This window comes from Paenibacillus sp. J22P169 (assembly GCF_059691995.1).
The window spans coordinates 173,014-230,684 of record NZ_JCAUAO010000005.1 but is presented as its reverse complement, the minus strand read 5'-3'; the positions used below and the strand labels follow the sequence as shown (position 1 = coordinate 230,684).

The following is a 57,671-nucleotide window of genomic DNA, read 5'->3' as shown; positions in this document are numbered from 1 at the left end:
GCTCGCTTCTCGCCCCAAACCACAACTAGCGTCCGCTTACCAACGCTTTGGTCCGCTTGCCAATGAAGGAAATGATGATTGAATAGTATCAATGTCGTCAATAACCAATGGGCAAAGATAGTAGGATCGGTCGATAATCAACCTGCATCGTTTGCACATAATAACTGCCTAACGTAGGTAAAACACCGAAAGATAGCAAAATAGCAATCTCACTATAGCCTTTCCCACGGTATCCGAATTTAATAGGCGGCGCCACATAAAAATAGGCAATCAAGGCGCCCAAACCGCCAAACACGAGTACGAGCCAACCACTGCTAATACTTAGTATAAGTCCACAAATAAGAGCAACCGCAAACAGTGACCACGTTAGAAAACTAAACGTTCGTTCTGCAATAATGCCATTTGCCAGAAATCCTGAATTTGTTGAAATCGTAGAGGCCGTTTCCTTAGCTGCCGTATCGATTCCATTTCGAAAATCCCATAAGTCATTAATCATATTTGAGAATAGATGTGCTGCAATTGACCCTATGAAGGTCAGCACAAATAGCATTGGATGAAATGTATCGTTCCACACAATGGCTCCCAGTCCACCTAATAGGACGGGAATGATCATGACTGGAATAACCCGAAATCGCGATGCTTTCATTAATAGAGTAAGGTTTAGGTTATTCATCTCTCACGTTCCTTTCAAAAAATACTCTGCACCTCATACTATCCCAATCTTTCTAGTACTTCAAGTGAGTTTCTATTCCCTCGGAACCACGGTCTACCAGCTCTGGTAAATTGTCGGAGAAATAAAAAAAGGATACTAGAATGAACTCTAGTGATCCTTTAACTCTATTTCTATTTTAGATAAAATACTTCGCGCATCGGAGTAATTGGCACCGCTTCACGGAAGTCGAATGAACCTACGACCATTTTGGACGTAATGGCATTCCACCGATTACATGCGTCGCTCTCAGCAAGATAATTGAAAGCAGCTTCTAAATCATCACACAAGAATACATAGAAGAATTGGGCGCCATTTTGAAAAATGGAGTAATCCCGTATGCCTGCTTTACTATGCTCTTCCATAATTTCTGGCCATGGAGCTAAATGCATCTCAACATACTCTTCCAGTACTTCCTCACGAATCGTCCAAGTCCAAGCAAATTTCCCACTATTTTGCATCAGGTTCTACCCTTTCTTTTACCAAATGTTAGATTGCTAACTTCACTTTACTTTGTCACCTAATGGCAGTCAATGCTAATCTTCACATGTTATCTTCGTCAACCAACGCACACTATTCAATATTAATCTTCTATAGGCTTCAGATTGAAAAGACGGGGCATGATGGCCTGGCTGCAGATAAACTACCCTCCCCAGACCATAACGATGTTCCCATGCTGCTGGGTACTGCACCCCTTCATACTCGTACGACAGGAACACATTTCTTGGTGTAACTGGATCAAAATCAAACATATAAGGCTCCTCATCCAGCTGAAAGTTTCCAACGCCTTCCAGAAGTGGATGTTCCTCTATCGTCCGAACATAGTGAAGCGATTGATAGGGTGGATGACTTGTAAACTTAGCCCCCATCATCTGTCTAAGCTCATAACTACGCTGAATAGAAATACCATTGTGGATGACCAACAGGCTTCCGCCACCTGAAACGAATCTTAACAAACCCGCGGTTTGCGCTGCCGTTAGATCTCGATTCCAGCAGTCCGTATAGGACAAGCAGAGTGAGAATTCATCCTGCTCCAACGTTTCAAATGCGTGGTAATCCTCGGTTGCTTCGAGTTGATATTCCGTCTTAAGAATCGACTCTAGTTCCTGTCTCGCAGGCTCTAATGGATGCCAAGGCGCATCCGTTATATCACCAATCAATCGTACCCTCGTTAGCTCATTCATCTAATTCACGTCCTCCTCGTCATTTCTTACCAAGGCAACCGTTTGCCGGTGTCTGCCTCCAAATAAATGGGCATCTCTTCGAGTTCATCCTTATACATGTCAATCTTACTCAGGATGTGAGATGCCGATTCCTCCGCTGTATACGTACCCGCGTCATTCCAGGTGCCGCTCATATACGTTTTAACCCATCCCGGATGAAGAATCAGTACTCGCCCGCCTTTGAGACGAATTTTGTTATGAATGATCGTGGAGCCCATGTTAAGCGCGGCTTTGGCCATGCAGTATCCGAACCACGCATCGCGGTGGCTATTCCCAATGCTTCCAGCCTCTGATGAGATCATGACTATCAGCTTCCCGCCGCGCATGATCGGCTCAATGAGCTGATTCGACATACGAATGGCGCCAAGTGCAGATACATTGTAAACACGCTGGATCTCGTCAAAATCAAGCTCGTCTTCAACCGTTTTCGTCGTGTCGCCAAGGATTGCCGCATTGTTGATTAACAGATCCAGCTTATCAGTCTTGCTTCGGATGAACGCAGCAGCTTCCTGAACACTTTCATCCGAGCCGACGTCCAAGTGGAAAGCATATAACTGACCAGGATACGCCTCACCAAGCCTAGTCAGATCAATATTGTTCGCCTGAATGCCTCCTGCAAAAACAGTAAACCCCTCCCGCAATAAGAATTGCGTCAGAGCTAGACCAATTCCCCGATCCGTACCTGTAACACAAGCGATTTTGTGCGGCTGTTTGGATGCCATTTGTGACATTTCGTTCACCTCTCCCAAATAACAATTCTAAAAAAACTACAAAAAAAACTAAAAACTATGGCGTACCTGCCAAACAAATGGGTCGCTATACTTAAGATATCGCAAATGGAAGCACTTACAAATAGAGAAAGGAGGTCCGTTTCACTATGCGATTATTACGAAAATTGGCACTTGGTATCGATACATTCATCGAGTCGGCGTCTCTTATTGGATTACTGAGTATGATCATCATCGTCACCGCTCAGGTTATGACACGCAAGTTATTCAATTTCGTTTTCTTCTGGTCCGAAGAAGTCACCATGCTCTTGCTCGTTTGGTTCTCATTCATGGGAATCGCGATTGGTTTTCGAGAAAAGCTTCATCTTGGGATTGATTCCTTCACGCATAAGCTTCCGGCCCCAATCAACAAAGCGCTCGATAAGCTCATTGAAATCACTATTCTCGCATTTGGTGTCTATCTCCTGCTATATGGTTGGGATTTCACTGTCATGATGCATGAATCCGAACTGCCAGCAACAGGTCTGCCCAACAGCACGCTATATGTCATTATGCCAATCACTGGCGTCATGACTTGCGCTTATTCACTTTTGCAGCTCTTTGGCATTGATACGAAACGGCATGTCAACATGCAGGAAGGAGGCACCCACTAATGGACTCGACCATTGCCATTCTCATCTTATGTGTCACCTTCGTTGGTCTGATCGTCCTACGATTTCCGATCTCCTTAGCGTTGGCGGGCTCATCACTACTTACGCTTGTTTACTTAAAAGTTCCACTTGCAACTGTTGGCCAAACCATGATTCAGGGTATGAACTCCTACTCGCTGTTAACGATTCCCTTCTTCATTCTTGCTGGCCAAATTATGAGCGAAGGACAAATGGCGCTTCGTCTTATCAATCTCGCACAGGTTCTTGTCGGGGGCATACGTGGAGGCCTTGCCATGGTTAACTGTGTAGCTTGCATGTTTTTTGGCAACATCTCAGGCTCCGCAATAGCCGATGTCTCGTCTATAGGCTCTGTTATGATCCCCATGATGAAAAAGAAAGGGTATGACACAGACTATGCCGTAGGTGTCACGGTTTCTGCTGCTATCCAAGGCGTCGTTGTTCCACCGAGTCATAACCTTGTCCTCTATTCCCTTGCAGCAGGCGGCGGTATTTCCATTGCGTCTCTATTCCTCGCAGGCATAGTCCCAGGTTTGATTCTTTGTGTGTCACTTATGGTTACTAGCTATATCATCGCGATCAAACGCGGTTATACCAAGAGTGAAACGGTTCCTTTACGTGATATTCCAAAAATCGTCCGAGACGGTCTCCTGTCGCTTCTGACTGCCGTCATCATCCTCGGCGGCATATTCACTGGATGGTTTACAGCAACGGAAAGCGGCGCATTAGCCTGTTTATATGCTTTCATCTTAACGTTTCTCGTCTATCGGGATATACCAATTAGCCGTATGTGGGTCATCCTGAAAAGAACATTTCGAACGGTATCCATGGTCCTATTCTTAATTGCAGCCTCGGCTACTTTTAGCTATGTGCTTGCCTTTCTCAAAGTTCCTGGCATGTTAACCGATTGGATGCTTGGCGTGACAGATAATCCCATCATCATCTTGTTAATTATCAATGTACTTCTATTAGTACTAGGCGCTCCGATGGATATGGCACCGCTCATCCTCATTATGACACCTATTCTGCTCCCCGTCGTGACTGCCCTTGGCATGGATCCTGTTCACTTCGGCATCATTATGATGTTAAACTTAGGCATTGGACTTCTGACTCCGCCTGTCGGCACCGTCCTGTTTGTTGGATCGGCGATAGGCAACATTTCGATATCGGAAGGCACGAAGGCGATGATGCCATTCTTCTACGTCATGTGTGTCGTGCTGATGATTCTAACCTATATACCAGGCCTCGTCATGTGGCTGCCTAATCTACTGAAATAGCTGAAATAGATTTATCAAACTTTCCGAAAAAGGGTGAATACCAAAATGAATATAAAAAGAAAATATCTGTCCATGCTTAGCACTGTGATTGGTGCAAGTCTATTACTCACTGCTTGCGGCAGCACAACGACAACCAGCTCAAATTCAACAACGAAAAAAAGCGATGGACCTAAATTGAATTTCCGTTTAGCTGAAACACATCCAGCGGATTATCCAACCACGATTGGCGATAAGAAATTCGCAGAGCTCGTCAATCAAGCATCGGACGGTCGCATCAAAATCGATGTATTTCCCGCTTCACAACTAGGTGAAGAGAAAGCGGTAATCGAGCAAGTTCAGCTCGGAGCCATCGAATTTACACGTGTCAGCACAGGAGCGCTTGGCGGCTTTAACAAGCAATACGAGGTGTTCAGCTTGCCGTATATTTTCGACAATGACGCTCATCAATGGAAATTCCTAGAGAGTGAGCAAGGTACGAAGCTCCTGGACAGCTTGGAGAGCTCCCGCATGAAGGGACTTGCTTATTACAGCTCCGGAGCGCGTCACTTCTACTCCAAGAAACCGATCAAAACATTGGCCGATCTCAAGGGTCTCAAAATCCGTGTCATTCAAAATAAAGTAAATATTGATCTTATGGCTGCACTAGGCGCAAATGCAACACCAATGCCATATGGCGATGTATTCAATGCTCTGCAGACGGGTATTATCGACGCCGCAGAGAACAATTATCCAAGCTATTTCTCTTCAAATCATTTCCAACAAGCGAAAAATCTCATTCTAGACCAGCACCAACGTGTTCCAGAAGTTTTACTGATTTCCAAAGTAGCCTGGGATAAGCTTTCAAATGCAGATAAAGATTTGATTAAGAAAGCAGCTCAGGAATCCGTCAAAACACAAAAGGCAGAATGGGAGAAATTCGAGAAGGATTCTGAAGCCAAAGTGAAAGCAGCCGGAGTTACGATTACGGATGTTTCCGACCTGAAGCCTTGGCAAGATGCCGTGAAGCCTGTTATCGAGAAATATCGCAGCGAATATAAAGAAACGCTAGAAGCGATTGAGAAAGCGAAGAAATAGCCCAAATAAGAGAAAAGGATACATGAGAGGTGAACTGCACCTCACATGTATCCTTTTTCTTTGGGTATTCCGCCACTTTTGCGATATTCCAAGGGTGAATACGTGGTTATCTTCTTAAACGTGGTACTGAAGTAAGAAATATCTGTATATCCCAGTCTTTCAGCAATTTCAGAAACACGCAGAGAAGTTTTCATAAGCAGCCTTTTCGCCTCTTCCATTCGCATTTCAATCACAAAATCAACGAACTTGCCTCCGGTTTGCTGCTTAAACAGCTGACTTAAATAGCTAGGATTAAGATGAACCAGCGTCGCCGCATCGGTCAACGAAATCTCTTTATGAACATTGGCAACGACAAATTGCTGCACGCGAGCTATGGCAGAAAGTTCGTCCGAATCTGCAATCGAAGCATCTCCCCGAGCAACCTCTTCCTGTGTCTCTCGTGCTTGAATCCACCTCCGCAAACAATCTTCCATCGCTTCCGTTTCCACAGGCTTGAGCAGAAAATCCTTCACCCCATACCGAATCGCTTTCTGGGCAAATTGAAAATCATCATACCCACTAACCAAAATCAAGTTCACCGACTTGAGCGCCAATTGCTCCGCCAAACCAATCCCATCCATAATCGGCATCTTGATATCAGAGATGACAAGATCTGCTTGATGGTGATGAAGTGCATCTAATGCCTCTAAGCCATTACTGCATTCCTGCATGATCGCCACTGGCAGCTTAGTTTGCTCAACGGCTTTGCGCAGCACAACACGGACCCATTTCTCATCATCGACTAGAATGATTTTATACATCACTACCACCTCCCTTACCCTGTACTTTCAGCGGCAGCTTAATCCTAACTATGGTTCCTGCTCCAACGCTGCTTTCCAGTTCAAGGCCAGCCTCATCCCCGAATAAATAAGAAATTCGTCGATGTACATTCACTATGCCGATCTGTGACACCGCAGTAACCATATCCTTTTGGCGTAAATCGAGCTGGAGAGATCTCAGTTTATCTGCGGGTATTCCTGTTCCAGTATCTGTTATTTCTATTACAAAATGCTGATCATCATAACGATTCGTGGAAATATCAATATGTACGGGCTTATCACTTGTCTCCATGCCATGAATGACACAATTCTCAACCAGTGGCTGTAGAGCAAACTTAGCAATCAACTGAGTCTCCGCCCATGCTGGTGTTTGAAACGAATAGGTGAGTTTATCTGGGAACCGATAACGCTGGATACGTAAGTACATGTCACAGATATGAATTTCTTGTTGGACTGAAATGGTAGCCCCAGCATGATTCAAATTGTAGCGTAAAAGTCGAGCGAGTGAAGCAACCAACACAGAGATATCAGTCATATCCCGCTCCAACGCCATGCCTCTCACCGTCTCTAACGCATTCATCAAAAAGTGTGGATTCACTTGTGACTGCAGCACTTTCAGCTCAGTTTCTTTCTGCCGCAGCTGCAGATCCTTCTCACGAAGCTCTGAATAGTAAATTTCATCCATGAGTACTTGCAGCTTTTCAACCATTTTATTAAAATCATTCGTTAATTGCCCGATTTCATCCTTGGATTCAATATCTACACGGGACCCAAAGTCCCCTTCTTTCACTCTTTTCATGAAATATTGAAGCGATCTGATCGGTCGAACAATACTTGTAGCAAACCCAATACCGATTAAATAGGCGACAAGCAGCGTCACGACAACTGTCCACCAAATGGTTTGCCTGATAAATTGCGTGCCATGCGTTAATTCGGATTCTGGAATCATCGTAACCAGTCGCCAATTCAGGTAAGATGACTTGCTCCATGTAAAGAACGGTTTATCTCCTGTCGCCGCTTGGTAGGAGCCGCTTTCTTGTGTGAGAATGATCGGTAATTGTTCGAGCTCAGCCAGTTGCCCGATCTCCTCGTAGGCTGGTGAATACATATAGTGACCTGTTGGATCGATGATGGAAAGATAACCGGTTCGACCAATCGTAACGCGATCTGCAATTTCTTGAATGCGTTTGAAATTCACTTCCATGATCAAGGTTGCGACAGGCTCCAATGTATTCGGACTAACTAACCTCTTCACGATGGAGAGTACAGGCACATATTCAAGCTCATAACGAGGCGAAGGAGGACGGATAATGAGTCGAATATCACTATTGGCAGGAACGTTGGAAAACCAAGGCTCTTGTATTAATTCAATAGCTGGTGTGACGTTCTTGTTAAAGCTTGTATCTAATACGGCCTTGTCCTCCATGACAAGCATGATGCGTGAAATATCCGAGCGAGAATACGCGGTATCGTGAAATAATTGCATCAACGGTTCGCGGATATGAGATTCGTTCACTTCTTGCTCACTCGTCATCCGCAGAAACTGCTGCATTGCAGGATGGTTCTGCATCCGAATCGAATCAATTTCGAAATCACGTATGTAATATTCAATGTGGAGCTTTACCTGTTCAATAATTTGTTCATTGCTTAAATTTGCTTCTTCCCGGAGCACCTCGGACGATTTCTGATAGGAAATAAAACCGACTACACACAGCGGAATCACTACCAACATAGCTGAATACACGAGTAATTTAACCGTCAGTGGACGATCACGTAAAAATAAGCTTCGGTAAAACCAAATCCAAGCTCTTCGGCCTCTTTTTCGCATCATCAGCCCCCTCAACTTCCCATGTAATCGCATTCATTTCTAAAGAAAGGAAAACCAGTTGCAGGAGCAACTGGTTATCTTTTCACCAAGTCTTCACGAATCGGTGTAAATACATCTAAGAGTGCAGAGTCTTCCAATGCTGTAACCCCATGCTTTGCTCCACTAGGTATGTAAACCGTTTGGCCTTGTTCAATTACTGTAACGACGCCATCGATTGTAAATTCGATTTTACCCTTCAAGCAATACGACATTTGCTCATGTACATGACTGTGCTGATAACCAATGGCACCAGGTTCAAAGTGAACCTCCATCATCATTAAACCTACCTCAGCTTTCAAAATACAGCGAGTAACCCCTGGTTCTGCTGCTTCCCATACGCCAATATTAGACATCTGACTTTCCCCTTTCGTCATTCAAACGCTTCCATGAGAATAAAAAAGAAGGACCGCAAGCGGCCCTTCACTTACCCTCTAATTATAGCTGAAAAGCACCCAAATGAACATACTTGAAAATAAATGAACCTTACGCGTTTGTTGCAGCTCGATCCTTACCTTTGTCAGCTTCCCCAGCGTTCTTGTTCGCTGCTTCACGATCCTGCTGCATGTCAGCAACCGATTTCACCTTCACACGGGCTGCTCCTTTATAGTCGCGCGTCGGTATAAGATTCCCAGCTGCAAGACGCTGTTTAGCCTCAGCAATCGCAGTACCATACTGCGGCAGCCAAGCCTCTTGCGCGACCAACATTTCATCAACCATTTGCCAAATTTCCTTCGGATTGCAGACAGCTCCAACAAGGGGATCCATCATAAAGGCTTGACGCAGCAGCTTATCATCGCCGTTAACAGCCGCTTCTACTGCTAACCGTTGAACAGAGATGCTCACATTACACACCGCCGCTGGTCCCAAAGGTAGATCACCGACATGCGGCATCGAGATACCGTTGCGATCGACATAGCCAGGCGCTTCGATAATGGCATCATCCGGTAAATTCGAGATAACCCCTTTATTGACTAGGTTAAAATGACCCCGATAGACGCGTCCAGTCTCTAGGCCTTCGATAATGTAGGAACCATGCTCTTCACTGCGCTTCTCGCTCGAATAGACGAATGCTGAATCTTTCATCCAGTTCGGGAAATCCGTTTCAAACCAGCTGCGCCCCTCCGTGCACACACGTAAATAGCCACCTGTTTCACCATTAATCCAGGACCCCATATCAATCCAATCCTGAATTTCACTGGCCCGCTTCCGATACCAAGGAACATATTCACTCAAATGTCCATTAGACTCCGTGCTATAGTAGCCAAAGCGGCGCAGCATATCGATTCGAACCTTCTCTGTTCGGGCATACTCGGCATGATTTTCAAATGCTTCTAGCAGCCCTGCGGTTAAATCTTTCCCATTATGGGAAGCTTGGATGTACCACGTTTGATGATTAATTCCTGCGCAAATAATATCTACATCTTTCTTATCCAACCCGTAAACATTCGCGATTTGATGATGGCCATGCTGAACACCGTGACAGAGGCCAATCGTGCGGACGCCGCCGTACTTATTACAAGCCCAAGTCAACATAGCCATAGGGTTTGCGTAATTCAACAATGTGACATCAGGTGCAGCAACCTCGCGAATATCTTGACAGATGCGCAGCATTTCGGAGATTCCACGCTGTCCGTACATGATGCCACCCGCACACAATGTATCGCCTACGCATTGATCCACACCATACTTCAAAGGAATGTCCACATCAGTTGCAAAAGCCTCGAGACCACCCACACGTATCGTGCACAGCACGTATTTCGCTCCCTCTAACGCTTCCCTGCGATCTGTCGTTGCTTGAATCTGAATCGATAAGCCATTCTCATGGATATCCCGCCTACAAAGCTCCGTCACCATCTCTAAATTGTGTGGATTAATGTCTGTAAAAGCCACTTGAATGTCATGAAATTCAGGTACAGCTAATAAATCCCGAAGTAGTCCACGTGTGAATCCGATACTTCCTGCTCCAATGAATGCCACCTTAAATGCCATATCTATCGCCCTCTCTATCACTTCGTCTATGCTTCACATTGTACCAAGCAAAAGAGAGAAAACGTTATCAAATTTCTAACCTCATTGTTCACCAAATGTCAAAAATCCTAACTTCCTTCTGGATACAAATGTTTGTGCGTATTCATAGATTTCCGATAATCCGTTGGCGTTAGATGGGTATGTGCCTTAAATAACATGTGAAAATACTGCCTGCTGCCAACCCCGATATAATCGGAAATATCCGCAATCGGGATGTCTGTTTCGAGCAGCAGCATTTGTGCTTTTTCCATTCGAATTTCCGTTAAATAAGCCATCAGCGTTTGGCCTGTCACTGTTTTGAATATTCGCTGTAAATAGCCCGGATGTAGATTCACAGCTCCAGCAATATCCTTCACTTGGATCTCGCGATCGTAATTCTGATGCATGTAATCCATGCTTTGTTTCACGTACCATTCGCTTTGTACCAAACTGCTGCTTACGGATTCACGGCGCAAACGAGCAATTCGGATCAGCAGCTGAGCTATCAACAATTGAATCATCGTCTCACTTTTGTCAGTCGGCTTATCTAACTCTAGCACCAGGCTTTTCATCACATGGTAGACTTCATCTGGATCACGCAGCACTAAGTAAGCGCTTTGAACATCCAATAACGTGTAAAGTTGTTTTTCTTCCGCGGCAAGTTGTTGAAGTGAGGGCGTCACGCCTTGATGCACTGTAAAGCGAAACTCCACATTCAGCATGCGACATGGCTCATCGTCCTCCACAATAAGTCGATGAGCCACATTCGCATTAAGCAAAATGAATTCGCCTTTCTTCAATCTCACCCTTTCGGTGCGAGCAGGGGACAGCTGAATCTCGACATCACAAAAGCCTTGTATGGTATACATAATCTCTGTAGCATCATGTAGGTGAAAGGGCATATGAAAGCCTTGCCATTGTTTAAAATAATAAGCAACCACCTGCGGATGGCAGGGGAATTCCGCCAATAAAGCTGGAAACAGACGTGTCGTTTGCATCATCGGGAGCTCCCTTCCTACCGGTCTTAGAGTCATTGTACTCCCCTGTCTTCAAAAAGAAAATCCCTTCCTAATGGAAGGGATTCGGATGCTTCTACTGGTATGTAAGCTTACCACAGCGTTTCAGTTAGTCTCGATCCGTATAATCATCATTCGAAAATGGGTGACTTAAATTATCCATAATTTTTTCAACAGCCTCACTCAACATATCCGTCGGAGTAGTATCTTCCTCATCTGGCAGAGTTGGAATTGTATCATTACATACACGATCAAAATAGTGACTTTTGTCCATTTGAATGCTCCTCCTATTTCTTGTTCTCATATTAATCTTCACTCGTTTGTTTGTTTTGTACATATTTAGCTAACTTTATTCACAACTTCCCAAATTTCCGAAAAAGCACACAAGATCTCCTTGCCTAAATCGGCGATATGAAGTAAATTAAACCTATATGAACGCATATCAACACAAATAAACCAACTCTAAGGAGAGATTAATCCATGGATATCCGCTATGCCTCACACCCGAATGAAGTTAAACAATTTGACACTGAACGCCTACAAGCTGAGTTCCAAATTCAGTCCTTATTTAAAGAAAACCAAGTGACATTAGTTTACTCACACGTTGACCGTTTCATTATCGGTGGCGTCTTGCCAACTACGGAAACACTTCAATTAGAAGCTGATCGCAAAGAAATGGCTGCAGACTACTTCCTAGAGCGCCGTGAGATCGGTATTATCAATGTTGGAGCAAGAGGTACAATCACAGTTGATGGTACAGCATACACGATGGATTCCAAAGACTGTATCTACATCGGTCTTGGCTCCAAAGAAATTTCCTTTGCCAGCGATGATGCAGCAAACCCAGCTAAGTTCTACTTCAACTCCACACCGGCTCACACAACATACCCAACTGTTAAAGTTGCAATTAGTGAAGCAACGCCTGCTCACCTAGGCAGCATCAACACTTCCAATGAGCGTACAATTTATAAATACATCCACTTGGATGGCATTCAAAGCTGCCAGCTTGTTATGGGTATGACGCTATTGAAGCCAGGCAACATGTGGAATACAATGCCAACTCATACGCACAACCGTCGTTCTGAGGTTTACTTCTATTTTGACATGCCAGAAGATGCCGTTGTCTTCCACATGATGGGTGAACCGCAACAAACGCGTCACGTTGTTATGCGTAATGAGCAAGCTGTCATTTCACCAAGCTGGTCCATCCACAGTGGTGTTGGAACGAACAACTACACATTCATTTGGGGCATGGCTGGCGAAAACCAAATGTTCAACGATATGGACGCTGTAGCAATGCAAGATTTGAAATAATCGGTAATCCCATTTAAAGAACGGATGAAACCCGATGAATCCTCTACGTAGATATGAAACGATTATGGAAGTTCTACTCGCTCAGAAAGAAGTCACCGTGAATGAGCTGAGTGAACGACTTGAAGTAACAGGAAAAACCATTCGCGAGGATTTAGCCAAGCTGGAGGAAAAAGGGCTGCTTATCCGCATTCATGGCGGTGCTATGCTAGCTCAAAGTGATCAGCTAGGCATACTTTCCGCGAAAGAACCGAATATCAAGCATGCCGACAAAAAATCGGAGATTGCGTCCCTCGCACTCCGATACATCCAGCCTCGCGACATCATTGCGCTGGATGGCGGCTCTACAACGCTTGAAATCGCTAGGCGGCTGGATAATCAGCCGCTTACCGTTGTAACTAACGATCTCTATATCATCTCTGAGCTTGTTCATAAGGATGAGATTCGACTAGTCGTTCCAGGCGGCTATCGTCTGCGTAACATGCTTGCTGGCCCAGAAGCCGTAGAGTATGTCCGTAGCCTCAACATTCAGAAATCGTTCATTTCTGCAACTGGCGTGCATTTGCAGCACGGCTTTACCATTTACACGAATGATCTTGTTGAATATAAGCGTGCTTTAATCGGCTCGAGCGCAACCGTTTATGGGGTTATTGATCACTTCAAGTTCGGACAATGTGCTCTGCGAACCTTCGCTTCCTTATCTGAGGTGGCCATGATTTTGACCGATAGCGGCTTATCTGAGGAAACGGCTTCGCAGTTCCGCGAAACGGGCATACGCATTGAAACGCAGTAACAGATCCATTTTATAACCACTAAATCGCTTAATTGGAAAAGGAGTACGTTATGACACTTTTTAATCTCTCGGGAAAAACAGCATTCGTAACTGGCGCTTCAGGCGGCCTAGGTCAAGCCATGGCAATCGGACTTGCAGAAGCAGGCGCGAACGTGATTGCGGTATCCTCTTCTGAAAGCGTTCAAACCGTTGAAGCGATCCGCGCATTAGGCGGCAAAGCTGAGCTTATCGCGGCAGATCTTAGCAATGAAGACATCCTAGAGGATGTTGTTGCTAGAGCGATTGGTATTTACGGCGGCATCGATATCCTAGTCAATAATGCGGGTATTATCCGTCGTACACCAGCAGTTGATCACGCACGTCAAGATTGGCACGATGTTATTGACCTGAACTTGAACTCGGCCTTCTTCCTTTGCCAGTTGATTGGTCGTCATATGATCGAACGCGGCAGCGGTAAAATCGTCAATATTGCTTCCATGCTGACGTATCAAGGCGGAATTAACGTGCCTGGCTACACAGCAAGTAAGCATGCGATTGCAGGTGTGACGAAAGCATTAGCGAACGAATGGGCTGGAAAAGGCATTCAAATTAATGCCATTGCCCCAGGTTATATGACGACGAATAACACGGCTCCTATTCTCAAAGATGAGAAACGTACAGCTTCAATCACCGAGCGTATTCCAGCAGGTCGTTGGGGTTCACCAGAGGATTTGAAAGGCCCTGTTGTCTTCTTGTCTTCTAACGCTTCTGATTATATGAACGGACACGTGCTCTGCGTGGACGGCGGATGGATGGCCAGGTAGATGGGAATCGGGACACTCGCTCACACCGTCGGTCATCTGCCCTTGAAGGAACTGACTGCGAAGCTAAGCGGTCGAGGCATCGACTTCGTTCAATTAGCACTCAGTAAAGCGATTAACGATTATGATTTAAGTCTTGGGAAACTAAGTCCTGCTCTTGCCAATCACATTGGTGAGCAATTTCATCGCGCTGGCGTGCGGATTGGTGTGCTCGGTTGTTACATCAATCCCATTCATCCCGATCCGCAGCAGCGTCGTTATGAAATTGATAGATTCAAGGAGCATTTACGTTACGCACGTGATTTCGGAACGTCCATCGTGGCTACTGAGACGGGTGATCTGACAACGTATCTTGCGGAGGATGCTAACGGGTATGAGGCCAGAGGATGGTCCATCCTGAAGCAAACGGTTGAGGAATTAGCTGAAGAAGCCGAGCGTTGGGGCGTTCATATCGGATTAGAGCCTGTTTTCACACATACGTTGTCCAGTACGGAGAAAATGGCGCAAATCCTAGAAGAAGTGCCTTCCAGCACGTTGGGAGTCGTTTTCGATCCAGTTAATTTGCTCCCGCCAACTGTGGTTGAGCCGCAAGATCAAGAAGCTTTCTTAGATCATGCCTTCGCAACTTTTGGCAGCCGAATTGTGCTGACTCATCTGAAGGATTACGTCGTGGACAATGGTCAAAAGAATGAAATTCCGTCCGGTAAAGGTATATTCGAGACAGCCTCCTTCTTAGCAAAGCTTCACTCGCATAAGCCTGGTGTCGACATTTCGTTAGAGCGACTCCAAGATCATACGATTGAAGAAGCGTTTACGTATGTAAGAGGACTTATAAAATGAAACGAACCCCGACTCCTCACTTAGGTGACATGTCGGGGTCTTTTTATTTTTTAATATCCGCATCCGTTAGCACCTCGAATTGATCTCCGAGATGCTGCTGAAGCGCCTTCAATGTCGCCACACCAACTGCAATATCCTCCTCGCCTGCCCCTCCACTGACACCGACTCCGCCGATGACTTGACCGTTCACCACGATGGGGAATCCGCCTACGAAAATCGCAAACTTCCCCGGCATCATGGCGTGGATCCCAAAAGCTTCCCCGTGTATCGTCGCAGGCCCGCCAGGCTGATTGAACAAGTGCGTCGATCGTCTGTGGCCGCTCGCTGTGAATGCTTTCGCCATCGCCAGTTCAGGACTCGTGTTGCGCGCTCCGTCCATTCGCTCCAACGCCAACAAGTAACCACCCTCGTCAACAATGCAAATTGTTTCTGCTGCCTTCGCTTCCTTCGCAGCTTGAATACCAGCAGCAATCATCACCTTCGCTTCCTCAATTTCTAGCTTCAATACGGATCTCATGATGTATAGCCTCCTTTGTCGAAACTCCCTCCGTAAGGTACTTATCATATTCAACCTCGTCACATTTTTCATTTATATGGAGCAATAGGCGAAATAAGTCGTATCTATTCCTAGCTGGTGAGGATTTTGACACAAAAAAAACCTACTTATTCTCCTTGGAATGAGAATAGATAGGCTCTTCGGGATTGCTTACTTATTAGACTGTTGCTCACGAGCTGGTCGGACTGGTCGTTCTACCCAGTTCTCACGACTCATGCGCTTCACTTGATTAATCGGATTCGAAAGATCAATTACTTCAGCTTTGAAAGGCTGCTCTGCTGCAAGCTTCTCTTTAAACCCTGTGCCAGGTGCAGGACCGCCTCCACCATTCCGTTTTCCTTTGTTCCATACGCGATTCTTACTCATGCCACCACTCCACCGTTTTTTGTTTAAGTGTAATAGCAGTTGCCAAAAAACGCAAATACAGGTTTCACAATGGAGCTAACTGGATGCGACGTGACGTTAGAGACATGGAAAAAGTTGAATAAGGATTCGGCGCAAGGCACCTCCAACTACTCGTTCTGCCTACTAGACAGCAACTACTTACCTCCAAACACTCCCTTTGCCCACTAGACAGCTACAACTTACCTCCAAACACTCCCTCTGCCCACTAGACAGCCACTACTTACCTCCAAACACTCCCTCTGCCCACTAGACAGCCACTACTTACCTCCAAACACTCCCTCTGCCCACTAGACAGCTACAACTTACCTCCAAACACTCCCTCTGCAAAATAAATGGAAAACATGTAGCTAATTTCACACATAATCGCTAATTAATGAGAATAACTGGAAAACTTACAGCTAATTTTCACAGTATGGCTGAAATGAAGCCAATTCTCTGAAATTAGCTACATGAAATCCAGTTATTCCACATTTTCAAGCAAACCCGGCGAAACTAGCTGTACATTTTCCAGTTAATGGCGTGGCGGGAGGGGGATGGCTTGTTTGACAAGGGAGCATCCCCTCATTCAACCACTACAGCTCAAACGCCTTCGCAAGCAATCGATACGAATGCAAACGCGCCTCGATGTTATGAATCGGTGAGACGACCATGATTTCATCCGCTTGATAAGCCTCATTCAGCTTCAAGATCTGTTCTTTCACTTGCTTCGGTGTACCGACAATCCGCCGGTGGCGACCATTTCGAATCATGGCGTAGTCATTTTCCGTATACGGGTAATTGAGCGCCGTATTCACCGACGGGAACGACGGCAGCAGCATCCCGCGACCCAAAGACAAGAAGAATAAGTCCGTGCTAAGTGCCAGTTGATTCGCTTCTTCCTCCGTATCCGCGCAGATGACTAACACAGCTGCTAAGGAGTGCGGCTTCTCATTCAAGATGGACGGCGTGAAATGCTCCCGATAAATACGCAGCGCCTGCTCACAATCCGCGTTCCCGAAAAATTGCGCGAAGCCGAATGCCGCCCCTTGATCAGCAGCAATTCTTGCGCTGTCATAGGAGGAGCCAAGCAGCCAAATTTCCGGAGCCGTCGGAATAATCGGCGATGCATGCAACGCGGCGAACCTGTGTCCCGCCGGTAATGAATCATATAAATAACCCGTCAAATCAGCGATTTGCTGCGGGTATTGGTCAACACCTGTATATTTACCCTCTTGCAGCGCACGCGTGGATATAGGCATCCCGCCTGGTGCTCGGCCTAACCCAACATCGATACGACCGGGATGAAGCGCCTCCAGCAATCGGAAGTTTTCAGCAACTTTATAGGCACTATAATGGGGCATCATGATGCCACCCGAGCCTAGTCGAATGCGTTCTGTTTTGGCAGCCAAATGCGCGATCAGAACCTCAGGACTCGAATGCGCCAAGGCTTGTGAGGCGTGATGCTCCGATACCCAGAAGCGGCTATAACCAATACGATCTGCTTCTTGAGCCAGTTCGGTCGTCTCAGCTAACGTTTGCGCCGCATTACGACCTTCTCCAATTTGTGATTGATCCAAAATACTTAATTTTAACACAAGTCATCACCTCCACCTAACTGTAACATACGCGAGCACAGAATAGCAAAAATCGCATCCAACTCTCCTTCTATCGTCTCCATTCCACGTGAATTAATGAGAAAATCACTTTAACATTCATAATTTGACAGAATCTCTTATTTTACACCTCTACCAAACATATCCATTAGATGTTATTTTATTATATACATCCAAGTGAGGGAGAGATTGCTATGAAAACAATTTACGAGAATTATAGAGGATTCAAAATTAACAAAGATGACAGTACCTATAACGCTATTCATGCGGATCGTATTATATTTGCGCAATCGCCGCTTAGTCAGGTCTTAGATTCAATCGATCATTACATTGATATGACAGAAAGTTCTGAATCACCCGAAGATCTGTCCCCCTTTCCGCAAAATTAACTAACAGCGCATTTCCACGAATGTGGCTATACGAACAAACTGGACTTTTACTTGACAAAAAATAATTCCAGCACCCACTAGCATCTGTCCTACGGCGGCTAAATACGTGGATGAAAAAAAACGCAACTGTCCTTTTGGGACGGTTGCGTTTTTTTCTTCTTTTCTCTGTCCGAGTGCGAGTTCTTCGGAATTATCTAGTTTACATACTAACTCGAGGCGGATTGCTCCACTGGCACACTAGTTAGTCGATTACTTCGACTAACTCACTGCCACATCTGCTACAGAATCACATGCTTCAGCTTCATCAGCTCTGCGACCTTCTGAAATTGGGACGCATTGTGCCCGATGGACATGGCGCAGTGATGCGTTGGCGCTTCCGCAAACCAACGCGACATGTACGCATCCGGGTGCTCACGGAACTTCACCGGCGTCTGCGTGTTGCCGATTTTCATAATCGGTCCATTCGTGGACTCCCCTTCGCTAGAGATCAGCTTCAGCTTGCCATCGCCGGTCTGCGTCACGTTCAGCGTCGTGATCGCGCCGGTCTTCACCTTCGCTTCAACAGACACGCCTGTGCCCTGCTTGCCGTGATACAGCCCCATGCCGCGCAAAATCGGCTTTCCTTCGGAAATCGCGATATGAAATGGCCCGTCATGGCCTAGCAGAATCGTCTCGTCGATGTAATCCACGACGACGATTTCCGAGAAGGAGCCGCCGACGCCGAGAATATCGCTGATTTTCATCGCGACAGCCGTCTTCAGATCTCCTTCGCCGGAGCAAGGAATGCCACGCGCCGTGAGCAGCGAGTGACCCACAATGAAGCCGCCTTGCATCTTCTCGTATTCACCACCCGGCGCACCGTGGTAATAGTACGACAAGGCGTCTAAATCATAGGCGCGCACAAGCTTCTCTTGTGCTGCAGCTACCCGACATGACCACTCCAGCTGCTCTTCGGTTGGCTTCTTAGCAATCGGATCCGAAGGTGAGTCGCCGCTGATTTGGAACATGTCATGCAGTTCATCCAGCTTCCGCTTCACATCCTGTGCCGTCACTTCTCGCAGCATGCGGTCCAGATCACACATCTCAAGCACTTCCACATGAATACCTGTTTGCGCGGAAATCATCGTAAAGTCACTATACATATCGAGCATGCCACTATAAGTATTACCTAAGAAACCGAAGCGGCTATGCTGCATGGTTCTAGGTACTCCTGCTGCCCTAACCCATTCTTCGATCTCCTTCCACGCACGCAGCGCTTCACGACGCTCATGTGTCACTTCATCCGTTAATGAGATAGCTGGCGTATAATCCAGCCCCAGCATGCCATTCACAACTCGGAATGGAATACCCGCTCGATTGAACACATTAGCGAACTCCGGGACAGGGCAAGCACCGCAATGCGCTAACCATTCCCCTGTCGTCGATAGCTCATAATTAAGTCTTGCTGTTGGCTGTAAATTGAGAAACACAACAGGCGCTTTGCATATTTGATGAATCGGCAGAACCGTCGAGCTCGTGGAGTAGGTGGCTGCATGGCAAAATACAAGGTCAACCTGGCGCTCACTCAGCCATTCGCCTGCTTTCCGCCCTTCCCCTTCCGTATCGACAAGACCAAAGTAATACACATCTGCCCATGCGGACATTCGTTTCTCAATGAAACGACCGTATTCTTCCAAACGTTCTTTCAAGCCAGGGAACTGCTCCCAATACGCTCGAAGTCCTACGGAGTACAACCCAATTCGCGGCTTAAGGCTTGCTTTTATTGCTGGGTATATGGACATCTATACATCTCCATTCAATCATAAATAATAACTTTATAAACCTATTGTAATGGCTTACAATATAGATATCATCCAAGGATCTTGGTTAAAAATAATAGAATCTTGCGATTTAATGGGAGGCTTCCCTTATATGAAAGAAAACTTCACAACCGCATGGTCGGAAGACTCAATTCGATTCATTGCCAGCCCTTCCTCATTCGCCAAGGCGAACCTGTTTTACGTACAAGAAATCGGCCATTTCCACACCAAGCCAGGCTATTTCACAGAACGAGAAGGTCTTGACTCCTATTTAATCGCCTACATACTTAAAGGCAATGGGATGTTGACTTATCAAGATAAGATTTACCCCTTACGTGCTCATCAGTTATTTTTCATCCAATGTGATAACTATCATCGCTACACAACCAATCCTCAGGAGCCACTTGAGCTTCTCTGGGTCCATTTACACGGTAGTGCAACAGCCGCCTATTATGAGCAGTATGCGTCAGCACATGAGCCCGTTCTGCAGCTAACAAGCGATTCAACGGTTTCAACCTATTTGCGTCAAATGCTGCAGATCCAACAACAAAGAAGCGCTGCAACGGAGCTTCTCTCCTCGAAGCTTCTTGTCGAGCTGCTAACGGATATCGTCCTTGCTGCGCAGCAAATAAGCTTGTCCGAATCGGACAAGCCTGATTACATCGATGATATTTGCCAAACACTGGAGTCCAGATTCACGGAAGCTATTTCGCTAGACGAACTTGCACACGAACATGCTGTCAGCAAGTATCATATGGCCAAACGTTTTAAGCAGTATACGGGATTCTCTCCACATGAATTCCTAATTGGCATCAGGATGACGCATGCGAAGGAGCGTCTGAAATATTCCGATATGCCCGTATCCGAAATTGCGGTCTCGGTTGGCATCGAGAATGTCAGCCACTTCATCAATTTGTTCAAGGACCGCACCGGCGACACACCTCTCGTCTACCGAAAGAAATGGCAGCGCCCTCGCTAGGAGGTTATGACCTACTTCAAATCCGACTCATCCAACACCGCCGGAATCTCAATCCAAGCCCTTACCCCTTGATCCTCCCTAAGCGCATACTGCAAGCCAAAGCCTTCCCCGAAATGCAGCTGAATCCGCTTCTGCACATTAATAATACCAAATCCTTTATTACTCTCTTTCCCCTGCAGAATCGCATTCAGCATCCCAATATCGGCCGGGCGATATCCGTTATCCTCGACGCTGATGATGATTTTGCCATCCGAGTGTTTTACCTTGATCCAGAGCTCCCCATCTTGACTCATATTCTTAATCCCATGGAGAATGGCATTTTCAATAATTGGCTGCAGGAGTACCTTCGGCATGAGGAAGCGCTTAGCCTCCTCTTCAATTTCCCAATGCGCCTTGAACGCGTACTCATAGCGGAAAAGTTGTAACCTTACATACGCCTCAGCATGATTAATTTCTTCCATCACCGGAATGAGAAGTTTACCTTTACTAAGCCCAATCCGCATAATGAGAGACAAATCCTTAATCATTTCGGCCGATTCGGCTGCCCCTTCCATTAGCGTGTGCCAATAAACCGACTCCAACGTGTTATACAGGAGATGCGGATTTATTTGTGTATGCAATATCGACAATTCAACTTCCTTATGCTTTAATTCAAGCTCATATTGGTCATATATCGTCTGATTCAATCGATTCGTCATGCGAATAAAATGATTGCTAAGCAGCACGATCTCATTTTTACTTTCTGCATGCATAGTAATGGCTAAAGGTTTTCCTGGGTGATACGAATTCGTAATCCGAGCTAATCGGGAGATCGGCTTCAAGATCGATTGAATAAAATACATACTCGCCAAGATCAAGATTAAGAAGTAAATCAACATAATCCAATCCACAAGTCGCTGGACCGAGATATGATCACTAATAATCGATTCGACCGGAACACGCATTAGCAGCTTGGTAGCCGTAATCTCACTCGTGTGAATGACTGACATGATCTCTTCATCGTTCTCGATTTGCTTATAGACCCCTTCCTCTTTTCCCGCAGGTATGCCAATCTTCGAGCCAATGCCGAATGCTTCCGTATTCGTAGCTAACACCGTATTATCGGGGTCAAGCAGCAGAATTTGAGCATCTTTATACTTATCGAAAGGGACGAAATCCATCTGCAACGGCGTCTCAATGCCCGACACTACCAAGTAGCCGATAACTGTTTCGCCGTTATAAATACTGTTTAACTGCCTCAGGTAAGCAACTGTTTGCGTATTATTCGGATTGTATCCGAATTTATCAATAACACGAATAATGCCCTTCCCTTTCGCATTGCTGACCGCTTTATACCACGATAGATCGGTCATATCCGTCGAATAAAACACCCCGTTATTCAACAGGTCTGAATTAGGGACGAACGAATACAACTTATCTTTATCCGAGAAAAACAACGAATACCGTACGGCATTAGTTGAATAATTGTTCAAATATTTATCTAACGTTTTGAAGATCTCAAAGCGTTCATATTCGGAGGATGAGGGAATGCTTACCAATTGTTGGATTTCTTGCGAAATCATAATTTTTTCTGTTTTTTCTTCAAAATCGCTGCTTTCCCGATCCAAGGTTAGATGACTTCCCCGAACTAATTGAAGCAGGGCAGTCCCGACTTGTTCTTCCGTAATGGATTCCAGCTTCTTGGCAACAACTAAATCCAGGACGAGAGTAGGTATCACAACGAAGACGATAAGCAGTAGGATCAGTTTTTTCATCAATTTCATATTTTGCAGCATTTTGCGCATACGTGCTTATCATCCTTTCCAAGCTTTCCGCCAAGCTGCTATGGCAAGTACCCTCTGCAAGTTAGGCTCTCAGTAGGTTCGCTAAGCTTGAAGGATTCTCCTTTAAGCAACAAGAAAACGCCTTCAGAATTTGCATTCTGATGGGCGTTTTCCTCCTAACCTTTTACACTAGACACCGATAAACCGCGAATCATAAACTTCTGGAAAATCAAGAAGAAAAGTACCGGTGGCAGCATAGCCATAGTCAACACCGCGAAACGTACACTCCATGGGATTACAGAGTTCGAATATACAACATAGCGATAAATGCCGGTGGCAAGTGGATACATACTTTTATCCGTCATCACAATGTTCGGCCAGTAGAAATCATTCCACGTGGTAGAAAACGACAGCATGAGCAGTGTGCCAATGATCGGCGTTGACAGCGGAACCGCAATCCGAATGAAGGATGTGAATTCACTTGCCCCGTCAATACGCGCAGCTTCCAGCACTTCTTTGTGAATGCCATCGAAGAAATTTTTGAGCAGCAGCATGAAATAAGCATTTGCCGCCGCGGGCAGCCAGAACGCCCAGTAGGTGTTGATCATCCCTAAGCTTTTCAAATTCAAAAAGTTAGGTACGATATACGTTGCAGGTGGAATCAAAAGCGTTGAGAAAAAGAAAAGTGTCATCCAGCGCTTGAACGGTACTCTCAAATGGGATAAGGCGTAGGCGGCTAACCCAATAAATAAGAGGGAACAGACCACATTTCCAACATAAATCACTAGTGTATTTTTCAAAAAGGTCAGTAATGGAAGATCAAAGCTGTTGAAAGCATCATCATAATTTTTCCAAATCCAATGCTTCGGGAAAAAGGTGGGTGGAAAGGTGAAAAACTCTTCCCGCGTTTTCAGTGAGCCAAAAAAAGTATTTAGAAACGGATAGATGGTCGTTACCGCAATCGCCAAAATGAGTAGTACCATTAGCGTGTATCCGAGTTTGACGGAACCTTTTTTGAAATCATGCGGGGATATTAACCCTCGTTCGCCTTGCTTCATGCTTTCTCACTCCTACGCTGCATGACATTGTATAGTAGGGTCATTCCAATGAGCACGAAGAACATCAAGCTACCCATGGCACTCGCTTTGCCGAATTCCAGATCGCGGAACGCCGTGTGGTTGAGCCATAGCAAGTACGTCAACGTTGCGTTATTAGGACCGCCGTCGGTCATCGATAATTGCGCTTGGAAGCCTTGTGAAGTCGTGATCAATTGGAGCACAAGCAATAATCCCATTAAGGTTTTGATACTAGGCAAAACAATATAACGAACGCGCTGCCACACACTGGCCCCATCGATTTCAGCAGCTTCGTATAAATCCTTCGGAATCCCTACGATCGCGGCAATATAGATTAACGTAGCTGCCCCGAAGCTTTGCCATGTTTCTAGAATAACAATCGAAGCCATCGCTAATTTCGGACTAAAGAACGAAACTTGCCCCAAGCCTATTTTTTGTAACAGACTATTAATAGGTCCTACGGCATCAAAGAACCACATCCACATGCCGTACAAAACAATGGCAGGTACCGCACTAGGCAAATAGCTGATGATACGTGCTGCGCTTTGAAACCGTCGAAGCTCGGATACAGCGATTGCAACCAACGGCGGGATCCAGAAGCCCAGAATAATACCTAAAGCCATATAGATCAATGTATTCTTAATTGAAATCCAAAGCAGATCATCCTTCAGAATACTCACATAATTTGCTAAGCCAGTGAAAGAATTGCCATCTACGAAATCAACGTTATAAAAGCTATAAAAAATCCCTTTGAAAATAGGCACCCAGAGAAAAATAATGAATAACACGACTTCCGGTAAAATAAACAGTGTACCCCATAAATACCAGTTCATCTTCTTCTTCGATACCCTGCTGGCTACGACCGGCTGTGAACTTAGCTCTGCATCCATCCTAAACACTCCTTATAGTGAGAAAACCCCTACTCACGGCCACTCCATAATAAGCGGCCGCAAGTAGAAGTAAGATTAGGCTTACCTATTCGACCTTCACTTTGTCAAACGTTTCCGTTTGCACTTTGGTCGCGGCTTCAGACAGTGCTTTTTTCAAATCCACATCTTTCGTCGTAAACACTTTTTGAATGACATTAGCCATTTCTGTGTAGTATTTTTGAGCTTCGTATTGAGCTTCAGGCTTACCATCCCATAGAGCCAGCAATTGCGGATCGTATTTGAACACGTTATCATACTTCGTTAAAAGATCTGTATACTTTTTACCGAAATCAGAGGAATCTTTCCAGTAGTTGATTGGTTGTGGAATGTACACGCGGTTTTTGCCTTTACGATCTTCGATTTCTTTCTTCGTGGAGTTCAAGAAGTCATCTGTGAAGTACTCATCTGTAATCCATTTAAATGCCATTTCTTGTTGATCTTTATCGCTCTTCGGATTAATAACACGATAGTTACCACCAAGTACGCCCGTATGTTTGCCACCTTTGGTAAAGGAAGGCATTGGATATACGACGAGATCATCCTTGCTGATGCCACCTTCGTTAATCGCAGTATCTGCTGCGTTACCGCTGCCACACATCACCATCGCGCCACGGCCTTGTGCAAAAGCATTCAAAGCATCGCCATAACCAAGTGCCCAGTTTTGCGGGATCAGGTTCTCATCCTTCAGCTTTTTGTAGAATTCAAGCGCTTGCAAGCCAGCTTCTGAATTGAATACGCCAACTACCTTGCCGTTTTCTAACTTCTGAACATCGCCACCGGCTGCATATAGGAAATTCGTCCAGTTCCATCCTGCTTCTGGTCCTTTGCCCATGGGAATAAAGCCTGCGATCCCTTTCGCTGGATCATTGATTTTGCGAGCTGCGGCTAGCAGATCCTCCCACGTCCAATCCATTGGTGGAAGCTCGACACCTTTCTCTTTGAACAGCTTTTTATTCAATGTAATCGTCATGACGTAACCATCAATCGGTACACCGTAGGTTTTGCCATTCACCACAAAAGGTTTGGAAAGTAAATCATTCATATCCTTAGCATGTGCCCAAGTGCTCATGGAATCGGTAATATCAGCAACCCATTTCTTATCTACAAGCACTTTGCCTTCCGTTGCATACGTCGTATACTCGGTTGGCGCACTGTTCGATGCCATTTTGATACCGATCTCAAGCGGATTGTACTGCCAGTCGTCTTTTTTGAAATCCGCATTCGGGAATTTCGTTTTGAATCGTGCAATACGCTGATCTAACTGATCATTCTTTTCCTTTTGGTCGGCTTTAAAGCTTTGAGCTGTGATCGTTACTTTCTTCGCAGCAGGAGTGGCCGTAGCAGCAGCTGGTGTGGATTCTTTTGCCGCCGGAGCAGGCGAAGCTGTGCTCGTTGTTCCATTGCTTGAACTACACCCCGCTATCAATACCGTTAACGCAATCGCACTCATTGTAGACGCTTTCTTAACTTTCATGTTTGGTTCCCCTTTCGAATCGCTTCTCGCTTGTGGTTGCTACAGTTTTGATTATAAAGGGAGATCCTACCATGAGCGATGTGTCGTATTACGCTAAGTATGTCGTATGTTACGTACCTGCTTGCTTCACTTCGGAGATATTGATCCCGAAATGCTTTTTGAATATTTTGCTAAAATGCTCAGGAGATTCATAACCGATTTCTTCCGAAATCTCATAGCGCCGTTTATCCGTCGTCAGAATAAGACGCTTCCCTTCTTCCATCCGCAGCTTCGTGACATAGTCCCAGATGTTCGTCCCCATCACTTTTTTGAACAAATAGCTCAAGTAATTCGGACTCAAATGTACCGCATCCGCGATATCCTGCAGCTTTAACCCTTTATCGCAAAAATGGCCCTCAATATACAATTTCGTGTCATACACAATTCGGTTATTCGCCTCATCAACCCCTGTAATAGATAAGTCGGGATTCGGATTGATGCTGTCTTTATCCTCAATATAAAACATGTAGTGACCCTTATTCGTTTCACAGCAGGTTAAGCTCACTAGCGCTTCCTTATACATCACTGGCCATTGCGTAATGCCTTCACGGATGCGACTGATGCCGATCTGGCTTTTCACATTCAAATATTTCTGCAAATTCGTATGAATCATTTGGGCCACCATCAACAGCTGGTTCACACGCATCGAGCCCCTGCTCTCCTCTTCTGTAATTTGCAGCAGCAAGGTGAAGGTGGAATTGTGGTTATTGAAAACAAGGTGACTCCACTGACTCGCAGTTTCCTCCATAATGTTCAAAGCTGCGTATTTCAACAAACTGCGATCCTTCAACGTCGATATTTCCTGATCATGAATTCCGCCACGTTCGAGTGATAATTTGATGGTCAGCATGCTAAAATACGTGCCATTCATGCGATGATCCAGTGTCTCTATAATGGAAGGCACCTCGGACTCATGGATCGTCCCTGTCACCAATTCATTCAAATAATAATTCGTCTCGTGCGACATATGCTCTGGCAGCGTGCGAGGGCCTTCCCAATTCGCGAAGCGTTGACCCTTCTCTTCCTTTTCCTTCAGAAGCTTGGTCACGACCGAAATGAGATGCGGCGGCGTAATCGGCTTAACCAAATATTCCTTCGCTCCAAATCGGATCGCTTTTTGCGCATACTCGAATTCACCATGCGCAGACAAAATCACAATTGGAATGGATGGGTCCTCCAGGAAAATGTTCTCGATCAACTCGATGCCATTCATTTTCTCCATCTGAATATCTGTAAATACAAGATCAATTTTCTCTAAATGTATAAAATCAAGCGCCTCAAACCCGTTATACGCGATGAAGACCTCGTTAATGTCCAATTTAGACTGCTTCAAAATCGTCGCAACACCCTTGCAAATCATCGGCTCGTCATCTACTACTAAAATATTAACCATACTGCCACCTCGTTCATTTACTTGCCATAACTCCATTTTATTGTACAACAATTGATGTGAATAGGTGTTTTATTACGTTTATCGTGTGGGATGTGTGGTTGCTCGGTTACTCGACGTTAATTGAAGCAGTACGCGATTAAGTCGATTTTCTCGACTTACACATCCACAATTGCCGCTGAGGACACGTGTAAGTCGATTTTTTCGACTTACACATCCACATTTGCCGCTGGCAACACGTGTAACTCGATTTTTTCGACTTACACTACCACAATTGCTGCTGAGGACACGTGTAAGTCGATTTTTTCGACTTACACATCCACATTTGCGGCTGGCGACACGTGTAACTCGATTTTTTCGACTTACACATCCACATTTGCGCCTGGCGACACGTGTAAGTCGATTTTTTCTACTTACCTCACTTGTTACGATGCAAGAGTCCCACCGCTTTTTCAGTAATCATGAATTTATGACTTCTAATCATTCCGCTACCAATTGAATAAATCAAGCCTTTTGCTTCCAAATCTCGCAATACTTTTCTGCAAGTTTCTCTTTTTAGCTGAAGCCACATGCATACGTCCGTCAATCGAAATGTTTATTACCTAGCAACGAGAACCTCAAAACTTCCCGCTCATAAACAGGCAGCTGGAGCAACCCGACACCCTCCGCGTTACCGATTCGGCCGATTAATTCATACAAGTTTCTTTGGCAGAAACTCGGCTTTTTCTCAAGCTCATCTCGGCTATGAGAAACGGTCCCTCGTAATTCTCTCAGCATGGGTGACGAAGCTGTCCTCTTCGAAAACAATCCGTAAATTGGGGTGAAATACGTCACCGTAAATCTTCACTCCTGACAAGTTCATCATTTCATATTCAAGCACCAAGCCCTCTAAAGTTCCCAAAACAGGCAGAAGCACTACTTCCAAAAGTTTCTTTGTTCCTGTCAGGTCCCTTTGCAGCATCTCTAGCCTCTGACCGCCTGCACGCCGAACTTGTTCTTCCAAAAAGATTTCATACTCCTTCTCGAACACTGAGACCATCTCCTTAAAAAAAATAAAAACGCCGCCAACTCCAAAAAAGGAGCTAACGGCGTGTTCTTCACGCGTAAAATCATACTTATCCTCACGATACCAAAACATTTTACACTTAGCAAAGTATATCTATTTATCCCTATCTCTTAATTAATTTAAAATCATCATAATGGAAGCCTGGTGCAACTACACAGGAAACCAGAACGGGTTCATCACCTAATGGTCGCGCCATTTGCCATACGTGAGCTGGAACAAGAGCTTGTGGATGCTGACCGTTCAGCACATCAGGGCCAAGAATAATTTCTTGAGTCGCTTTAGGTTGCTCACTTGTTCCTCCTAATGTAAGTAATATTGGGCTGCCAGAGTGCCATAACCATAACTCGTCGGAAAATACAGTGTGCCATTCTGAGAATTCATCTGGATGAAGCAAAAAATAAATGGATGTTGCTGCGTATCGCGAACCGGAGTAAGCTTCATGTAGGACCTCTTTCGGAATTTCGAAGGAAGCCTTCCAGAGCTCCTTGTACCATCCGCCTTCAGGGTGAGGCTTTAAATCCAAGGTTTGAACAAGTGGTGAAAGCTGTTTGGTAAGCATATGCTTTCTCCTATCTCTCTCTAAACTTACAAAGAATGAATTATACCATAGGGAAGTCACATAGTGTATATGGAATAGTTTCCGAAACCCCCAACCGATAAGCACGTATTGAAAAAGGAATCCATCTAACAAATGCTGGGAAACGAGGGATGAAGATGCCAAATCATATGAACCTTCAATTGAGCGTAGCGAAAGAACGGATGTTTCGACTGCACAAAGCAGAACGCAAAAGAAAAGATCTTCAGAACCGAGTATATGAGCAGGAACGACTCATCCTACGATTAGAGGTACAGCTTGAGTCTGAGCAGGCAGATGTAGACAAATTAACACGCTTATCTCTTGTGAATTTATTCCACACGATTCTTCGCAGTAAATCCGAACAACTCGAAATGGAACGCCAACAAGCCCTAGCGGCTGCTCTTCAATTAGAAGCTGCGAAGCAAGAGCTTCAGGATGTTCAGAAAGCGTTGATCCAAGTAGGTGATGACCTAGCTAACTACCAACGCGCAGAAGACGACTATAAGAAGCTAATGGCCGCTAAAGAATCCGCACTTTTAAACACACCTTTATTATCAAGAGAGCTTGAAATGATGGACGATGGCATCGATGATCAAAAGCTGTTGGTAAAAGAGCTTAAAGAAGCATTGACCGCTGGAAAGCTTGTACTAGCTTCCTTAGCAGATGCGTCCAATAGCTTGGAGAAAGCAGAAAATTGGGGGAAATGGGACTTGTGGGGCGGTGGCGGCATGATTAGTACCCATGCAAAGCATAGTCATGTGGATGATGCCAAACGTTTTATTCATCAGGCTAATCACCAGATTCTAAATTTTCGTGACGAACTAACCGACTTGAATCGTAGTTTTCACATTGAGATTGATATCAGTGACACCTTGAAAATGGCTGATTATTGGTTTGATGGACTCATTGCAGACTGGATTGTCCAAGGTCGCATAACGAATTCTCAAAGCCAAACGCTTTCAGCTATGAATAAAATTCGTCCTGTCGTTGCTCAGCTTCAAAAGGAGTATTTAGCCGCAGATGCGACTCTATCTGGCCTGGTTACCAAAAGGATCAATTGGATCGAGGAGTCTAGCTTGGACATTTGAACAAAAAGAGCCACTCCCAACCAACGTTGAGAGTGGCTCTTTCCGTACCTCAGCTTCTATTTCATCTGTTGCAACAAATTCACACGATAAGCTTCGCTTTCCAAGCCTTGAATTTCTTTGTACTCTTCCTCGGTCAATCTGCGTGGTGTACCTACAGATTTCGCGATCAAGTAAATTTTCGCGCTCTCTTCCATAACTTCGGTGCGGTAGTAGGCTTCGCGCAGGTTTTTGCCTGTGGTGACTAGCCCATGATTGTTGAGCAGAATCGAGCTATAGCGATCCGCTTTCTCTGCCACGAGATTGGCCAATTTGTCCGTCGTCGGCACAACGTAAGGGACGAAAGCGACGTCGCCAACCAACGCGGCTTGGTCTGGGAACAACATTGGCAGCTCATTGTCGACGAGCGTCAATGCGATGCAATACGCAGGATGCGTATGCACGATTGCCTTCATTTCGGGATTAACCCGGTAGCAGAACAAGTGCATTAACACCTCAGAGGATGGGCGATATGTTTTATCCAAAATATTCCCTGAAGGAATATCTACGGGCACCCACTGCTCGGGTTCGATGTCTTCTAGCGCAAATCCGCTTGGAGACAGATACATCGTATCTTCAAATCTAGCACTTATATTTCCTCCAGGTCCTACTACTAGGCCCTTGGCTACACTTTTGCGCGCATACTTCGTTAATTCTTCTCTGGTTAGCTGTTCGGACATGATGTCTTCATCTCCTTCCTGATTTCTTCTCAATGACCTTCATATAGGCATGATAAGCTGCGGCCCACTGCTCGGCGGCTTCTGGCTCATAGCGTTCCGGCGGGAAGCTGTTCATTACGACTTGGCGGATTTCTTCCAGCGAACTCACCTCGCCATGCGCCTTCACTTGCATCATGATGTTCCCGATCGCTGTAGCTTCAATGGGACCTGCGATGACAGATCTTCCTGTCGCATTGGCGGTCAGCTGGCACAGCAGTTGGTTCTGTATGCCTCCACCTACCATGTGAACCGTCGATAACTTACGTCCCGTAAGCCCTTCGATTTCATCCAGCGTTTGCTTGAACTTCATGGCTAAGCTGTCGACAACACAGCGAATCAACTCCGCCTTCGTTTGCGGCACGGCTTGCCCGGTCTGCACACAATACTGGCGGATACGCTCTGGCATATTTCCAGGAGCAAGGAAGACAGGGTCCTGTGAGTCAATATAGCTTCTCAGACCTGGCTCGAGCCGAGCCATCTCCTGCATCTTAGCGAAGCTGAGCGACTCGCCCTCAAGCTCCCATTGACGCTTGCAGGCCTGCAGGAGCCAGAGTCCCATAATATTTTTGAGCATCCGAATTTTCTGCTCAGCTCCGCCTTCATTCGTAAAGCCAAAACTTAAGCTGTCTGCTGTCATCATCGGTTGATCGAGCTCCACTCCCATGAGGGACCACGTTCCGCAAGAAATGAACGCATAATCCCCAGCTAAGGAAGGGATCGATACAACAGCGGATGCTGTATCATGTGAGGCCGTCGCTACGATCGGAAAAGCTCCGATCTGAAGCTCTCCCGCGATTTCTTTGCGCAGCGAACCGCCAATTGTTCCTGGCATTACGATGTCTGTGAACAGCGTGGAAGGTATGCCCAGCTTCGAAATCAGCGAAGTATCCCATGTACGAGAGGTTGGGTTCAGCAACCCAGTCGTACTTGCAATTGTGTATTCAGTAGAACTAATACCAGATAAATAGTAACGAAATAAGTCCGGCATCAGCAGTAAGCGAACGTCATCTGGCACCTGTAAGCCATCTTCCAAGGTTTCGGCATACAACTGAAAAATCGTATTAAAAGATAAGGGCTGAATTCCCGAATGCGCATAGATATCTTGCGCTGACATTGTCTGAAGTAACGCGGACATAGCCCGCTCATTCCGAGATTCCCGATAGTGATAGGGATTCCCAAGTAGCTTGCCTTTGCCGGTAACCAAGCCATAATCCACACCCCATGTATCAACGGCAAGGGAAGCCGGAGCGCCCGCGGCATGTTGCTTGTAAGCAAGCACACCTTCCTTCAGTTCATGGAAGAGCCGGAGAAAGTCCCAATATAAACTGCCATTCAGCTCGACAGGATCATTTGAAAAGCGATGAATTTCTTGAGTCGTCATTGTAGAGCCGTTCCAACGCCCAAGTATCGTTCTTCCACTACTAGCACCAAAATCGACGGCCAGCATGTTTAATTGGTTGTCACCCACGCGGGTTCACCTCCGCAACTGCTTACTTATATAGAGGACCAAAGTTGCTGCACGCTCTGAAGTCTGCACCCTCAGGATCTGCTGTTCCGAAATTGCTCCAAACACGCGGACGGAAAACATCCTCTTTTGCCACGTTATGCATGGATACTGGAATACGCAAAATCGCTGCAAGCGTGATCAAATCTGCCCCAATATGCCCGTAGGAGATGGAGCCGTGGTTGGATCCCCAGTTATCCATTACGGAATACACATCAGTAAACGAACCTTCTCCAGTCAAAATAGGCGCAAACCAAGTCGTCGGCCAAGTTGAATCCGTACGGTCATCTAAGGTCTGATGCACATTTTCAGGCAGGTCGACGGAGTAGCCTTCTGCAATTTGCAGAACTGGCCCTAAACCTTTGACCAAATTAATCCGTGACATCGTGACAGGCATTCCGCCCTTAGTTAGGAAATCTGTGGAATAGCCGCCCCCGCGGAAATACTCAACAGATGCTGGACGCCATGAAGTCGCTGCTAGGCAATCCGTTACTTCTTGATCTGTAATTTCCCAGAAAGGTTTCATAACCGGTTTACCATCACGCGACTGTTGACCCGTTCCATCCAACGCAGCAGGCCCTGAGTTAATCAAATGAAGGATACCGTCTTTGGCTGCACCTGTAAGTGTGTGACCTGTTACGCGTTTCACTGCGTCTGGGCTCCAGAAAGTTCTTACATCTGCGAAAATTTGAGCTGTATTCGTCAACAGGTTACCGAACAGCATAACTACGCCATTCAAGCTGTCGTTCTCTGTCGCAACAAGGTAAGGAGCACGCTTGCCATTCCAGTCAAAAGAAGTGTTCAACACGGCTTCCATGAAGTCGCCATTCGGGAAATGATCCGTCCAATGGCGTTGGCCTTGGAACCCAGAAAGAATCGCATTATGCCCCAGTGCCTCTTCGCCGAATTCGATATCTGCCAAGCGCGGATTGCCGACCATCAGGTCGCGTACGATCATCGTCATTTTAACAACCGTTTCCCAATCCTGATCTTTCTTCTCACGGGTCGTTTGAATCGCAGCTGGATTCTTGTCGGGACCTTCTACGCAGTTCTCCTTCACCCAATTCAAGGCCAATTGATATTCTTCTGGATCAAAAATTTCTTCGTCAATCCGGCGTACTAACTCGGACATATCAACATACTCATTGCGCATGCCCAAATAGTTTTGGAACAGCTCCTCGTTCACGATCGAGCCCGCAATCCCCATGGAAACGGAACCGATGGAGAGGTACGATTTCCCTTTCATATACGCCGCTGCAAGTCCTGCCTTAGCAAAACGAATCAACTTCTCATGAACATCCTGTGGAATCGTTGTCGTTCCCGAATCTTGCACGTCTTTGCCGTAAATGCCGAAGGCTGGGATACCTTTTTGTGCATGACCGGATAAAACAGCAGCCAAATACACAGCGCCTGGACGCTCAGTTCCATTAAAGCCCCAGATGGCTTTCGGTGTTGAAGGATCCATATCCATCGTTTCCGTGCCATAGCACCAACAAGGTGTTACTGTGATGGAGACGCCAACGCCTGACTTCGTGAATTTATCCGCACAAGCAGCAGCTTCTGCAACGCCACCGATACACGTGTCCGCGATAACGCATTCAACTGGCTGTCCATTCGGATATTTCAACGTTTCGCTCAGCAAAGCAGCAACGCCCTTCGCCATGTTCATCGTTTGCTCTTCAAGTGATTCACGAATACCTTTTCTTCTACCATCAATCGTTGGGCGAATACCAATTTTCGGGAACTCTTGATTCCATCTGAAATCGCTGTTTGTCATATTCATTCATCCTCCTCGTTATGTAAAAAGCTCATCTATCCTCTTACTTGTGCACATAAAGTAGAGTTATCGGTAATTCATTTCACTCGACAACTACGCCTTTTCTTAAAATAACATTGGCATAAAGCGCCTTTTCACTCGTCGCCACAATGGCATAAGCTTTCTTCGCCCGCTCATAGAAAGCGAACCGTTCCACATACTCGATGGCCGGTGCAGCGTGTTCACGAATAATCCCCTCATACTCACCCCATATCGGTGTTTCAACAGGATCACCAGGTACGACGGCCATGAGTGCAACAGGATGTTCACTGTAAGTATCCAGTGGATATAGCGATAATACCGCTTTCAACAATTCCGGTACACCATGACCATCACAACGCAATAGCCGGTTGGTATGACTGGCGGCTGGGAAATTCCCATCTGCTAAGATGATTTCGTCCCCGTGTCCCATCTCCATCAGCACTTTGAGCAGCTCAGGTGACAGGATCGAAGGTATCCCTTTTAACATCATCAACATCTCCTAGTTAAGTTTGTGTTACCGATAACTCAAAATTAACAACTTTATGTCTTGCTGTCAATCCTTTATTTCTATACAATATGAAATAAACGGCCTAGCAAAGGAGATTAACACGTGATAACAATCTATGACATCGCCGAAAAGGCTGGAGTTTCCGCGATGACGGTTTCCCGAGTGATCAATAACACCGGCCGTATCAGCGAAGAGACGCGCAAGCGCGTGCGGAAAGTCATGGAGGAGCTCCACTACATTCCGAATGCATTGGCACGCAGTCTAGTTTCCCAGAAGACGAATCTCATTTCCTTGCTCATCACGGATATTACCAATCCGTTCTATACAACACTCGCCCGAGGCGCCGAGGATGCAGCGAAGAAGGCTGGCTATCGCTTGCTTTTTGCCAATAGTGATGAGGACTATGTGAAAGAAAAGGATTACGTAGATATGATTCTATCTACACGCGTTGATGGCGTGTTATTCGCACCCGCTGGTGATCATTCCCACGACAACCTACTGCAGCTGCAAAAGCATCAGATTCCATTTGTTGTCCTGGATCGTGAAATCCCCGGGATTGATGCGGATGTTGTCCTTGGAGATAGTAAAGAAGGTGCTCGCAATCTCGTAGAGCATTTGATCGCTCTTGGGCATCACCGCATTGCCTTGGTTAACGGTACACAGGACGTTTCAACAGCTCGATTGCGATACATAGGCTATAACGAGGCGCATCGTCTTAATGGACTAGCCCTCGATGATTCACTCGTGGTTCATCTGGGTTACCGCGATTTCCACGATGATTCTGCTCTCGATGAGCTGCTCCAGCTTGATGATCCGCCTACCGCTATTTTTGCAGCGAACAATATGTTGGCCGTTGGAGTCATCCAATCCCTGCGTCAGCGCGGCTTACAAGTGCCAGGGGACATGTCTGTCGTTTGCTTCGACGACTTCGGACCCGCGGGCGCGATCAACCCGTTCCTCACCGTTGCCGCACAACCAGCCTATCAATTTGGTCAACTAGGCATGCAGCTCCTGATTGAACGTATAGAAGGCGAATCTAGCGTCGAAGCTCGCAGAATTATGTTGCCTTCCGAGCTCATCATTCGCTCGTCGACACAACTCCACCCTCAGCTCACCACATAGAGAAATAGAGGCTATTGTTCTCCCCATTTATGAGCAATAGCCGCAATAATCTCTTCTTTCGTCTCCTCCGTCAGCCCATTCCGAAGCTCCGTTATAAACTCAATAAATAACAGCGATATGAGTTCATTCGTCTCCATATTCAATTGATGGTGATGCTTCCAATTCATATCATCGAAAAAAACACGCATCCGATTAACCTCGGCTGGGTGTAATCTGACATTTAGCGTTAGAAAGGCCGATCTCTCTGTTTGACTATCCTGAAAGGAGAGTCCCCATTGAAAGCCGGGTACACTTCCTGGATTAGGTCGTTCATTCGTGTTTGCACTAGCAATAACACCGCCAAATTTAGTCCTTAGCTGCAAAATGTAGGTGTACAGGTCCTTGCCTTTTCGGACGTGATCCATAAAATTATCGAATAAAAGCTTAACGAGAAACGTTTTATTGATCCCGCTAAGCTCATCTTGCGATGTATACACGATATCCTCCAAGAAAGCATCTGCTCGGTCAAAATAGTCACGAGGCGCCCGTACTTTAACCGTATGGTAGATGTCCGTCGCTCCCTTCTGAAATAAGCCCGCCCATGATTTTAGTGTGAGCATCGCGCATTCCCCCTTCTTTCCCCTCTTAAACTACTATTCCAAATCTAGCACAAAAATGACTACTCCACGGCTCGCTGTAAAAATAGTTGAAATCTCACAAGCGAATTTTGCACTTGTCGCATACACTGGTTTAAGAGAACCTACTTCAAAGCGGTAAAGCCGATCTGCTTTAAAGTCCATGTTTGCGCGATAATCAGGCCTGCATTACAATACGTGTAACGAATTTATCTTTACGCTGTACACATATAAAAGCGATGATGGAAAGAGTAAGCGAAAATCATTCCTTGCCAGGGACGATGTGCCATTGACTGTAAGCACACGATCGAATGTTTCGCCCAAGTTCACTCCTGAGCCGGTACCTGAACAGCACTAGATCTTCACCTACTAGCGCTAATAAGGTCACCCGTATCCCTGCGATAAAGGGCTGAAAGTGAGAAGCAGCTTATTCCGATAGGAAAGAACGCTTCTAATAAGGGTGGTACCACGGCTCCTCGTCCCTTGCGACGGGGGGCTTTTTGCTGTTTTTAGCAACTAATTTGAAAGGGTGAACCAGGATGGAACACACGAAGTTAGACACACTTAGGGGACGTATTGACGAAATTAACCAAGGACTCTTGGAGCTGCTCTCCGAAAGAGCACAGATCGCCCAAGAAATCGGACTGGAGAAGGAAAAGCAAGGCGTGCCGAAGTTCGACCCACTACGCGAGAAAAGCATGTTAGAATCATTAGTCGCACGAAATACAGGCCCGTTCGAGGACGAAACTATTCGGCACCTATTCAAACAAATTTTCCAAGCTTCGCTATCTTTACAACAAACAGATCATAAGAAACAGCTGCTCGTTAGTCGAAAAAGACAGCAAGCAGATACAATCATCCAGCTTGGCCCTGTTGCTATCGGCGGGAGTAAGCCCATCATGATCGCAGGCCCCTGCTCCGTCGAGAGCTACGAGCAAGTACGAACGGTCGCTGCCGCATTGAAAAGCGCTGGTGTGACGGTTCTGCGCGGAGGCGCCTTCAAGCCTCGCACATCGCCTTATGATTTCCAGGGATTAGGCCTAGAAGGTTTACAAATCCTCAAAGAAGTTGCTGATGAGTTCGGACTCCAGACTATCAGCGAAATCGTGGATCCCGCACACATTGAAATTGCAGGTCAATACATCGATGTGATTCAAATTGGCGCAAGAAATATGCACAATTTCGAACTACTGAAAGCGGCTGGCGAAGTGCGTATTCCGATTCTTTTGAAGCGCGGCTTATCTGCAACGATCGATGAATTCCTCCATGCTGCCGAGTATATCCTCTCACGTGGCAATACGCAGGTTATGTTGATTGAACGCGGCATCCGAACCTATGAGCGAGCAACGCGAAATACACTCGACATCTCCGCTGTTCCTATTCTAAAGCAGGAAAGCCACTTGCCTGTCTTGGTCGATGTGACCCATTCCACGGGACGTAAGGACATCTTCGCACCTTGTGCCAAGGCTGCTTTAGCCGCAGGAGCGGACGGGATTATGGTCGAAGTCCACCCGAATCCAGCCACAGCCCTATCCGATGCACAGCAGCAGCTGACGATTGAGGAGTTCAACCAATTTTATGCTGCGATAAAAAACTCGGGATTGTTTTAATAAGCTGGTCAGGCGCATAGCCGCTTCTGCGCTCGAGTTAGTCGATTTTATCGACTAACTTCCCACACTTGGCCGCTTCTGCGCTCGAGTTAGTCGATTTTATCGACTAACTTCCCACACTTGGCCGCTTCTGCGCTCGAGTTAGTCGATTTTACCGACTAATTCCCCACACTTGGCCGCTTCCGCGCTTGAGTTAGTCGATTTTATCGACTAACTCCCCACACTTGGCCGCACCTGCGCTCGAGTTAGTCGATTTTATCGACTAACTTCCCACACACTGCCGCTTCTGCGCTCGAGTTAGTCGATTTTATCGACTAACTCCCCCCTCAGGGCCGCTTACGCACCAATCAAAAAAGCCTCCTACCCCACATCTAGTGGAATTGGAGGCTAACTTTTTAAACTGTTTTATCTACAAAGGATATTTTATTATGCTCAGCAAATTTCTTTAATTTGTCGGACATCGCCGCGATATCAAAACGGTTCAACGTTTTGTTATATACCCAACGGGGAGATTTCCCTGTAAGCTCAATGATAATTTGACCAGGTGCGTGTACAATCTCTTTAATATTTTCCGCACCAAGCACTAATTCTCGGGCCAGACCACGCTTCGAAAGATTCGTCTTGGTCACTCGCAAATACGGTCTCCGCACGAAATAAATGAGTACACCAACGACCAAATAGCTAAGCGTTGTATACCAATACATCTTGTCCCCTTCGGTTTTCGTCAACGTAAACAACAAGAAGAGCGAGACCACGATGAAGAACGCGGCCAACAAAATACTTCTACCTTTAAATACGACCGGACGATCCGGATCTGTTGAAATCGGCGCTTTCCCCTGCTTGGAACGGGTCTGGTTTGCCTTTTTCGTATTTTTACTTACCATTCTTTCCCACTTGCGTGACATGCCTTTCACTCCCTGCATAATAGTTACCAAACTCTTCTCCTCATAATCCCATACTTACGACAGAATGTCGATATTTAGCTTGTCACACACGGCAAAAAGGAGCCCTCTCGGACTCCCCAACTACCTATTCGTTCACATTCGAGTTATACAGATTTCCTCCGCCTGTCCGGACGTCATTTGCCGCTGTGGTTCCTGTTGCCGCACTTGTTGCATAAACCACATATCCTGCCGAGCTATCCAAATTCACGGTATTATGATCAAATGAATTATTCACACCTGTTGCATATTCCGTACCATGCGTACGGACTTGGAAAGCATCAACTACATTCGCGTTGCCATTCCGATACCCTTGATTGTAGCGGACAATCGTATTTACACCTTTTACATCAACAAAGCTGTCAGCACTGTTCGCACCACTTATCCCCGTACCATTAAACGTGCAGTACTCGATAATCGTTCCGCTTGCGCCTTCCTTCACATCGATGTGCTCTGCCGTAATGCCACCGTCAAAATTAGTGTGACTAATGATATTACCTGTCACGACATGTTCATACGCAGCTCCTGAATCAGAGCCAACATACGCCCCTTCCCCATAACCTGCTTGATACAAGCCCGTATCATAGATGAGGGAGTAACTTAGGGTATTATAGGAACTGCCGTCCCGGAAATGAACCCCCTCATCTCCCACATCATGAACTTCAACATTGTTCAGCAGATTGTTGTTGCCATTGTCGATGACGATCCCCTTCTGAGCATGCGCAATTTCGACATCACGAATTTGCCAATAGTCGCCCGTTAGATGTATGCCATAAGAACCATCGTTCACATTCAAGCCCTTCAGCACAGCTGGATTAGCTGCATCACAGCTTTTCAGTACGATAGGGTTTGAGGATGTTCCGTTTTGTCCCGAGTAGAACAACCCCTGTCCTCCTGGGTCACCACTTGTCAATCGATCCCCGACGTAGTTGCCCGGAGCAATCAGAATAACTGTCCCTGCCGTGGCATTCTTCATGGCATTTTGAATCGCAACGGTTGTTGTCAGTGCATTCGTACAGCCAGTTGGAGGCGTACCTGCAGCCGTAGTCACATTGATGGTACTGCTTTGACTAGAAGCGTTGCCCGCCGCATCTTTTGCTTTGACATAGTAGCTATACGAGGTAGACGCCGTTAAACCCGTATCACTAGTGGAAGTACCAGTGACCGTCTTGATCAATGAGCCATTCCGGTACACCTCATACCCCGTTACGCCTACATTATCCGAAGACGCATTCCAGCTCAGATTGATTTGATTGCTGGAAGCCGCTGTACCATTTAATCCTGTTGGCATGGTCGGTGCTTGGGTATCTCCTCCCGTGCCGCCACCGCTAACGACGACTAACTGCGGCTTATTCGAGGCATTCTCATTACTGTTCAACGTGGTGTATTTACCCACACTTTCTTGCAGCACAATGGAAACAACCCCATCACCTGCCGCTTGCGAAGTCACATACGATGTCACGTCAATCTCGTTATAGATAGTCGTCGTATTGATACCAATACTGCCTGCCGAGCTGCCGACTGTGGGTTTCGTGCTCCAAGTAATACCGGACTGCGTCCAGCTATCTGTCGTTTGATACGCCGATAAGACCGTGTTCGAGGATGCACTGCCATATACACGGAGCTTGGCACTTGTCACACCCGAAATACCTGAGAGGCTGAATTTGAGGTATGTGTATCGAGAAGCACCAGGGTCATTCTTCACAAACAATGAAGTGGCTGTTCCGTAATTACTTGTCGGATTACCTTCATGCACATAAGCATCATCAGAAGGACTAAGCGTAGATGTCGCCGCCCCTGCTACTGCCGGAATTGCAAGCACCATTACTGTGGATAGCAACGCGATAATTCCCGTCTTACCTTTAAATCCCTTAAAAAACTTACTCATTATTATTCCTCCTCTAATTCCATTGGATAGCGCTTACAAATGAAATTATAAGAGATCATCCTACGCACATGTTACCCTCTATTGTTCAGAACTTGCACGGTGTTGCTGTCTTTCACACCTGCATCCGATACGACTTCGGCGTCGTACCCAGAACTGTTTTGAACACACGAGAAAAGTACGAACCACTCTGAAAGCCCACTTCCTGCGCGATGAAGCTAGCTGACTTGGACGTCGTTTCAAGCAAGAGACAGGCTTCTTTCAATCTGCGAGAAATGATAAATTCGGTAATGGTCCGCCCCGTTGACTGCCGAAAAATGTGAGATAAGTAAAAGGTGGAGAGATGCAAATCCTCTGACATCCGTTGGAGATCAAATTTTTCCTTATAGTGTTTTTCAATCCATTCTGTCATCTGCCCTGCTGTATGATTGCTTCTCAACTTCAGCTTTTCCTTCTTAGCCTGACAAATCTCACTTTCATAAGGTTCAAGCTGCTGAAGCATGGAAATTATGCATAGGACGAATTCTTCTTGCTGCTTATGTATCGAGACGCGACTTAGTTTGCTATGTAAATGTTCATAAAACTTAGCAAGATGTTGTTGATTTGGAATCGCGTGGCTGGTTAACGACTCCTTCCAAAGCAGATTAAACCAAGTTCGAATGCCATTAAACGCACTAAGCGCTGCATCCATTCTGTATGGATCAAACATGAGGACAGATCGAACAAAGGGACCTTGGATTTGAATGCGATGCAATTGAAATGGCTGGAAGATCAGCAGGCTTCCCGGCTCTACGGTATACCAGCGTTTGTTCACTTCGACACGACCAATCCCTTCATACACATAGAGAAATTCCATACAGGAATGTGCATGATAGACTTCCCAATTCTGCTTTCGACTCGATTTCTCGTGATTCAAATGAAAGGGTTCTTTGGTGACATCAACACATGTGCTAAGTTTCAACAGCCATTCCTCCCGAGATTGGAAATAGTTGGACGCTTCGCGCGTGAGCACACTGTATCACAATTTCGCACAAATAAATTGTACAAAACCTAGGATTTCCTGTGTTTTGTTTAGGTGCGCAGCGCAAAAAAAAAAGATCCTGCAGTTTTTCTCTCACGAGAAAATCAACAGGATCCCTTTAATCTTCATGATTATACGTTGACCTTTTCGACGCGTTTGTCCGGAGCTTCCAGATGCTCAGGCGCTTCCTTCCCTTCACCGACAAGCTCCCTGGCTGAATTTTTAAATTCATGCAAGGTACGCCCTACCGCACGACCGAGCTCAGGCAACTTAGACGGTCCAAACAAGACCAATACAACCAATAAAATTAACATGAGTCCTGGTAATCCAATATTTTGCAGCATACGCACATCATCTCCGTTTCATTAGTCTTGGTTATGGTGCTTTGGATACACAGCTACAGCTTCAATCTCAATCAACCAATCAGAGCTCACGAGGCTTGCAATACCAACTGTAGAACGTGCAGGCTTCACAGGATTCGCTTCTGTACCAAAAAATTGCGCATAAGCGTCAAACCAGCCTTGATAATCGAATTTACCTTCTTTGGCTGCGTCTGGCGTTACATAGACTCGAAGATAAGCAACATCTGCAAGGGTTAACCCTTTTTCTTTTAATTGCGTCTCTATTGCTTTTAGAATGCCAATCCCCTGTGTTTTCGTATCCCCATACCGCTCATATACGGTCTTGCCTTCTTTATTGATAACTGGTGGCACTGTACCGCTAGTGAATAAATAAGAGGATCCCGCTGGGACCGACACACCTGCAGCAATCGAAGAAGCAGGATTGCCATAAAATTCGACTTCATTAATAGGCTCTGCATTGTATTTACTTGATTTCTCTGTCCCAGCCGCATACGCACTTACACAAATCAGACATGAACCAACGGTAGCTGCTACGATCGTCTTCCACTTTTTCGTTATAATCATCATGATTCACTCCTTCTCCTCTACTCTTTCATTACACGCTCATGTATTTCGGTAACGACTTTCCGCGCAGACTCAATAGCCCCGGCCTGCCAAGCTGTAATATAACTGATGTGCTCTCCTGCCAAATAAATGCGGCCATCGGGTTTACAGAGGGTTGGATAGTAGTTCTTACGATCGTCTGCCGTATAGGAAGCCCAGCCGCCTTGATTATACTTAATCTTCTTCCAATCCACAGAGAAAGAGGTTTCGAACTCTTTATGGTATTGCGGATGAATCTTTGCACCTTGGCTTAAGGCATAATCTTCTCGGGCCGCAAGTGACATATTACCAAGTTTATCTGCATTTGCTCCGAATGAATAATAACCTAATAGAATCCCCTTTTTGGAAAAATAATCATTCGGAGGGTAATAGATATTGGCAATATCCATATTCGTCAATGAGCTTCCACCATAAATCATCTCATCTTCTTCCCAGAAGCGACGCTTGAATTGAAGACCGATTTTGCCTGCAGCCGCATAGCTAATCTTCGCGATTGCTGTTGACATTTCGGGAGAGAAGTCCGCTTTAATGTCCTTGAGAACAGGAAGCGGAATGGTACAGATACAGAAGTCTCCAGCAATCTCTTTATTTGCCCCGCTATTCAAGTCCTTATACAAAATCTTAACGCCATCGGAAGACTGTTTAATCTCGTGCACTTCCGAATTGAATTGAATTTTATCTCCTACGCGTTTCTCAAATGCCTTAGCAATCATATCCATCCCGCCTACAGGGTGGAACATCATCATTTGCTGATCATAGCCATACTCACTGCTGAGAAATTGACCAAAACCAGAATTAATAATCGCTTTTAAGCTAAATGGATCCTTGCGAACACCTGCGTCAAATTTACCGCCCGGTTCTTCCACATATCCCGCTCTACTTGAGCCTTTATAGAACAGATCCGCACTCAAATCTCCTTCGCTTTTCAAAAAAGCTACAAGTTTTGTTTTTTCTTCTGTCGTCAAAGGTAGATCTAACGCATTCTGATTTACAGCCTTCGCCAACATTTCAGAGACGTAACCGCGAACATCGGCTTTCGCCTGCCGCTTTGGAATTTTCTTACCTGACAACTCACCTACGTTTTCATTATAGTAGTAGCCGCTTTCGTTCACATTATTGAAAGGTTCAATAGCAACCCCGAATTTGCGCGCATAGTCCAGTGTCACATGAAATTGTGGGATCCGCATCGGTCCTGCGTTGAAATACATGCCATTATCGAAGCGAGCCACCTGCTTCGTGCCACCTATCTCCGTAACCGTCGTCCCTCTACGTACCGTCCATGCTCGTCCGCCTGAACGTGCTCTTGCTTCTAGTATTGTACACTGATAGCCAGCCATTCCAAGTTCATATGCCGCTGTCATCCCGGCAATTCCACCACCTAGGATGATGACTTTCTTTCCATTACGATTCGTCGATGTAAGATCCCTTCCCGATGGCGGTGTATAATCTGCGGCTTTCATCGTTTCCGGGGAGAGTAGTCCTAAAGTACCCATCACACTAAATATTGCGGCTGACCCTCCTAATTTGCCGACTGTTGTTAAAAATTGTCTACGTGTAATTTGATCTTCTTGGATCGGTGTCTTCTCCATGCTTCCATCTCCTCGTGTTTAAGTTTGGCTATCCGCTACTTAAACTTAACAGCGAGGGATTGAATAGTCATTACTTTGTGTAAGATAACATGACATAAATTATAATTATACTAAGATAATCAACACTTATTTGATCGTTTTTACATAAAATGATAGAGTTTCATTAACATACGTCATATATAAGTTAAATAACCTTACATTAAACTGGAGGGATAGGCTGATGATGACAAAGAAAAAAGTAATTCAAATTGGTGTAGTAAGTGAACTGACGGGGTTAACTGAAAGACAAATTCGATATTATGAGGACCGAAAGCTCATTTTTCCAGATAGAAGCAAAGGGGGCGTTCGAAAATATTCCTTCGAGGATATTCAAACCATTATGGATATTCACACCAAACTAACAGATGGGTTTCATACGGTAGAATTAAGACGAATGCTTGCCGGATCTTAGCACCATTTTTACAATTAGACTGGAGGGCTCTTATGCAGATCAAAGAAATGATGTCACTTGTCGAACATCTTACTGAACTACGTACACGCATTATTCGCGTCTTCATTGCCATAATCCTTACCTTAATCATTGGATTCATCTTCGCTCAGAAGATTTTACTTTACCTCAAACAAAGCTCTACAGCCTCCGATATTACGTGGCATGTATTTTCACCTATGGATAGCATTCGCATCTATATGTTGATTGCATTCGCCGTTTCCCTCACACTGACGCTCCCATTCATCCTCTATCAAATTTGGGCTTTCGTTAAAAAAGGACTTACCAAAGAAGAGCAAGTCGCCACACTGCGGTACATCCCCTATACGTTCTTATGCTTCTTAATTGGTTTAGCTTTCGGTTACTTCATTGTGTTCCCAATGTGTATCAAATTTACATTGGGTGTTACCGAAAACCTTGGATTAACACAAACCTACGGTGTTGCACAATATTTTAGCTTTATGCTCAATATTATTATTCCGTTGTCTCTAGCCTTCGAACTCCCTATTGTCGTCATGTTTCTAACGAAGCTGAAGCTGCTGAATCCCAAATTACTAAACAAAGTTCGCAGATACGCATATCTGATTCTGATTATTACAGCGAGCTTGATTTCTCCGCCTGATTTAATCTCGCATCTGATGGTAGCCATCCCTTTATTTGCTCTATATGAAATCAGCATCTTATTATCTCGCATCGTTTATAACGGACAACAACGGGAAGAGAGTCTCAGTCAAGTCGAATATGGAATCTCCTAAAATAGTACTACTCACATATTGTTCATCTTTCTCAATTCAGATATAGTTACTTCATAACTGACACGCAGAAAAGGTGAACTATGCGAATTGAACAACTCATTTATATCATAGAAATTAATCAAACTGGCTCCATTTCTTTAGCAGCTGAAAAGCTTCACGTTTCCCAGCCGAACATCTCTCAAGCCATCGTAAGCTTAGAGGAAGAGCTTGGCGTGAAGCTTTTTAAGCGTTCACGGATTGGAGCCGTCCCTACCGAAGACGGCAAATTAATTATTAGCAAAGCGATCGAAATTATGAATAAGGTTGAAGAACTTCGCGAAACAGCCGGCTTTCAATTCAATCAATTGTCAGGCTCTCTCTCTATTGCCTCTGTACCAAGTCTTTGTTTAAGCGTACTCCCTCCAACATTAGCTATTTTCAAAGATAAACACACGGATGTAGAGCTTGTCATGATGGAGTTGAATTATCCACAGATTATCCAAGAGGTACTCGGTGGACAAGTCGATTTGGGACTCATTGCTGTCGCAAGAAATTATGTCAGCCCCCATACCCAGCTGATCACAGAACATCTGATGGACTGCCGAATAATGGCCTATGTAGGTAAAAAATCCCCTTTATCACACCGAACTAGCATCTCCATCGATGAACTCCTTCAAGAACCCCTTTTGATATCCTCTGATTTCCTAATCAACATATTCAAACAACATGGAGAACCTAACATCTTATTTAGACTGGGGAATTCAGAAGCAGCTAAACGGATTATTGCCGAAGGAATCGCGATTGGCTTCTATACGGAGACGGGTATGCGATATGATCCTTATTTAGAAACGGGGAGTATTGTTGCATTAGAAGTCACTGGTGTGGATTTTGGGGTTTCCTTCCGAACCTTGCGCCTTAAAAGCCGGCATCTTTCACTGCCATGCAAAGAATTTATCAAGGAACTCAAAACCATTATTGCGGCAATGTGAGATTAGTAATTTCATTTGCAGATACAGGTTTAACTAAAATGCTTGCGATTCACACACTGAATTTGTCGAAATTCGACTAACATTATTTAGGGCTTTTCCCTCATTGTTCCTTCCTCTTCTTTCGGCTATAGTTACCTCATAACAAACTTTTAGGCATATTCACCTCGCGCATCTCATATCATGTATAGTTACTTATTTCTGAAAACCAAATGTAATTTTGCAGAAAACTAAGTTCAAACTTGAAGGGATGTTGATTTCGTATTCTTACACTAGAGAAGATCCAATTCATCGAGGCTCAATGTATCAATCCGCAAGATGCCATCATTATTCGTCTGTTAATCGAAGGTGTAGCTGCCCACGAAATTGTGTATCTAAAAAGTAATTCCTTAGATGAAAAAAAACAAATACTTACCGTGTCTGATGCCATGGGGGGCAAAAGGTACATCCCGGTTTCCAAGACTTGTGTCGAACGGTTTCAATCCGCCCTGAAGCAAACCAAATATTTAACAAACTTGGGTGATCCACTTCAACCAACGATACTGACCAATTTAAGATCTAGTCCTTATTTAATCCGAATGAGCATGTCCGACTATGTCGCTAATCGAGCAATGATCACAGAATTGGATTCAGTCATTCTTCGAACGATTTACATGCGGCTTCGCCGTTTAGCCGAGCACTTCTCCCTCCCGGAGCTTACACACTTAACAACTGTGAAGCTGGAACTGAAGCAACTTGCCCTTGTATAGCTATCCTCTTTAAAGGCCAATTGGCCTTTTTTTGCGCGAAAAAAAGTGGATCCCCCAATGACTCAGAGATCCACCTGTTTCAATCCGTTTGAAGACGTTGAACGCGTTGTCTTCGTTTTAATAACTCTGGCAGCGCAATCCCTAACATGGTTATGATCACACCTAGCCACTGCAGCCCATCCACGGACTCGTGAAGAACGATAAAAGACATAATTACTGCAGTTGGCAGCTCGGCTGCACTCATGATAGTCGCCATACCACCGCCAATTCGGGGCACCCCAATTGCAAAAAACAATGGCGGGATGACCACGCCGAACAAAGCTAGCAGCAATGCCCATGGCAATAGGGATTCATGTAGAGATCCATTCCATAGGAAGTGAGGCGGGAAGATCAGCATAACAATGATGAAAGAGCCCGTTTGCATAACAGCACCTCTTGTTATCGGCGCAACTTGCTTAGCCACCTTGCCACTCATGGCAATAAATAACGCGTACGTCAATGCTGAAAGCAATCCTAATCCAACACCAAGCCATGAGGGTGCTTCCAGATTTCCTTTCAAATATCCACTTGCCATAATAATGCCGATAAATAAGAAAATAAGTGCAATAAGCTTATCTTTACTAGGACGCTTCCGATCCATAATAGCTTCAAGTACGATTCCGATCCATGTAAATTGAAACAATAATAGAATGGCAAAGGACGCTGAAACATATTGCAAAGCCGCATAATAAAAGATACCAGTTAATCCTGAGCTAGTGCCGACTAACATAAGCATGAGAGCTTGACGAGGTGAGACACGAAACGTTTTGGCCTCAGGAGAACCCAGTTTAGCAGATTTCGCTGTGACGAACGCCATGAGCCACATCATAATGAGACCAAAAAAGATTTGTGAGCCCACGACCTCACCCACATGAAAACCTGATTCATAAGCCTTCTTTACGAAGGTCGACAACAGCCCAAAGCTGCAGGCGCCTGCTAATACATAAACGTAGTATTTCATGCTAACGACCTCATCAGGATATCCCTGACGGTGTCTCTTGTCATGATTTTATATTGCCCAATCGTGGGCTTCATAAATGATTTATGCACTAATTCTTCAATCCGCTGATCATCAATGCCATAATAACCAAGTTGATTCGGAGCTCCAAGGGAATCCCAGAATTGACGCAAGGCTTGAATGCCTTCCATTGCAACCTCGTGATCCGTTTTACCGTTGGCATCAATTCCGAACACGGCCATAGCTAGCTTCTTCATGCGCGAAGGATCCTCTTCCGCACAATGCGTCATCCAGTTCGGGAACACAATGGCAAGTCCGCCTCCGTGAGGGATATCATAAACGGCGGATAATCCATGCTCAATTTGATGAGACGCCCAATCGCCACCGTCTGTCCCACAAGACAACAGACCATTGAAGGCGGTAGTTCCAGCATACATAATCGTAGCACGATGCTCGACATCTTCCAGATTCGATAATAGCTTCGGCGCAGCCTCCATAACGGTTAACAAGACTGCTTCCATGAAGCGATCCATCATCGGGGCATGTTCCGTGCGGTGAAAATATTGTTCAAGTACATGTGACATCATATCTACAATGCCATAAACCGTCTGATCTAAAGGAACGGATGTCGTATAGGCAGGGTCTAAAATAGAAAAAGCCGGATAAGCTAATGGACTGCTCCAGCCGCGCTTCTCATTTCGATCCCAATTCGTGATGACAGAGATGTTATTCATTTCCGAGCCTGTCGCGGCGAGCGTTAGTACAGTTCCGAGCGGCAATGCCTGATCTGGCTCAGCTTTCCTTGTGATGATGTCCCAGACATCTCCTTCATAATAAACACCAACCGAGATGGCTTTGGCACAATCGATGACACTCCCTCCACCAACGGCCAGGATGAGATCAATTTGCTCGGTACGGCATAGCTCAATCCCTTTCTTCACTGTTGTCAACCTTGGGTTAGGCTCCACACCTGGCATCTCAACAACCGTGGCTTGCATATCTTGAAGCTGTTTCATCACAGCATCGTATACACCATTTTTCCGGATGCTGCCTCCGCCATAAACAAGGAGTACGCGGTTCCCGGTTTTGCCTAGCTCCTGTTGCAGTTGCTTGATTTGACCTTCACCAAACCATAATCGGGTAGGATTAAACTGAATAAATGATTGCATATGTGTGTAAACTCCTTCGATGACTAATATCTACAGAAGTATATCACAAGTCGAAATCAATAGCATTGGAAACACCTTCGGTATCCACACATCCTTTCCATATAAAAAAACCGCACACCTCTTAGTAAGATGTACGGTTTGGATCACTTATATGCGGTGTAAAGGCAGCGAGAATGATATGCTGCAGCCCTGACCTAAGCGGCTTTCTGCCCAAATTTGCCCACCATGATACTGCACAATTTCCTTCGCAATCGCCAGACCTAACCCGCTTCCACCGGAGTTGCTGCGCGACTTGGATACCTTGTAGAACCTTTCGAAAATATGAGGTAGATCCTCCTCACTAATCCCTACACCCGTATCTGACACCCGAATTACAAGCTCATACGGCTCATGTCTAATCTCAACTCGAACATCGATGGAACAGCCGCTTGATGAGAATTTAATCGCATTGTAGATAATATTGGCATACACCTGCTCAATCCGATCCATATCCACAGTCAGCATTTCCTGACCATCCATTTGCGCCATGTTCAGTGTGTAGGCTATCCCTGCATTGGTTGCATCTAATTCATACTTGGCAAAAAGTTGACGAACCGCGGTCGCGCAAGATGTAGACGCAAGCCTAAAATGAAACTGCTTTGTTTCAAGTCGGCTCAGTTGGTATAAGTCCGTAATTAATCGTTGGATTCCGACGATGCGCATATGCACCACGGACAAGTATTTCTTCTGCTCCTCAGGTTCCTGAATGACACCATCCAAAATAGCTTCTACATAACCCTGGATCGATGTAAGCGGAGTCCCAAGATCATGGGAAATATTCGAAAGGAGATCTCGCCGCGATGTTTCCATCAAGATTAACTCATTCGTTCGTTCTTTCACCTTGGATTCAAGATCATTGTATAATCTGGCATTTTCAATAGAAATCGCGGCTTGTGCCGATAATAATTTGATCACATCTAACCGATCGGAAGTGAATGCATTACGAATTAAATTATTTTCCAAATAAAAGACGCCGACTAGATTCCCTTGATGTAGAATCGGTTCACAGAAGATCGATTTACTCTCCGTTTGCCGGATGTAGGGATCGTTTGCGAATAGAGCCGATTTCTCCGCATCATCTAACACAATACCTTCTTTCATGCGGGCAACATATTGGATCACTGCTTGAGGAACATTCTCACGCGATTCCAACAAGACAGAGCTAACGATACAGGAATCCTTCCCCGCACTTGCAAGCATCTCCGCTTCAACGTACAAGCTGTCCTTGTCTTTTAGGACGAGAATACTTCTCTCTGCGCCAGAAGAATAGGTGACAATTTCCATCAACCGTTTGATTAACTGTTCCAAGTTGACTTCACTTGAAAGCGAACGGGATGTATTCATAATGGTTTTGAAATCGATCGCTTGTAAGGAATAGTCACTGATTTTGGTTGTTGCCCAATCGGGAGCTCCATTCAAGTTGGAGAAATAACTTGGATATTTCAAAACGAGATGATCTGCTTTCGCTCTAGCCCCCCAGCTCACATACCCAAAATACGCATCGATGAGATAGGTTTTGGCAATTTTCTCACGCCCAGCTTGTTTATAGTACTTGCCAGCCAGCTCAGATGCGATCGCCTCATGCTGAATAAAGCCCTGTTCCCTCGCTTGTCGAATCGCATTCTCATATCCTTGCTCTGCCCTCTGACCATGACCAGTAACACGATCCCATTCCGCCTGCATCAATAGACTGAGATGCAAGAAATTCTCCGGACAATGCGAAGCCCATTTTTCCATTTTCCTCATCATTTTCTTCACTTGTTTGGCAAACCATTTGCGATCACTTAGTGATGCTTCAGGGAACTTAGCCGCAATGGACAAAACAAAATAGAAATAATTCTCTGGCATATGAAATAAACCGAAGGATGCAGATTGACGCGACTCTGCTGTTCTGCCCATTTTCACCGCTTCGTCATACTGTCCAAACAAATACGACAGCATCATCTTCTTAACGCTATATACATGAATGATCACTTGATTCGGATGGACGGTTAATTTGCGGACAAATTCTTCCTCTTCCTCCTCATCATTACCTATAAGCAATGGATTCAGCGTTTTTCCTTCCAGATTCAAAATGACCATACGCAGCATTTCCATCATAAGTAAAGTATCATGATGATTGGTCTGCTCTAGAATCCGGTAGTTTTTCACTAAGTCTTCATATACTTCGGAGAGGGCAACACCTTGCAAATCTTTGACCAAAACGTGATAGGTAAGCGCATACCCAGCAAATACCAAGTCACCGTCTTCAATTCCGCTCCGGAACGAATCCTTCAAAAGCTCAAGACAATTGTGAAGCGGCTTCACCCATGGTGTGACAAACAAGCCGAATGAAAAATAACTTTTACTACGGAATTGATGGGATTGAAATCGCTCATTCATTCGGTTGCCAAGTTGTCCATATTGATAGCCTCGTTGATAATCTCCGAACCCCGAGCCCAATATTAAGCCATACGAGCCATACACATACGCCATAGCCGGTGAATTGCCGAATTTAAGTGCAAGTTTGGTCATGTTTAGCATGAAAAGTACGTATAAGTTCGTATTTACGAAATAAGCCGAAATGGCGACACTCATCATGAGATTCATTAATTTGGTGCGATAGTCATCTTCCATGATGGGTAAATCATAGAGCTGCAAGGTATTTCTCATTCCTATTTTCCGTTTCACATCTAAGTAAGCCACAAAAATGCTTGCGCTTAGCGGCGCTTCAGGTATCCGTATACCTTGCTCCGCCAGTGCTTTCAAGCCTAGCTTGACACTCTGATGCTGCTTGCCGACATTCGTGTATAAGACCACCTGTAGGTTATACAGCTCGAGTTTTTGTTCCACGGTTTTTGCCTCTTGCAAAAGCTGCTCGTAAGAAGCCTCCGCTTCGTCTGCTTGACCATTTAAATAAAGTACCTCTGATTTCTCCAGACGGATGGCGTAGCTCAACTCATCTAACTCGATGACCTTAATCTGTTTTAGTGCTTGCAAGGCTTTATTGTAATATTGAAGCGCCGAGCGGTACGCATTGGAGGATTTCGCTTTACGGCCTGCACAAACATTGTAGTCTAGAAGCTGCATATAAGCGGGATGCTCAGTAACCAAATCCGAACCTATATTCAAATGATTGACAATTTCAAATAACCGCAACTCTATTTCTTCTACCGATAATTCTGTGAGCAACATCTGAGCGATGCTGTGATGCATCTCCGAAAGCTTAGCCACATCAATAGAGCCATAAATAGCTTCTTGGATCGAGTCGTGTACAAACATAAACCGGATGTTACGCGCTACTGATTCCCCCATAGACTCCTGATAAAATTTATAATCCATGCCAACTGGGATAATCAATCCACTCTGGATAGCCCCTTCAAGTTCATGCAACGCATCAACGAATGACGTTCGCATAATAATCCCTAATGCCTCCAAGTCGAAAGAAGAGCCTAGACAGGAAGCCAATCGCATCACATGTTGTGTTCTTGCAGGCATTCGCTCCAGCTTCTCAGCGAGAAGAAACATTAAATTATCTGTGATTCTAAGCTTTTGAATCTCGTTCATATCCCATTGCCAACGATTAATTTCATAATTAAAATGAAGCAGCTCTTGCTCATGCAACGCGCTAAGGAATTGTTTCACAAAAAAAGGATTACCTCCGGTTTTGTGTATGACGAGTTTCGCTAAATCTGCGACTTGACCCAACTCCGATTTCAGCGATTCTGCGATCAATTGCTCAGCATCTTGCAGATCTAGGGCTTTTAATACAATGCGTTCCTCAACCAGACGCGCAGGCAACCTATCAAGGAGTTGAACATGCATAGATGACAAACTGTTCTTCTCATATTCACTGCGATAAGAGCCAATGAACAAGAAGTATTTCAATTGCGAGTCATTCAAAAGCAGATCCAACACCTGTAAGGACGCTGCATCTGCCCATTGCAAATCATCTAGAAACAAGACGATAGGTCGATCTTTCGCACAAAAAATCAGCAAAAATTGCTGCATTAAGAAGTGTAGACGATTCTGTGTTTCTTGCGGAGGCAACGGCTTCACAGCAGGCTGCTCACCAATCAGAAGCTCAAGTTCAGGGACTAGATCGATTAATACTTTGCCACTCGTTCCTAGTACCTTCAGCAATCGCACGCGATACTCTGCGAGTTGATCATCCTTACGAGTCAGAAGTTGCCGAACGAGCACTCGCAAAGCTTTGGCAATTGCATGATACGAGACATGATGTTTATTAGGTTCGAAGCGACCCGATAAGAACCAGCCTTCATCCTTCATAATCGTCTTCATCGTTTCCGCGATGAGAAAGGTTTTGCCAAATCCAGATTCTCCAGTAACCCACACCGCTTCCAATGATCCATGGACGGCATTCGTATAAACGTGCAGCAGCTTATTGATTTCTTCAGATCGACCATACAAGCCTTGCGGGATTTGAAACATATCCGTCATATCATAGCGACCTACTGTGAAATCATAGATGACTTCACCAGAATTACACCATAACATCACTTGCTCAAGATCTTGAATGATCCCATATGCGCTCTGATAACGGTCCTCCGCATCCTTGGAAAGCAATTTCATAATAATATCAGACAGCGCCTTAGGGATACCTATTCTTAATTTGTCTGGGGGGATTGGCGTAACAGCAAAATGACCATGCAATAGCTCTAATGGATCTTCTGATTGAAATGGCAGACTTCCTGTGATCATTTCATAGAAGGTGACGCCAAGCGAGTAATAATCCGTACGATAGTCAATGATCCGATTCATTCGCCCCGTCTGCTCGGGAGACATATAACTAAGCGTCCCTTCTAGCATTAACGGATCCAACATTTCCTGACGCTCTCTCATAAACGACGAAATACTGAAATCTCCCAGCTTCATAATCTGTTTCTGCCGATTCATAATAATATTACTAGGTTTAATATCCTTATGTATGATATAGCGTTGATGAACCTCGCCAACGATTTTGGCTAGTTGGATCGCTGCCTGTAGAAACGCCTGAATCGATTGTTGAAACAATGGAAAATACGTCGACAAGGTCTCCCCTTCAAAGTCCTCCATTACTAAAGCCACACTATTGTGGTACTTAGGTAACGAAAGCGGCTTAACAATACCTGGTATATCTAACATTTTCCCAATTTCAAACTCACGCTTTAACCTAGCGATATCCGCAGCAACCGGAAAGTCGGAGCTCATCGTCTTAATGATCACTTTCTCACCCGTTGACTTATGAACTGCACGATACAATAGATGCCGATCGCCATGATAGATTTGTCTGATTATCTCGTATTCCGGTAAAATTAACATGACATCCTCCTAGTAAGTCTCGCTGCTAGTAACAAGAATTAGAGCATCTTTCCATCCCAAGGTAGCCCCTTGTCCAAACGTCGCTTATCATGAATATGATACATTTTTAATACATCAATATGGCCCAATTCGAAGGTGTACATCTCCCAAATCTCGCAAGGCTCTTCCTCTGATCCATCACGTGTCAATATCGCATTGACCGCCCTGCGTGCCGCTTCATTCGCACCTTCCATCGTCGCAAGATTCGTGTTGGTACGAACATAGTCTGAAGCAAGGAATAAATTCGGTATACCGGTAAAAGCTTCGGGACGATCATCCCAAGTACCTACACGATTAATGAGTAACGGCTCCATGTTCGTGCAGGCATGCTCAGGGTTGTCAAATTGAATATCGGTATCCAAGAACCATGAGTGGAGTACGGAATCCTCCAAAATTACAGCTCCGTCAATATTCAAACTCAGCTTCATTTGAGCCCATACCTCAGCTTTAATTTCATTAGGCGTGCAGTGCTTCGCCGTTCTGCCAAACAAGATACCCGGTGTATCCCAATCCGAAATATCAACGGACAAGATGCCTTTCACCGTTCCATCACCATATTCACTCAAATTTACATCTGGCCAAAATTGCTTCTGTGAAACCGAGGTAAGTGACCACGGGGCATCCAAGTAAATCACGTGTCCATGTGTAATCGGAACATCCTCACGTAAGTAATACTGGATTCCATTCATCCAGGCAACGGAGTCCACGAGCCTCCGCACACCTTGAAGTGAGGGGTCTACCTCCAGCATCGCATCGGTTATCATTTTCCCCATCACCTCTACGGGGAATGCTGCGATAAAGTAATCGGCTTCAATGTCTAGTTTTTCGCCATTCATCGAGATCGTCGCACTGCGGATTTGACCATCTATACAATTGATCCTCTCTACGTTTGCACCCAAATGATAGTTTAGACCTTGCTCCTGAAGAAAGGATAACCACGGGTAGATCCATTTATCATTTGTTGGACCATTCAACAGTCTTACAAAACTCGTGCCAGGCGTTGTAATATCTAACGTCATTTGAACAGCCACAGGTCCTACCGTCTGTGTATTCGCAATCTTGGATTGACAAGCTACAAGCGTTTTTGTGAATCCTGCAAAAATTTTCTGAAATGCAGGGGATTGCTGTTCAGCCTCAATAAATTCCCACCAATCGATTAAATTATATTCCTCACGAATGCGTTCGTCGCAGCTAGTCATGATCTGCCACAGCTTACGACCATATTGCTCCATATCATCAATAGTAAGACCTAAATCATTATCAAAAAGATCTTTTATCAGCACCAACAAGTTGTCTAAGCTAAACTCTATTTTGGCTAGTAAAGGCAATAAGGGTGCGGTATAGGTGGCGATATCTAATCGCGTGACTTCTGTTAAATTATCATAAACCGTTCCATTCTCGTAGGGAATTCGTTTCAAGGTATCAATCACATGACGATAGAATCGTGGAAATAATCGAAATCCATGCTCCCCGGGCAAATCCTTCCGTCCACCAGTTCCACTGCCCACAAACGGCATACTTCTAGCTTTCCCACCAGGTATTTGCTTAAATTCGTAAACAGATACCTCATATCCTCTTATTATTAGTTCGTGAGCAGCACTCAAACCAGCGACTCCACCACCTAAAATCGCGACCTTTTTCAACATAATTCCCCCTCGTTTTGGCGTTTTTTGTAAATTCTTCTGTTCTTCCTATCATATCATTTAGGTCATTTGAAGCATAGAAGAATCCTAGTAAAACTAAACGCAAGAAAGGTAAAGGGTGTACCTATTAATCTAGTTGAAACTGAGGTAATGTATGAAGGTACTTCCACGTAATTTGAACGAATTCTTCCATAGAGACCGATACTTTTCGCTCAATTTTCTCAAGATTATTCCAAAATGCAGTAAAAAGATGTACAGTAAAGTGTAGGAGGACGCATAAGCTTTCCTCAGGATCCAAAAACATCATCAGTTGTAGGCAATTCCAAACTTATCAACACAATTTACCAAATTCACGTTGCACGAATATCCCTGTTGACTTCCTTTTAGCTCCCCGCTTACATTACGCAGCCGGAATAAAGAACACACAACTCGATTATGGACCCATCTTACAATGCATTTATTAACAGGCAGGCAATTCGAACTATAATGATAAAATTCCACAAATTTTTCACTTGATCAAGTTATTTTTTATAACGAGTACTCCTAAATTCCTATCCGCCTTCGAATCCTTTATAATAAAGTGTAAACAAAGTGTAAACCAATCACACACGCCAGAGAGGATGGTTAATCCATGCCCGATCGAATAGGTACACGATACGTGCCAAGTACACAAATCGTCTCTTTCCCTCATGGAACTCTCCATTATGGTGATGATGTATTTCTGACTCGCAAAGTATTACTGTATCGTAAAGTGCTTCGTCACAATCAACTCGGTGTCGATTACATAAGCTCACTTCAGAATAAAGCCGCGTTTATTCACGACGGATTCTATCATATGTTGGATACATCTATCGCTGAGGATGCCGTCACTATTATTTTGCAAGCGAAGAGTGGTTCCTTGTTTGCCGATGTCATGTTCAAACGCAAATGGTCTTACGCTGCTGTTGTCGCCCTCATTAGCG

General features: G+C 45.1%; 52 protein-coding genes and 2 pseudogenes (2 of these 54 only partly in view). 17 read left to right on the top strand and 37 right to left on the bottom strand.

Annotation, left to right across the window (positions count from 1 at the left end; all coding sequences use genetic code 11):
- The 4 genes and pseudogenes from AC58QG_RS23490 to AC58QG_RS23475 form a co-directional block, all read right to left on the bottom strand.
- Nucleotides 1-550: pseudogene (locus AC58QG_RS23490) on the bottom strand (prenyltransferase) (it extends 256 nt beyond the left edge of the window).
- Between the two features lie 293 nt (nucleotides 551-843).
- Nucleotides 844-1,170 carry an L-rhamnose mutarotase gene (locus AC58QG_RS23485; RefSeq protein ID WP_497364545.1) on the bottom strand — a complete coding sequence of 109 codons (327 nt, stop codon included), beginning with the start codon at nucleotides 1,168-1,170 and terminating at the stop codon, nucleotides 844-846.
- Nucleotides 1,171-1,245: 75 nt separating this feature from the next.
- Entirely contained in the window at nucleotides 1,246-1,893 is a 648-nt protein-coding gene (locus AC58QG_RS23480; protein WP_497364544.1) for a ThuA domain-containing protein, read from the bottom strand.
- A gap of 26 nt (nucleotides 1,894-1,919) precedes the next feature.
- Nucleotides 1,920-2,663 (bottom strand): SDR family NAD(P)-dependent oxidoreductase, encoded by a 744-nt coding sequence (locus AC58QG_RS23475; protein WP_497364543.1) that lies wholly within the window; start codon nucleotides 2,661-2,663, stop codon nucleotides 1,920-1,922.
- Between the two features lie 146 nt (nucleotides 2,664-2,809).
- Between AC58QG_RS23475 and AC58QG_RS23470 the strand changes: the two genes are divergently transcribed.
- The 3 genes from AC58QG_RS23470 to AC58QG_RS23460 are packed head-to-tail and all read left to right on the top strand — an operon-like array spanning nucleotide 2,810 to nucleotide 5,679.
- On the top strand, nucleotides 2,810-3,313 hold the full coding sequence (locus AC58QG_RS23470) for a TRAP transporter small permease (RefSeq protein WP_497364542.1): 504 nt from the start codon (nucleotides 2,810-2,812) through the stop codon (nucleotides 3,311-3,313).
- Nucleotides 3,313-4,605: a TRAP transporter large permease gene (locus AC58QG_RS23465; protein ID WP_497364541.1), complete on the top strand. Its 1,293-nt coding sequence runs from the start codon at nucleotides 3,313-3,315 to the stop codon at nucleotides 4,603-4,605. The genes AC58QG_RS23470 and AC58QG_RS23465 overlap by 1 nt, the downstream gene beginning before the upstream one ends.
- Nucleotides 4,606-4,650: 45 nt before the next feature.
- Nucleotides 4,651-5,679 carry a TRAP transporter substrate-binding protein gene (locus tag AC58QG_RS23460; RefSeq protein ID WP_497364540.1) on the top strand — a complete coding sequence of 343 codons (1,029 nt, stop codon included), beginning with the start codon at nucleotides 4,651-4,653 and terminating at the stop codon, nucleotides 5,677-5,679.
- Between the two features lie 41 nt (nucleotides 5,680-5,720).
- On the opposite strand, the gene AC58QG_RS23455 is transcribed toward AC58QG_RS23460, so the two are convergent.
- The 6 genes from AC58QG_RS23455 to AC58QG_RS23430 form a co-directional block, all read right to left on the bottom strand.
- A complete protein-coding gene (locus tag AC58QG_RS23455) occupies nucleotides 5,721-6,479 on the bottom strand; it encodes a response regulator transcription factor (RefSeq protein WP_497364539.1) in 759 nt (252 codons plus the stop codon).
- On the bottom strand, nucleotides 6,472-8,328 hold the full coding sequence (locus tag AC58QG_RS23450; RefSeq protein WP_497364538.1) for a sensor histidine kinase: 1,857 nt from the start codon (nucleotides 8,326-8,328) through the stop codon (nucleotides 6,472-6,474). Before AC58QG_RS23450 ends, AC58QG_RS23455 begins: the two co-directional genes overlap by 8 nt.
- A 71-nt stretch (nucleotides 8,329-8,399) precedes the next feature.
- Nucleotides 8,400-8,717: a cupin domain-containing protein gene (locus tag AC58QG_RS23445; protein ID WP_056609861.1), complete on the bottom strand. Its 318-nt coding sequence runs from the start codon at nucleotides 8,715-8,717 to the stop codon at nucleotides 8,400-8,402.
- 130 nt (nucleotides 8,718-8,847) lie between these two features.
- Nucleotides 8,848-10,353 carry an alpha-glucosidase/alpha-galactosidase gene (locus tag AC58QG_RS23440; protein WP_497364537.1) on the bottom strand — a complete coding sequence of 502 codons (1,506 nt, stop codon included), beginning with the start codon at nucleotides 10,351-10,353 and terminating at the stop codon, nucleotides 8,848-8,850.
- 107 nt (nucleotides 10,354-10,460) lie between these two features.
- Entirely contained in the window at nucleotides 10,461-11,369 is a 909-nt protein-coding gene (locus AC58QG_RS23435) for an AraC family transcriptional regulator (RefSeq protein WP_497364679.1), read from the bottom strand.
- 127 nt (nucleotides 11,370-11,496) lie between these two features.
- On the bottom strand, nucleotides 11,497-11,661 hold the full coding sequence (locus AC58QG_RS23430) for a hypothetical protein (protein WP_497364536.1): 165 nt from the start codon (nucleotides 11,659-11,661) through the stop codon (nucleotides 11,497-11,499).
- A 206-nt stretch (nucleotides 11,662-11,867) separates the two neighbouring features.
- Here AC58QG_RS23430 and kduI point away from each other — a divergent pair, with 206 nt between their 5' ends.
- Genes kduI through AC58QG_RS23410 form a run of 4 tightly spaced genes read left to right on the top strand, consistent with a single transcriptional unit; the run spans nucleotide 11,868 to nucleotide 15,131 of the window.
- Nucleotides 11,868-12,701, top strand: coding sequence for a 5-dehydro-4-deoxy-D-glucuronate isomerase (gene kduI / locus AC58QG_RS23425; RefSeq protein ID WP_497287853.1), 834 nt, complete (start codon nucleotides 11,868-11,870; stop codon nucleotides 12,699-12,701).
- A gap of 34 nt (nucleotides 12,702-12,735) precedes the next feature.
- Complete coding sequence (locus AC58QG_RS23420; protein WP_497364535.1) at nucleotides 12,736-13,491, top strand: DeoR/GlpR family DNA-binding transcription regulator; 756 nt, start codon at nucleotides 12,736-12,738, stop codon at nucleotides 13,489-13,491.
- Between the two features lie 50 nt (nucleotides 13,492-13,541).
- Nucleotides 13,542-14,294: a 2-dehydro-3-deoxy-D-gluconate 5-dehydrogenase KduD gene (gene kduD, locus AC58QG_RS23415; protein ID WP_497364534.1), complete on the top strand. Its 753-nt coding sequence runs from the start codon at nucleotides 13,542-13,544 to the stop codon at nucleotides 14,292-14,294.
- A complete protein-coding gene (locus tag AC58QG_RS23410) occupies nucleotides 14,295-15,131 on the top strand; it encodes a sugar phosphate isomerase/epimerase family protein (RefSeq protein WP_497364533.1) in 837 nt (278 codons plus the stop codon).
- A 43-nt stretch (nucleotides 15,132-15,174) separates the two neighbouring features.
- On the opposite strand, the gene AC58QG_RS23405 is transcribed toward AC58QG_RS23410, so the two are convergent.
- The 3 genes from AC58QG_RS23405 to AC58QG_RS23395 form a co-directional block, all read right to left on the bottom strand.
- Nucleotides 15,175-15,648 carry a GlcG/HbpS family heme-binding protein gene (locus AC58QG_RS23405; RefSeq protein WP_497364532.1) on the bottom strand — a complete coding sequence of 158 codons (474 nt, stop codon included), beginning with the start codon at nucleotides 15,646-15,648 and terminating at the stop codon, nucleotides 15,175-15,177.
- Nucleotides 15,649-15,837: 189 nt separating this feature from the next.
- On the bottom strand, nucleotides 15,838-16,053 hold the full coding sequence (locus AC58QG_RS23400) for a hypothetical protein (RefSeq protein ID WP_497364531.1): 216 nt from the start codon (nucleotides 16,051-16,053) through the stop codon (nucleotides 15,838-15,840).
- A 611-nt stretch (nucleotides 16,054-16,664) separates the two neighbouring features.
- Nucleotides 16,665-17,666: an LLM class flavin-dependent oxidoreductase gene (locus AC58QG_RS23395; protein ID WP_497364530.1), complete on the bottom strand. Its 1,002-nt coding sequence runs from the start codon at nucleotides 17,664-17,666 to the stop codon at nucleotides 16,665-16,667.
- A 212-nt stretch (nucleotides 17,667-17,878) separates the two neighbouring features.
- Between AC58QG_RS23395 and AC58QG_RS23390 the strand changes: the two genes are divergently transcribed.
- Nucleotides 17,879-18,073: a hypothetical protein gene (locus AC58QG_RS23390; RefSeq protein WP_497364529.1), complete on the top strand. Its 195-nt coding sequence runs from the start codon at nucleotides 17,879-17,881 to the stop codon at nucleotides 18,071-18,073.
- Nucleotides 18,074-18,351: 278 nt separating this feature from the next.
- On the opposite strand, the gene AC58QG_RS23385 is transcribed toward AC58QG_RS23390, so the two are convergent.
- On the bottom strand, nucleotides 18,352-19,854 hold the full coding sequence (locus AC58QG_RS23385) for an L-fucose/L-arabinose isomerase family protein (RefSeq protein ID WP_497364528.1): 1,503 nt from the start codon (nucleotides 19,852-19,854) through the stop codon (nucleotides 18,352-18,354).
- 130 nt (nucleotides 19,855-19,984) lie between these two features.
- Here AC58QG_RS23385 and AC58QG_RS23380 point away from each other — a divergent pair, with 130 nt between their 5' ends.
- Nucleotides 19,985-20,851, top strand: a complete 867-nt coding sequence (locus AC58QG_RS23380) for an AraC family transcriptional regulator (RefSeq protein ID WP_497364527.1) — start codon at nucleotides 19,985-19,987, stop codon at nucleotides 20,849-20,851.
- Between the two features lie 11 nt (nucleotides 20,852-20,862).
- Here AC58QG_RS23380 and AC58QG_RS23375 read toward each other — a convergent pair whose 3' ends face one another.
- From AC58QG_RS23375 to AC58QG_RS23345, 7 genes are all read right to left on the bottom strand, one after another.
- Entirely contained in the window at nucleotides 20,863-22,635 is a 1,773-nt protein-coding gene (locus AC58QG_RS23375; protein ID WP_497364526.1) for a cache domain-containing sensor histidine kinase, read from the bottom strand.
- Nucleotides 22,636-22,790: 155 nt separating this feature from the next.
- Entirely contained in the window at nucleotides 22,791-23,672 is an 882-nt protein-coding gene (locus tag AC58QG_RS23370; protein ID WP_497364525.1) for a carbohydrate ABC transporter permease, read from the bottom strand.
- Entirely contained in the window at nucleotides 23,669-24,580 is a 912-nt protein-coding gene (locus AC58QG_RS23365; RefSeq protein WP_497364524.1) for a carbohydrate ABC transporter permease, read from the bottom strand. Before AC58QG_RS23365 ends, AC58QG_RS23370 begins: the two co-directional genes overlap by 4 nt.
- 85 nt (nucleotides 24,581-24,665) lie before the next feature.
- Complete coding sequence (locus tag AC58QG_RS23360) at nucleotides 24,666-26,093, bottom strand: ABC transporter substrate-binding protein (protein WP_497364523.1); 1,428 nt, start codon at nucleotides 26,091-26,093, stop codon at nucleotides 24,666-24,668.
- Nucleotides 26,094-26,202: 109 nt separating this feature from the next.
- Entirely contained in the window at nucleotides 26,203-27,525 is a 1,323-nt protein-coding gene (locus tag AC58QG_RS23355; RefSeq protein ID WP_497364522.1) for a response regulator, read from the bottom strand.
- Between the two features lie 739 nt (nucleotides 27,526-28,264).
- Nucleotides 28,265-28,660 carry a hypothetical protein gene (locus AC58QG_RS23350; protein ID WP_497364521.1) on the bottom strand — a complete coding sequence of 132 codons (396 nt, stop codon included), beginning with the start codon at nucleotides 28,658-28,660 and terminating at the stop codon, nucleotides 28,265-28,267.
- Nucleotides 28,661-28,691: 31 nt separating this feature from the next.
- The gene (locus tag AC58QG_RS23345) at nucleotides 28,692-29,147 is read right to left on the bottom strand and encodes a cupin domain-containing protein (protein ID WP_497364520.1); all 456 of its coding nucleotides are present in this window, start codon (nucleotides 29,145-29,147) and stop codon (nucleotides 28,692-28,694) included.
- A gap of 149 nt (nucleotides 29,148-29,296) precedes the next feature.
- On the opposite strand from AC58QG_RS23345, the gene AC58QG_RS23340 reads away from it, so the two are divergent.
- On the top strand, nucleotides 29,297-30,253 hold the full coding sequence (locus tag AC58QG_RS23340) for a hypothetical protein (RefSeq protein WP_497364519.1): 957 nt from the start codon (nucleotides 29,297-29,299) through the stop codon (nucleotides 30,251-30,253).
- Nucleotides 30,254-30,309: 56 nt separating this feature from the next.
- Here AC58QG_RS23340 and AC58QG_RS23335 read toward each other — a convergent pair whose 3' ends face one another.
- From AC58QG_RS23335 to fucU, 4 genes are all read right to left on the bottom strand, one after another.
- Entirely contained in the window at nucleotides 30,310-30,969 is a 660-nt protein-coding gene (locus tag AC58QG_RS23335) for a class II aldolase/adducin family protein (RefSeq protein WP_497364518.1), read from the bottom strand.
- Nucleotides 30,970-30,976: 7 nt separating this feature from the next.
- Complete coding sequence (locus AC58QG_RS23330; protein ID WP_497364517.1) at nucleotides 30,977-32,476, bottom strand: rhamnulokinase; 1,500 nt, start codon at nucleotides 32,474-32,476, stop codon at nucleotides 30,977-30,979.
- Between the two features lie 22 nt (nucleotides 32,477-32,498).
- Nucleotides 32,499-34,289, bottom strand: a complete 1,791-nt coding sequence (locus AC58QG_RS23325; protein ID WP_497364516.1) for an L-fucose isomerase — start codon at nucleotides 34,287-34,289, stop codon at nucleotides 32,499-32,501.
- Between the two features lie 82 nt (nucleotides 34,290-34,371).
- Nucleotides 34,372-34,797, bottom strand: coding sequence for an L-fucose mutarotase (gene fucU / locus AC58QG_RS23320; protein WP_497364678.1), 426 nt, complete (start codon nucleotides 34,795-34,797; stop codon nucleotides 34,372-34,374).
- Nucleotides 34,798-34,920: 123 nt separating this feature from the next.
- On the opposite strand from fucU, the gene AC58QG_RS23315 reads away from it, so the two are divergent.
- A complete protein-coding gene (locus AC58QG_RS23315) occupies nucleotides 34,921-35,940 on the top strand; it encodes a LacI family DNA-binding transcriptional regulator (protein ID WP_497364515.1) in 1,020 nt (339 codons plus the stop codon).
- Between the two features lie 11 nt (nucleotides 35,941-35,951).
- Here the strand turns inward: AC58QG_RS23315 and AC58QG_RS23310 are convergent, their stop codons facing one another.
- Nucleotides 35,952-36,539, bottom strand: a complete 588-nt coding sequence (locus AC58QG_RS23310) for a hypothetical protein (RefSeq protein ID WP_497364514.1) — start codon at nucleotides 36,537-36,539, stop codon at nucleotides 35,952-35,954.
- Nucleotides 36,540-37,093: 554 nt separating this feature from the next.
- Here AC58QG_RS23310 and AC58QG_RS23305 point away from each other — a divergent pair.
- The gene (locus AC58QG_RS23305; protein ID WP_497364513.1) at nucleotides 37,094-38,164 is read left to right on the top strand and encodes a bifunctional 3-deoxy-7-phosphoheptulonate synthase/chorismate mutase; all 1,071 of its coding nucleotides are present in this window, start codon (nucleotides 37,094-37,096) and stop codon (nucleotides 38,162-38,164) included.
- Between the two features lie 395 nt (nucleotides 38,165-38,559).
- Here the strand turns inward: AC58QG_RS23305 and AC58QG_RS23300 are convergent, their stop codons facing one another.
- From AC58QG_RS23300 to AC58QG_RS23275, 6 genes are all read right to left on the bottom strand, one after another.
- Nucleotides 38,560-39,069, bottom strand: coding sequence for a hypothetical protein (locus tag AC58QG_RS23300; protein ID WP_497364512.1), 510 nt, complete (start codon nucleotides 39,067-39,069; stop codon nucleotides 38,560-38,562).
- Between the two features lie 124 nt (nucleotides 39,070-39,193).
- Nucleotides 39,194-40,993: a CBM96 family carbohydrate-binding protein gene (locus tag AC58QG_RS23295; protein WP_497364511.1), complete on the bottom strand. Its 1,800-nt coding sequence runs from the start codon at nucleotides 40,991-40,993 to the stop codon at nucleotides 39,194-39,196.
- Between the two features lie 112 nt (nucleotides 40,994-41,105).
- A complete protein-coding gene (locus AC58QG_RS23290; protein ID WP_497364510.1) occupies nucleotides 41,106-41,951 on the bottom strand; it encodes a helix-turn-helix domain-containing protein in 846 nt (281 codons plus the stop codon).
- Nucleotides 41,952-42,142: 191 nt separating this feature from the next.
- The gene (tatA, locus tag AC58QG_RS23285; protein WP_497364509.1) at nucleotides 42,143-42,355 is read right to left on the bottom strand and encodes a twin-arginine translocase TatA/TatE family subunit; all 213 of its coding nucleotides are present in this window, start codon (nucleotides 42,353-42,355) and stop codon (nucleotides 42,143-42,145) included.
- Nucleotides 42,356-42,376: 21 nt separating this feature from the next.
- Nucleotides 42,377-42,940 (bottom strand): RidA family protein, encoded by a 564-nt coding sequence (locus tag AC58QG_RS23280; RefSeq protein WP_497364508.1) that lies wholly within the window; start codon nucleotides 42,938-42,940, stop codon nucleotides 42,377-42,379.
- 17 nt (nucleotides 42,941-42,957) lie between these two features.
- Nucleotides 42,958-44,565, bottom strand: a complete 1,608-nt coding sequence (locus AC58QG_RS23275) for a flavin monoamine oxidase family protein (RefSeq protein WP_497364507.1) — start codon at nucleotides 44,563-44,565, stop codon at nucleotides 42,958-42,960.
- Between the two features lie 220 nt (nucleotides 44,566-44,785).
- Between AC58QG_RS23275 and AC58QG_RS23270 the strand changes: the two genes are divergently transcribed.
- The 4 genes from AC58QG_RS23270 (at nucleotide 44,786) to AC58QG_RS23255 (ending at nucleotide 47,521) form a co-directional block, all read left to right on the top strand.
- Nucleotides 44,786-45,016, top strand: coding sequence for a MerR family transcriptional regulator (locus tag AC58QG_RS23270; protein ID WP_477596313.1), 231 nt, complete (start codon nucleotides 44,786-44,788; stop codon nucleotides 45,014-45,016).
- A 32-nt stretch (nucleotides 45,017-45,048) separates the two neighbouring features.
- Complete coding sequence (gene tatC, locus AC58QG_RS23265; protein WP_497364506.1) at nucleotides 45,049-45,807, top strand: twin-arginine translocase subunit TatC; 759 nt, start codon at nucleotides 45,049-45,051, stop codon at nucleotides 45,805-45,807.
- Nucleotides 45,808-45,887: 80 nt separating this feature from the next.
- Entirely contained in the window at nucleotides 45,888-46,775 is an 888-nt protein-coding gene (locus AC58QG_RS23260; RefSeq protein ID WP_497364505.1) for a LysR family transcriptional regulator, read from the top strand.
- A 260-nt stretch (nucleotides 46,776-47,035) separates the two neighbouring features.
- Nucleotides 47,036-47,521, top strand: coding sequence for a phage lytic cycle repressor MrpR family protein (locus AC58QG_RS23255; RefSeq protein ID WP_497364677.1), 486 nt, complete (start codon nucleotides 47,036-47,038; stop codon nucleotides 47,519-47,521).
- Nucleotides 47,522-47,600: 79 nt separating this feature from the next.
- On the opposite strand, the gene AC58QG_RS23250 is transcribed toward AC58QG_RS23255, so the two are convergent.
- The 5 genes and pseudogenes from AC58QG_RS23250 to AC58QG_RS23230 form a co-directional block, all read right to left on the bottom strand.
- Nucleotides 47,601-48,521, bottom strand: a complete 921-nt coding sequence (locus AC58QG_RS23250; RefSeq protein WP_497364504.1) for an EamA family transporter — start codon at nucleotides 48,519-48,521, stop codon at nucleotides 47,601-47,603.
- Nucleotides 48,518-49,687, bottom strand: coding sequence for an iron-containing alcohol dehydrogenase (locus tag AC58QG_RS23245; RefSeq protein WP_497364503.1), 1,170 nt, complete (start codon nucleotides 49,685-49,687; stop codon nucleotides 48,518-48,520). Before AC58QG_RS23245 ends, AC58QG_RS23250 begins: the two co-directional genes overlap by 4 nt.
- 147 nt (nucleotides 49,688-49,834) lie before the next feature.
- Nucleotides 49,835-50,344 (bottom strand): sensor histidine kinase, encoded by a 510-nt coding sequence (locus AC58QG_RS23240; protein ID WP_497364676.1) that lies wholly within the window; start codon nucleotides 50,342-50,344, stop codon nucleotides 49,835-49,837.
- Nucleotides 50,339-55,027: pseudogene (locus AC58QG_RS23235) on the bottom strand (AAA family ATPase); the annotation flags it as partial. The gene AC58QG_RS23240 and the pseudogene AC58QG_RS23235, both read right to left, overlap by 6 nt.
- Before the next feature lie 38 nt (nucleotides 55,028-55,065).
- Nucleotides 55,066-56,712: a hydroxysqualene dehydroxylase gene (locus AC58QG_RS23230; RefSeq protein WP_497364502.1), complete on the bottom strand. Its 1,647-nt coding sequence runs from the start codon at nucleotides 56,710-56,712 to the stop codon at nucleotides 55,066-55,068.
- A gap of 628 nt (nucleotides 56,713-57,340) precedes the next feature.
- Here AC58QG_RS23230 and AC58QG_RS23225 point away from each other — a divergent pair.
- Nucleotides 57,341-57,671 carry the 5' portion of a PASTA domain-containing protein gene (locus AC58QG_RS23225; RefSeq protein WP_497364501.1) on the top strand. 896 nt of this gene lie beyond the right edge of the window, so 331 of the gene's 1,227 nt are visible here — the first part of the coding sequence; its start codon is at nucleotides 57,341-57,343; its stop codon lies off the right edge, out of view.

Coding starts and splice junctions, on each gene's coding strand:
- AC58QG_RS23485 (WP_497364545.1), bottom strand. CDS start 1,170: ATGCAAAATAGTGGGAAATTTGCTTGGACTTGGACGATTCGTGAGGAA.
- AC58QG_RS23480 (WP_497364544.1), bottom strand. CDS start 1,893: ATGAATGAGCTAACGAGGGTACGATTGATTGGTGATATAACGGATGCG.
- AC58QG_RS23475 (WP_497364543.1), bottom strand. CDS start 2,663: ATGTCACAAATGGCATCCAAACAGCCGCACAAAATCGCTTGTGTTACA.
- AC58QG_RS23470 (WP_497364542.1), top strand. CDS start 2,810: ATGCGATTATTACGAAAATTGGCACTTGGTATCGATACATTCATCGAG.
- AC58QG_RS23465 (WP_497364541.1), top strand. CDS start 3,313: ATGGACTCGACCATTGCCATTCTCATCTTATGTGTCACCTTCGTTGGT.
- AC58QG_RS23460 (WP_497364540.1), top strand. CDS start 4,651: ATGAATATAAAAAGAAAATATCTGTCCATGCTTAGCACTGTGATTGGT.
- AC58QG_RS23455 (WP_497364539.1), bottom strand. CDS start 6,479: ATGTATAAAATCATTCTAGTCGATGATGAGAAATGGGTCCGTGTTGTG.
- AC58QG_RS23450 (WP_497364538.1), bottom strand. CDS start 8,328: ATGATGCGAAAAAGAGGCCGAAGAGCTTGGATTTGGTTTTACCGAAGC.
- AC58QG_RS23445 (WP_056609861.1), bottom strand. CDS start 8,717: ATGTCTAATATTGGCGTATGGGAAGCAGCAGAACCAGGGGTTACTCGC.
- AC58QG_RS23440 (WP_497364537.1), bottom strand. CDS start 10,353: ATGGCATTTAAGGTGGCATTCATTGGAGCAGGAAGTATCGGATTCACA.
- AC58QG_RS23435 (WP_497364679.1), bottom strand. CDS start 11,369: ATGCAAACGACACGTCTGTTTCCAGCTTTATTGGCGGAATTCCCCTGC.
- AC58QG_RS23430 (WP_497364536.1), bottom strand. CDS start 11,661: ATGGACAAAAGTCACTATTTTGATCGTGTATGTAATGATACAATTCCA.
- kduI (WP_497287853.1), top strand. CDS start 11,868: ATGGATATCCGCTATGCCTCACACCCGAATGAAGTTAAACAATTTGAC.
- AC58QG_RS23420 (WP_497364535.1), top strand. CDS start 12,736: ATGAATCCTCTACGTAGATATGAAACGATTATGGAAGTTCTACTCGCT.
- kduD (WP_497364534.1), top strand. CDS start 13,542: ATGACACTTTTTAATCTCTCGGGAAAAACAGCATTCGTAACTGGCGCT.
- AC58QG_RS23410 (WP_497364533.1), top strand. CDS start 14,295: ATGGGAATCGGGACACTCGCTCACACCGTCGGTCATCTGCCCTTGAAG.
- AC58QG_RS23405 (WP_497364532.1), bottom strand. CDS start 15,648: ATGAGATCCGTATTGAAGCTAGAAATTGAGGAAGCGAAGGTGATGATT.
- AC58QG_RS23400 (WP_497364531.1), bottom strand. CDS start 16,053: ATGAGTAAGAATCGCGTATGGAACAAAGGAAAACGGAATGGTGGAGGC.
- AC58QG_RS23390 (WP_497364529.1), top strand. CDS start 17,879: ATGAAAACAATTTACGAGAATTATAGAGGATTCAAAATTAACAAAGAT.
- AC58QG_RS23385 (WP_497364528.1), bottom strand. CDS start 19,854: ATGTCCATATACCCAGCAATAAAAGCAAGCCTTAAGCCGCGAATTGGG.
- AC58QG_RS23380 (WP_497364527.1), top strand. CDS start 19,985: ATGAAAGAAAACTTCACAACCGCATGGTCGGAAGACTCAATTCGATTC.
- AC58QG_RS23375 (WP_497364526.1), bottom strand. CDS start 22,635: ATGCGCAAAATGCTGCAAAATATGAAATTGATGAAAAAACTGATCCTA.
- AC58QG_RS23370 (WP_497364525.1), bottom strand. CDS start 23,672: ATGAAGCAAGGCGAACGAGGGTTAATATCCCCGCATGATTTCAAAAAA.
- AC58QG_RS23365 (WP_497364524.1), bottom strand. CDS start 24,580: ATGGATGCAGAGCTAAGTTCACAGCCGGTCGTAGCCAGCAGGGTATCG.
- AC58QG_RS23360 (WP_497364523.1), bottom strand. CDS start 26,093: ATGAAAGTTAAGAAAGCGTCTACAATGAGTGCGATTGCGTTAACGGTA.
- AC58QG_RS23355 (WP_497364522.1), bottom strand. CDS start 27,525: ATGGTTAATATTTTAGTAGTAGATGACGAGCCGATGATTTGCAAGGGT.
- AC58QG_RS23350 (WP_497364521.1), bottom strand. CDS start 28,660: ATGTTTTGGTATCGTGAGGATAAGTATGATTTTACGCGTGAAGAACAC.
- AC58QG_RS23345 (WP_497364520.1), bottom strand. CDS start 29,147: ATGCTTACCAAACAGCTTTCACCACTTGTTCAAACCTTGGATTTAAAG.
- AC58QG_RS23340 (WP_497364519.1), top strand. CDS start 29,297: ATGAAGATGCCAAATCATATGAACCTTCAATTGAGCGTAGCGAAAGAA.
- AC58QG_RS23335 (WP_497364518.1), bottom strand. CDS start 30,969: ATGTCCGAACAGCTAACCAGAGAAGAATTAACGAAGTATGCGCGCAAA.
- AC58QG_RS23325 (WP_497364516.1), bottom strand. CDS start 34,289: ATGACAAACAGCGATTTCAGATGGAATCAAGAGTTCCCGAAAATTGGT.
- fucU (WP_497364678.1), bottom strand. CDS start 34,797: ATGTTAAAAGGGATACCTTCGATCCTGTCACCTGAGCTGCTCAAAGTG.
- AC58QG_RS23310 (WP_497364514.1), bottom strand. CDS start 36,539: ATGCTCACACTAAAATCATGGGCGGGCTTATTTCAGAAGGGAGCGACG.
- AC58QG_RS23305 (WP_497364513.1), top strand. CDS start 37,094: ATGGAACACACGAAGTTAGACACACTTAGGGGACGTATTGACGAAATT.
- AC58QG_RS23300 (WP_497364512.1), bottom strand. CDS start 39,069: ATGTCACGCAAGTGGGAAAGAATGGTAAGTAAAAATACGAAAAAGGCA.
- AC58QG_RS23295 (WP_497364511.1), bottom strand. CDS start 40,993: ATGAGTAAGTTTTTTAAGGGATTTAAAGGTAAGACGGGAATTATCGCG.
- tatA (WP_497364509.1), bottom strand. CDS start 42,355: ATGCTGCAAAATATTGGATTACCAGGACTCATGTTAATTTTATTGGTT.
- AC58QG_RS23280 (WP_497364508.1), bottom strand. CDS start 42,940: ATGATGATTATAACGAAAAAGTGGAAGACGATCGTAGCAGCTACCGTT.
- AC58QG_RS23275 (WP_497364507.1), bottom strand. CDS start 44,565: ATGGAGAAGACACCGATCCAAGAAGATCAAATTACACGTAGACAATTT.
- AC58QG_RS23270 (WP_477596313.1), top strand. CDS start 44,786: ATGATGACAAAGAAAAAAGTAATTCAAATTGGTGTAGTAAGTGAACTG.
- tatC (WP_497364506.1), top strand. CDS start 45,049: ATGCAGATCAAAGAAATGATGTCACTTGTCGAACATCTTACTGAACTA.
- AC58QG_RS23260 (WP_497364505.1), top strand. CDS start 45,888: ATGCGAATTGAACAACTCATTTATATCATAGAAATTAATCAAACTGGC.
- AC58QG_RS23250 (WP_497364504.1), bottom strand. CDS start 48,521: ATGAAATACTACGTTTATGTATTAGCAGGCGCCTGCAGCTTTGGGCTG.
- AC58QG_RS23245 (WP_497364503.1), bottom strand. CDS start 49,687: ATGCAATCATTTATTCAGTTTAATCCTACCCGATTATGGTTTGGTGAA.
- AC58QG_RS23230 (WP_497364502.1), bottom strand. CDS start 56,712: ATGTTGAAAAAGGTCGCGATTTTAGGTGGTGGAGTCGCTGGTTTGAGT.